Here is a 57671-nt window from a genome sequence, read left to right on the forward strand (position 1 = left end):
AGGAACTTCCATCATCGGAAGACCTCGACGTCTATCCGGGCAGCGACTCGCTGTGTTTGAAGATCACTGACCTACACTCTCGTTTACGAAGAGCCCATTTGGCATGAGGAGTCCGGTTAATCGCTCGCCCTTACCATTCGTCTACGATCGATAGGGTTTCGTCTTACGGTGTTTCGCGCCCTCACCGAAAGCCTTAGCAAAGGCCCGTGGCCGGTAGCAGGATCCGTTATCGGTCATCACTTCGGCGACCTCGACACCGATGTTCGCGAAGAAATCGTCCGCGCGCCGCCAGAGCCCGGCAGCAGTGCCCTTGCGCTCACTATCGAGAATTTCGGGGTAGGCGAGCCTCGAATAGCGATCGACAGCCGGTAGAGGAACCGATATCCGCGCGACCCCTTGGCCCCGGCGTGGACCGTTCACAACGTGTCGAGGAAGTACAGCTAGGGCGTATTTCTAAAGGTGGTTTTGGCCTCATCGACCCAGGCTTGAGGTCGTGTCGCGTGATGTGATCTCTGATGAGGCATGGGCGGTGATCGGTCCGCTCTCCCGAACGCCAAATCGACCGGGCGGTCTCCGGTGAATCGCTGCACGATGGTCGAAGCGACGGCGCGGTGGTTCCGCAGGGGCGCGCCATGGCGGGAGCTGCCAAAGCGGTTCGGGGAACTGGAACACGATCTACTAGAACTTCAACCGGTTGGCCGGGCAAGGAGTGTGGGCGCGACTGCTGGAGAAGGTGCAGTCCCTCGCGCATCAGTCCGGAGACCTAGACTGGGTCGCGTCGATCGACTCCACGATAGTCCGTGTGCATCAGCACGGCACCACCCGTCCGCGCACCACAGGGGCTCTGTCAAACTACAAAAAGTTCGGGTTGGCCGCCATTGAGCGGTGTGAGAACACCGCCGTTTTCCGTTAAACCTCACAGGCCCGGCTCGAGAAGCCGAGTGTTTTCGCCGGCGTCTACGCTGACAGCCGGCATGGCACGACCCGGTTCCCGGATTTGTCGCTGAGACAGGTTGCTTACAGCCAGGTGACTCTCAACCACTTCCCGGTGCAACGCGGTGCAACACGGTGCGCAAGGGCTCGTCTGTGACTACTCGGCCGAACCGAGCGCATTCAGTTCCAGGTCGTCGAACCTGGTCGCGTCAGTGGCCGACGAGGCCTTAGCGGCCGAAGAGCTTCGAGAAGAGGCCTTTCTTCTTCTTGGGCTCGTTCGGCTGCGCTTCGTCGGAAGTCTCCGACTCGTCCTCGCGCGGGCTCTCGTCTGTCGGTTCCGAACCGGCACCGGGTCCGCCAGCGGGTGCGGAACGATCGGCATCAGATTCGGAGGCGGTCGCCTCGGCGGAGGTGCCTGTGGTTGTGGACTCGCGACGATCGGTCGTTGAGTCCGCAGTCGCCGGCGTATCAGTCGAACCGTGCGACGCGGGCGTTGCTTCCGCAGGGGCATTGGTGGTCGTGGCCGAACTCGAGGTGTCTGCCGCTGGACCCGAAGCCGCAGCGGGCTCGTTCGTGCGGGTGGGCTCGGCTCGAGCGGCGTCGCGGTCGCGAGATGGCGCTGCGGCGGTTGATGATCCTGCGGCGGAGGATGGAGCAGGGACCTGTGCGGAAGTCGCCGCATCCGCAGAATCCGTGGTGGCGGGGCTGCCGGCACCAGTCGCCTGTGCGTACTGTTCGGCGGCTTCGCCCTCGAGCGGAGTGTGCATCTCGCAGTTGGAGATCCGGCGCTGGTCGTCGAACGACAGATCCGCGCATCCATCGGCGAAGAGCAGACGCAGACCCTCCTCGGGCAGCGGTGCTGTGGCCAGTCCTCGTTTGGCGACATACGACTCGAGAGCACCACGATGATCGGTCACCGTCGTCTGCGTCAGCCCCTGCATGAGGGCACGCACTGTGGTCTTGACCTGCGGTTCGGGCAGGGTGAGCTCGGGTGCATCGACCAGCAGCCACACGGTCGTTCCAGCCCCCGCGGCGGCAGGGTAGTGCGCCCACTTCCCGGTGACCTCTTTGGACGCCAGAGTCAGGCGCAGTGCGAGTTCCTCGTCGAGCTCGAGCTCCTCGGCGATCAGCTCAGTGACATCCTCGGCGGCGCCGAACTTACGGACGTCATGAGCAAGGCTGACGACCGGCTCGGGGAACTCGTTGATGTTCTCCCACCCCCATAGCCACGTGTTCTGCCCACTCGACTCCGAGCCGAGCAGATGTGGGCGGCCGCGCAGGACGACCCCCTCCTCAGAGCTGAAGGTCAGCTGCGGATCGGCCGTAAATTCGACATCCCAGGAGGCGTCGGCAATGAGGGATCCGAAATGCGTCTGCATCTCCGTGGAGAAGAAGACGGCGCGATTGACCAGGTCCTGCAAAGTTGTGCTCATGATTTCAAGACTAGAGGTATGGGCCGGTTATGCGAGGAGGCACGCCCAGCCCCGCCGAGGTCGGACCCGGATCGCTCCGGCTGTGTCAGTGCCTCGTGGTGTGCTTGGTGGTGAGACGCAGGAGAACAGCGGCAACAGTTCAGAGGCCGCAGATTTCGGACCGCAGGAGGAAGGCGAAACGATGTAGGATAGCTTTTTGCGCTCACGAATCCCGCACGGATTCGGTTCTTATGACGACACCGTCAGACATACAACTCCCAGGACGTTCAACGTGGCCCTATTGCGCCTGTCCCTGAAATACGCGAGATCCTACCGGCTCTTCATTGTCTTCGTCGTGGCCCTGCAGCTGGCCGCGACCATCGCCGCGCTCTTCTTACCGAGCCTCAACGCCCAGATCATCGACCAGGGCGTGGCCAAAGGCGACACGGACTTCATCTGGTCGACGGGGATGACGATGCTCATCGTCTGCTTCGTCCAGGTCGTCACCGCTGTCACGGCGATCTATTTCGGAGCTCGCACTGGAATGGGCGTGGGCCGGGACCTGCGGAGAGCGATCTACAGCAAGGTCGATGAGCTTTCGATGCTCGAGGTCGGGAAGTTCGGCAGCGCCACGTTGATCACCCGTAACACCAATGACGTCCAGCAGGTTCAGATGCTCGTGCTCATGACCATGAACTTCATGGTTTCGACACCGATCATGTGCATCGGCGGCATCATTATGGCGCTGCGCGAAGATGCCGGGCTCTCCTGGCTGGTGTGGGTGTCCGTCCCCGCCCTCTTCATCGTCGTCGGCATCCTTGTCTACCTGCTCATGCCGCTGTTTCGACGCATGCAGGGCCAGGTCGACGACATCAACGGAGTCCTGCGTGAGCAGATCACAGGCATCCGCGTCATCCGCGCGTTCGTGCGAGAACCGTTCGAGACCGACCGCTATGCCGATGCCAACCGCGCCCTGACCGAGACCTCGGTCAAGGTCGGCAACCTCTTCGTTCTCATGTTCCCTGCGATCATGATGATCCTTCACCTGGCGACGGCCGCAGTCCTGTGGTTCGGTGGCCACCGCGTCGACGCCGGGCAGATGGAAGTCGGATCGCTGACCGCGTTCCTCCAGTATCTCCTCCAGATCCTGGTGGCCGTGATGATGGGCGTGTTCATGATGATGATGATCCCGCGCGCCGTCGTATGCGCCGAACGCATCTCAGAAATCCTTGATACCACGTCATCCATGGTGATCCCCGAAGGAGTCGACGAACTCCCGCGCCGAGGCGAACTCGAGTTCCGCAACGTCAGCTTCGGCTATCCCGGCGCCGAGGTTCCCGTCCTTGAGGGTCTCGACTTCACAGCGAAGCCGGGGACCACCACGGCGATCATCGGATCCACAGGGGCGGGTAAGTCGACGATCGTCAACCTCATCCCACGACTGCTCGACCCACAGGTCGGAGAGATCCTCATCGACGGCATCCCGGTCACCGCCTTCAACCGGCACCAGCTGGCGCAGCTCGTCGGACTTGTCCCACAGAAGCCGTACCTGTTCTCCGGAACGATCGCTTCGAACCTGCGGTTCGGCCGCGAATTCGCCACTGATGAGGAACTCTGGGACGCCTTGCGGATCGCTCAGGCTGACGATTTCGTCGCGGCCAAGGAAGATCAGCTCGACGAACGCGTCGCACAGGGTGGAACGAACTATTCCGGCGGCCAACGACAGCGTCTGTGCATCGCCAGGGCCTTGGCTGCGAAACCACGAATCTACGTCTTCGACGACTCGTTCTCCGCCCTCGACGTTGCCACCGACGGGCGCCTGCGCGAGGCGCTGGCCGCCACCACCGGCGACGCCACGGTCGTGGTCGTCGCCCAACGCGTATCCACGATTCGCGAGGCCGATCAGATCATCGTCCTCGAGGACGGGAAGATCGTGGGTCAGGGAACCCATGACGAACTGGTTGAGTCGAACCCGACCTACCAGGAGATCGTCGAATCACAGCTGACAGCGGAAGAGGTGAACTGAGATGGCGAACGAACTCTCCACCGACACCGCGGCCAACACCTCCACCGGTGTTGAAGCAGACGAGGACTACATTCCCTCAGGCGAGGACGTCGAAATGAGCGGCGGAACACCGCCGCGCAAGGCCAAGCACTTCTGGCCCTCGGTCAAACGCCTGTTCGGCCTCATGGCGGCCGAGAAGCTCGGTCTCATCAATGTGGTCCTGCTCGTCATCGGATCTGTGGTCCTCACGGTCATCGCTCCGAAGGTGCTCGGCAAGGCGATGGATATCGTCTTCTCCGGCGTCATCGGGTCCCAGCTGCCGGCCGGGGCGAAGATCGAAGACGTCATCGCCGGTGCCCGTGCTCAGGGACGCGACGATTTCGCCGATATGCTCGCCACCGCCGGTGTGGTCCCCGGGCAGGGGATCGACTTCACTGCCCTGGGCCAGATCATCATCATCGTCCTCCTCATGTACTTGGTGGCCTCGATGCTCATGTGGGCGCAGGGCTACATCCTCAACGCCCTGGTCATGCGCGTTGTGTACCGACTGCGTGAAGACATCGAACGCAAGGTCAATCGACTGCCGCTGCGCTATTTCGACACCCGACAGCGCGGTGACGTGATGTCGCGAGTGACCAACGACGTCGACAACATCCAGCAGGCGCTGCAGCAGGCGTTCTCACAGCTCGTCCAGTCCGGTCTGACGATCATCGGCATCGGCGTGATGATGTTCGTCGTGTCCTGGCAGCTGGCGCTGCTCGCTCTCATCGCTCTCCCCCTGTCGGCGATCATCGCTGGAGTCATCGGCTCGCGGTCGCAGAGAATGTTCAAAGCCCAGTGGAAGCACACCGGTGACGTCAACGGTCACGTCGAAGAATCGTTCTCAGGTCTCGACATCGTGCGCGCCTTCGGGCGCGACGAGGTCATGCTCGAAGAATTCGACCGTCGCAATGAGGCACTATTCAAAGCCTCCGCTGGAGCACAGTTCGTGTCCGGCATGATCATGCCCTCGATGCAGTTCGTGTCCTACCTCAGCTATGTCCTCGTCGCTGTCGCGGGTGGGCTGAAAGTGGCTTCGGGGCAGATGACATTGGGCGATGCGACCGCATTCATCCAGTACTCCCGCGAATTCTCCCAGCCGATCTCCGAGATGGCTGGTGTGGCGAACATGCTGCAGTCCGGTGTGGCCTCGGCGGAGAGGACTTTCGAACTCCTCGACGCCGAAGAAGAGGATCCCGACGACGCCCACGAGGCACTGCCGCCGCGCACTCCGGGCAAGGTCGAGTTCTCTGAGGTCAGCTTCCGCTACTCCGAAGAGGTCCCGCTCATCGAGAAGGTTTCGTTCACCGCCGATCCCGGACACACGGTGGCAATCGTCGGACCCACTGGCGCGGGAAAGACTACCCTGGTCAATCTCGTCATGCGCTTCTATGAGATCACCGGCGGAGCGATCTACCTCGACGGCACCGACATTCAGGACCTCACCCGTGCGGATCTGCGCTCCCATGTGGGCATGGTCCTCCAGGATGCCTGGCTCTTCGAGGGCACGATTCGGGACAACATCCGATACGGGCGGCTCGATGCCACCGACGACGAGGTCATGGACGCAGCGAAGGCCACCATGGTCGATCGTTTCGTCCGACAGCTGCCCGACGGCTATGACACGGTCATCGATGCCGATAGCGGAAGCGTCTCGGCCGGTGAGCGCCAGCTCATCACGATCGCTCGTGCGTTCTTGGCGGATCCGTCACTGCTCATCCTCGATGAGGCGACCTCTTCGGTCGACACCCGCACCGAGGTGCTCGTGCAGCAGGCCATGGCAGCGCTGCGCACCGACCGCACGTCGTTCGTCATCGCTCATCGACTGTCGACAATCCGTGATGCTCATACCATCCTCGTGATGGAGGACGGTGCCATCGTCGAACACGGCAACCACGACGAACTGCTGACGGCAGGAGGTCCGTACTATCGCCTGTACATGTCGCAGTTCCGTGGTGAGGATGCTGAGGAGCAGTTCACCGCCGAGGTGCTGGCCGAGGCTGAGGCTGAGCAGGACGAAGGCGAACCGGTTTCCGACGAGGGAACGCGCACGCCAGACTCACCAAATGACGGCCCAAGCACCGACTCCTGATTAGTTCGCACTGCCGATTCGGCCCTCGCATCTGGAATGCGAGGGCCGAAATCGTCTCTGATCCGGGTAACGATTCTCGAGTGGAAACGGACACTGCTACGCAATCGTGACAGAGCGGCGATGTGCCGATTCTGGTGGTCGGAGACCATGTGAAACAGGTGAACTCCGAGGTGGTTGAGGCGCGACATCCGCAATCCTCAGCCCCGTGTATTCCGTGGGCTTCTGCGAAGTCTCAGGCCGATAAACATTTCGAACGAATTTGATCACAGATCCGTCATGAACTAATTGACCAAAAATAGCCGGAAACTAACTACGGACGTACGGTCAGTTTCATAACCGGAAATGGGAACCACCCAGATATCTGGAAGGATCATCATGAAACGGCTGGCACTTGCAGCGACCGTCGCTCTGGCAATCTCCGCACTCGGTGTCGGACCTGCGGCTGCAAACACATTGACCACGACCGAAGCACTCGCGGCGCAGGAGGACGCAACGTCTCCGAGGAACTCTGCCGCCGATCCCGGCTCAGGTGATCCCGGTTCTGCCGATCCGGGTCAGGGCGGCGGTCAGGGCGGTGGGAACGAGTCGAGTGACCCAGGCGGCTCCACCCCTCCTGCCGAAGATGCTGCTGATCCGACAGGCGATGCGAAGGACGGTGCGGCGGAGGACGGTGCTGCAAAGGACGGTGCAACCGACGACGCCGAAGCGTCCGAGCCGATCGATGCGAGTTTCTCTCTTGCTGATCACACGATGACTGCTGAAGAGATCGGAGATCCCGACAGCGGCATCCGCTACACCATCAAGTCCCTCAAAGCAGGGGACGTCGTCACTGCCGAGCCTGGTGAAGAGAACTCGACCACCGTTGAGAGTGACGGTGCCTTCACCGGAGTACTTCTGGGCAATACCGAGCTCAAAACCGGTGACACCCTGGACGTCACAGTCACCGTTGCCCGAGAGGGCCAGGAGTCGAAGACCTTCACTGGCAGTGTCGACGTCGTGGCACCCGACGACGGAGAATCCGATGTCGACCTCACGGTCTCGCCGAAGACCCAGAATCTGGGTGACTATTTGACCGGTGGCGTCCAGATGAAGCTGGTCAACTGCGGAATAGACGAAGACGTGAGCTTCCGCATCACGCGCAAGGACGGCTCGGAGACGACGATCTGGGAGGAAACTCAGAACACCGGTGAGGACGACGCCGGAAACGCCACCTTCATGCCTGGCACCGGAGGAGACGGATGGATCGGTGACTTCGTCGTCACGGCCTCGTGCGGTGATAAGAGCGCCGAAGCGACGTTTACCGTGACAGGCGACGATGACGACGAACCGAACTCGGATCTCACAGTGACGCCGAAGACTCAAGGGCTGCAGGAGTTCTTCAAGAACGGAGTCAACATCACGCTCGTCAACTGCGTCGCCCGCGATGATGTGAAGTTCAGAGTGAGCACCAAACATGACCCTGACACCACCGTTTGGGAGGAAACGCAGAAGGCCGGCGAGGACGCGGCAGGGTATGCGAACTTCGTCCCCGATGGAGACAGCGGAGTCAGTTGGGTAGGCGAGTACCTCGTCATGGCCTCATGCGGGGACAACACTGCGGAGGCGACCTTCACTGTGACCGACGACAGCAGCGTCGTCGATCCGACGCTCTCTGTCGACCCGAAGAAGCTCTCTGGTGAGGACTTCGTCGATCGCAGCAAAGGCGTGACGATCACCGTCACCGACTGCAAGCCCGGCAGCAATGTCCAGTTCGAGGTCTGGGGCCATGACCCTGCCGAGAAGCTCTACAACAGGACGGCGAGAGCCAACGAGAGCGGTACGGCATCAATTCAGGTCTACGGTCTCGAGGACAGGCCCGAGGCCTACGTCGGTACCTACCAGGCGATGGCGAACTGCATGGACCAGAGTCTGAGCGATGAATTCGTCGTCACGGACAGCGGTTCCGGCGGAAGCTCGAGCGGCACGGGTGATTCCGGCAACGCCGGGTCGATGCCCCGAACCGGTGCTGAACTGACCGGGCTCGGCGCTGGTGCTCTGCTCATCCTCGGGGGAGCGGCCACGGTGATGTTCGCACGCCGCAAGCAGACCACGTCGTGATCGGTGCCCTGTCGGGTCGGTGATGCGTCCCGGCCCGACAGGGGGCGCCGGTTGGAAGATCCGCTGGCCTCTGATGATCTTCTCCGAGCGACGCGAAATCGGTGATAACGATTCAGGCTCACGCAGCAGTCGAATTCACATCTCTGTGATCGCTCAGCTGAACATGGCCTGAACGGGCACAGGAGACCGTGCTCCCACTGACCCGGTTGACGACAGCGCGAGAGGTGCTGGGGCAGGACGCTGAGCAGGGACGGCTTCAGATCACCGACTACCCGCAGGTGTTGGTGTGCCGAGACGAATTCGGGACTTCGGCTCAGTAGGGACACCGTCATGTCGCGTTGTCGTCACGGTGTGGCCACGGCATCTATGACAGTTTCGCAATGACCACAATGAACAGAACTCCACAGCTCCTGTGGTGCCTGTGTAGCGTCAGCGGCATAACCGAAGACGGCAAGAGCACTTGGTAAGAATCCATGATTCGAAAGAAGGATGATCACAATGAAGAGGCTCACACTTGCAGCTTCAATCACTCTTTGCCTCTCCGCGTTCGGAGCCGGACCGGCGACAGCTTCAGGGATCGGCGCGGCAGCATCGGACTCTGCGCCGTCGGGCGGAACTCATTCGAGCCAGACCGCGGCCTCGGGCGATGATGCCTCGAATGAGGATTCGGTGATGAAGGAAGCGGACTTGGCGTTGAAGTACCGTGAGATGACGCCTCTTGAGGTCACACACGGCAAGGGCATCGAGTTCACGATCGACGGGCTCAAGAAGGGAGACACCGTCACCACTAGCCTGGACAACGAGCTGTGGACAGTGGAGAAGGACGGACCGTACGACGGGTCGGTTGTCATGGATGAGAAGCCCGACGATACGAACGTCAAGTTCACGATCACGGTCAAACGCGGTGATGAGCCGGACCGCCTGTTTCACGCCCAGGTCCACATCATCGAGGGTGATCGGGGCGAATACAATGACGGCACGCTCGTGATGGACCCGAATTCGACGATGCTCGACGAGTCGCTGTACCAGGAGGGGCTCAACCTGACGATGGTCAACTGCTCGAGCAAGGACCAGGTCCTCTTCGAAGTGTTCAAGACCGACGAAGAAGGCAGGCCGAAGGTCTGGGAGAAGAGACAGCTCGCCGGTGAGGACGAGTCTGCATCAGTGAGATACATGCCGAGGGAGAACATGCCCGATACAGGCGAGTACGAGGCCGTCGCCACGTGCGGTGATCTCGAGGACTCGGCACCACTGACGGTGAACCCGACCGAACCTCAGGAGTGAGGTTACTCCGGTCAGCAGTGAGGTCACTTCGGTCGGCAGTGAGGATGGAACTGCTGAGGGCCCCGAGACTCGGCACTATGCCGAGCCTCGGGGCCCATTCGCGTAACAGTCGGTGAGGTCAGCGACCGTTGACGAGCGCGCGCACAGCTGAGGAGAAGAATCCCTGACCGTCGATTCCGCCGCCGTCTTCGGGGCCGAACCCAGCCTCAACGGCATGCTCGGGGTGAGGCATGAGGCCGACGACGTTCCCAGCCTCATTCGTGATGCCGGCGATGTTGCGCAGAGAACCATTGGGGTTGAGCCCCTGATAGCGGAATACCACACGGCCGCTGCCCTCAAGCTCGTCGAGGACCTCGTCGGTGGCGACGAATCCGCCTTCACCGTTCTTCAGCGGAATCCGAATCGTCTGCCCCTGGGCATAGTCGCCGGTCCACGCGGTGTTCGCGTTCTCGACGACCAGGTCCTGATCGCGGCAGATGAAGTGCTGGTGGTCATTGCGGATGAGTGCGCCCGGCAGCAGATGCGACTCGCAGAGGATCTGGAAGCCGTTGCAGATTCCGAGGACCGGCATGCCCGCGTTTGCAGCCGCGACGACGGACTCCATGATCGGAGCGAATCCCGCGATCGCACCGCAGCGCAGGTAGTCACCGTAGGAGAACCCGCCGGGCAGAATGACCGCGTCCACACCAGCCAGCGTGGAATCAGCGTGCCACAAGTTGACCGGCTTCGCTCCGGCCAAGCGCACTGCACGTGCCGCGTCACGGTCATCGAGGGTTCCGGGGAACGTGACGACACCGATCGAGACTCCGGACCCAGCGCCCGCCTCGGCGGTGGTGGAGTCAACGGCGACAGCAGTCATCAGGCGTCCTCGGCGACGCGCACGGCAACGACGTTCTCGATGACCGGGTTCGACAGGAGCTTCTCCGCAGCTTCGCGAGCCTGCGCGAGGACCTCCTCGGTGACCTCACCCTCGACTTCGAGTTCGAAGCGCTTTCCCTGCCGGACCTCACCGAAACCAGTGAAGCCGAGTCGGGTCAATCCACCGGAGATCGCCTTGCCCTGAGGATCGAGAATCTCAGGCTTGGGCATAACCTCAACGACGACACGTGCCATGCGTGTTCTGCTCCTTCATGAAAGTGTTCGGGAATTCCTCCCGTGCTCGCACAAAGTCTACCAAGCGCGAACGGACGACCCGGCCCACCGTCCGCCGTCCGGACGACCCGGCCCACCGTCCGCCGTCCGGACGACCCGGCCCACCGTCCGCCGTCCGGACGTGACTGGCACTGTCAGGAGTCGAAGCCCATCCCGACGGCGTCGAGGACCTTGAGCAGCGGACCCCGCTTACCCTGGTTCTCGTCGGCTCTGATCATCGCATTCGTCGTCATCTGGATACCCAGCCAGGCCACCGGTTCAGGCGGGAACGGCAACGGCAGCTTCCGCACCATCTCCAACCGGGTCAGCTCGGTCTCCAGCCCGGAGAGCTGGTCGAGCATGACAGTTCCGGCGAAGCGCGATGCCCCCACACCGAGACCGGTGAATCCTGCCGCCATCGCGACCTTCTTGCTGTAGGCCGTGGTGAAGAACGGGAAGAATCGTGAACAGGTATCGATCGGTCCGCCCCATTTGTGGCTGAATCGCAGACCGGTCAGCTGGGGGAAGGTCTCGAAGAAGTGCTCGGCCAGGGTCTCGAACGTCTCGGGACGCTGGTCGTACTTCCATGACACCTGTCGACCGTAGTGGTAGACGGCGTCCCAGCCGCCGAAGAGGATCCGATTGTCTGCCGAGAGTCGGTAGTAGTGGAATCGGTTGGCACAGTCGCCGATGCCCTGTCGTCCGTCCCAGCCGATCGCCGCGAGCTGCTGAGCACTCAGCGGTTCGGTCATCAGCGCGTAGTCGTAGACCGGCACAGTGTGCAGGCTGACCCGTTTGAGCAGTGACGGGAAGACATTCGTCGCCAAAGCCACGCGCTTGGCCGAGATCGTCGCCGAGTCCCCGGCGCGCTGACCGTCGACCTGCGCCGAGGTTGTGATCCTGACTGTGGACTTCTGGTCGCTGACATCGGTGACCTTCGTGCCTTCGAAGACCTCGACACCGAGTTCGCGGATGACCCGCAGCAGCTCCCAGCACAGTTTTGCCGGGTTGACCATGGCGACCTCGCGGGAGTCCCAGAGGGCACCTTTGTACGTCGGGGACTTCACGAGCTGCGCCAGCTCCTGCTGGTCGTAGAAGATGAAGCCGCTCTCCGGATCGTGGGCCTCACGCAGCGCGGGAACCTGGTAGTCCTCGGTGGCAACGTCGAGTTCACCGGTGCGTTCGAACTCGACATCCATGCCGTATCGGGCGACGGCGGCTTCGATCTCGTTGAGGTTGTCCAGCCCGAGCTGTGCCAGACGTTCGTTCTCGTCGGGAAGATGGTTCTCACCGTTGTCGTATCCGTGGGTGAGGCTGGCTGCACAGAAACCGCCGTTGCGTCCCGAAGCGGCCCACCCGATCGTGTTGGCCTCGAGGAGGACGACGTGACGGTCAGGATCGCGCTCCTTTGCCTGCAGCGCAGTCCACAGTCCTGTGAAACCGCCCCCGACGATGACGAGGTCGGCCTCGAGATCGTGGGTCAGTGGGGGAAGCGGCTCTGGGCGCTGATCGGAATCGAGCCAGAACGGCACGGTGGAAGCGTCGGCCAACGCGGCGGTGACGTCCATATCTTTTCTCCTTCTGCCAAGTCGCATTCGTGCGCGGCCTGACGACTTTCGAGTTCTGTCTTGTAACAGTCAGTGCAGAGTTGCGGGGTGAATCAGCCTGCCATCGTCTTGATGATCTCCGTCGAACTTCCACCTGCCTTGCGCAGCACGAAGCCCACGATGGCCAAGGCCAGGAGGGTGAGGAGGAACATCACGGTCGACATCGCGGCGACCTCAGGTCGCAGTGCGACCCTCACCGCCGAGAAGATGTAGACCGGCCATGGGGTGTAGCCGGGCTGCTGCACGAAGCTTGAGAGGATCGTGTTGTCGAGGCTGACCGTGAATGACATCAGCGCACCGGCGAGGATGCCGGGAGCCGCGATCGGCAGGGTGATGTCCTTGAACCGGTTCCACGGGGTCGCACCCAGGTCGGCTGCGGCGTCCTCGAGCTGCGAGTCGATGCCCGCAAGCCGGGCGCGGACGATGAACGTCACGATCGCCATGGAGAACATCGAATGCGCAATGATGAGTCGGACCAGACCATTGTTGAGCGGGGTGATGCCCCAGTCGACTCCGACGGTGACGAACCAGGGCAGGAACGAGATGCCGTCGACGATCTCAGGAGTGACCAGGGTCAGGCCGAGGATCGCGGTCAGGCCGAGCGCCCACCATGCGCCCTTCGGTGCCCGGGCCAGAGCCACGCCGCCCAAGGTGCCGAAGAGCGTCGAGACGAGTGCTGCACCCACCGCAGCCTGGAGGCTCGTGACGATGGAGGAGACGATGATGTCGTTATTGACTCCGCTGATGTAGGCGTCGAAGCCGAAGCCGCGGAAGTTCGCGAGCACCTTGCCCGTGTTGAACGAGTACGCGATGATGACCGCGATCGGGATGAACAGGTAGGCGAAGACGAGGACGCCCCAGATGTTGAGGCCGATGTCCGTCGGCGTCCGCCGGGCGAATGTGTTCTTCTTCGACATCTCAGGCCCTTCCGTCTGTCAGCGGCACGCTGTTGAGCTTTGCCGCGATCATCTGTCCGAGCTTAAGCAGCCCGAACCCGATCCCGACGACCACAAGAGTGGCGAGGATGAGGATCACCGCCATCGCCGCGCCGACCGCCCAGTTCTGAGCGGTATTGAATTGGTTGGCGATGAGCTGGCCGACCATCGACCCGCTGGCGCCGCCGAGCACGGTTGCCGTGACGTAGTCGCCGTTGAGCGGGATGAACACGAGCAGGCATCCGGAGACCACACCCGGCATCGCCATCGGCAGCGTCACACGGAGGAACGTCGTGACCTTGCCCGCGCCGAGGTCGTAGCTGGCTTCGCGTAGCTTCTGGCCCGAGGCATCGATCGCGACGAAGAGCGGGAGGATCATCAGCGGCAGGTAGTTGTAGACGACGCCGATCTGCACCGCTGAGCGCGTATAGAGGATGTCGAGAGGACCATCGAGCAGTCCCAGTCCCTGCATCCACTTCGACAGGAATCCGTCGGGGGAGAGCATGATCTGCCATCCGAGGGTGCGGACGAGGAAGTTCGTCCAGAACGGCACCATGACGAGTGCCAAGGCCAGAGACCGCCTCGCCGGGGAGACCTTGATGGCCAGCCAGTACGAGAACGGCAAGGCGATGATCAGGCACAGGATCGTCCCGACGATGGAGATCCGCAGGGTTGCGAAGAACGTCGATACGAAGCTTGCCGACATCGCCTCCGGGTAGCGGTCGAAGGACAGGTGGTCGGTGGCCACGGCCGTGAACTCGTCGGGTTTGTAGCCGAAGCTGTAGAAGATGACGAGAGCGACCGGGATGACGAAGAAGAACAGTGCGTACGCCCAGGTCGGGAACGACATCGCTGAGGCTCCGAAGAACCGTGCCGACATTCCGCCGGGCTTCACAGGCTTCGAAGACTTCCTTGTCCTCTGTGGTTTCGAATTCTCTGTCTTCTGGGGTGTCGTCTGCGTGCTCATGCTCCGCTCCTCGCTTGCGCATCGGCATAGATCTTCGTGCGGATCTGATCGGCAGGGGTCTGTTTGCTGGGTTCGAGCCGGTCGAGGACCTTCTGTGAGGGGAAGATGAGTTCCTGCTCGTCGAGGTCAGCCTTGGCTGCGGCTTCAGCCAGTCCCTTGGTGCCGATCGGGTATCCGATGTAGTCGAGCTGCTCGACGGCGGTCTCCGGGGAGATCATCTGGTTGATGAAGGCATGGGCGGAATCAGGGTGTGGGGCACCCGTCGCGATCGCCCAGCAGTCCATCCACAGATTCGCCGAAGGCGTCGGGAACACGAACTTCCAGTCATCGGGTTCAGCCGCCTCGGCCAGGCCCTGGCGGGCATCGCCGTTGAATGCCTGAAGCAGTGTGAAGCTGCCCTGGATCATGCCGGTGGCGACGTTGCCGATGTAGGCCTTAGTGTTCGGTGCCAGTTTGTCGAGAATGATCGTCCTGGCCTCATCGAGCTCCTTCTCGTCCTGTGTATTCAGGCTGTAGCCCAACGCTGCCAGGGCGATCGCGCTGACCTCCCACGGGTCCTCGAGCAGCGAGGTGGTTCCCGCCGCCTCCTTCTGCGCGGTGTCGATGAAGTCCTGCCAGCTCGTCATCTTGCGCTTGATCTTCTTCGTGTTGTAGACGAACCCCGTCGTGCCCCAGGCCTTGCAGATGGAGTACTTGTTGTCAGGATCGAAGTACTGGTTCGTGAAATTCGGGTCCATGTGCTTGAAGTTCGGGATGAGGCTGAGGTCGAGCTCCTGGAGCAGGTCGTGTTTGAGCATCTGCGGAATGTTCGATCCGGTCGGAACCACGACGTCGTAGCCGGAGGTGCCGCGAGACGTCGAGAGCTTTGCGACGAGTTCCTCGTTCGATCCATACGAGTCGACCTGGACGAGGACGTCGTACTTCTTCTTGAACGCGTCGATGAGGTCCGGATTGTCGTAGTCGCCCCACGAATAGAGGTTGAGTTTCTTCTCGAGCGTGCCGTCCGTGGCTGGTGATGCCGCCATCGTCGTATTCCGCCCACAGGCGCTGAGCGCCCCGAGGCCGACGACGCCGAAACCGGCCAGCAGCGCTCGCCGGCTCAGCAGTGCGGAGGCAGATCTGGGCGCGAGGAAACGCACATCGGGTATCGTCCTGGCCACTTCAGGCACCGCCCTCGAAGCCGTAGACGCTCACGGCGTCGGCGTCCCAGCTGAGGTCCACATCGGCGCCGTCCGGGAGGATCTCATTGCCCGCCGCCGGCATCCGGGCCAGGATCTCGTCATTGTCGCCGGAGACGATCATGTACTGGATCACGTCGCCGAGGAACGACACCGACAGGACCTTCCCGCGGGCCGAGTTCGTACCCGGTTCGGCCTGTGCGGCCGGAGCCACGTGCATGCGTTCGGGGCGGATGGCCACCCGCACCTGATCGCCGACGCTCAGGGTGCCGGCCGTCCCCGTCGCCGAGGCGGGCCTGACGTCGAGCGAGGGCGTCTCCATCACAGCGTTCGCCGTCTTCAGCCGTGCGGTGCCGCCGTCGGTGGCGGTCACCTCGGCGGGGATGAAGTTCTGCTTGCCGATGAAGCCCGCGACGAACCCGTTGACGGGGTTCGCATAGATGTCCTCACCGGAGCCGATCTGCTGGATCACGCCGTTGTACATGACGACGATCCGGTCGCTCATCGCCAGCGCCTCGTCCTGGTCGTGGGTGACGAAGACGAAGGTCGTGTCGAGTCGCGTGTGCAGGCGTTTGAGCTCGAGCTGCATCTCTTCGCGCAGCTTCCGGTCCAGGGCCGACATCGGTTCGTCGAGGAGGAGGACCTGCGGGCGGTTGACCAAGGCGCGGGCCAGGGCGATGCGCTGCTGCTGACCGCCGGAGAGCTGATCGGGTTTGCGCCCGGCGAAGTCCTCCATCTGAACCAGTGCGAGAACCTCGCGGACCCGGTCGGCGATCTCGGACTTGGGAGTCTTCGACTGCTTGAGGCCGTAGGCGATGTTGTCGGCGATGTTCATGTGCGGGAACAGCAGGTAGGACTGGAACACGGTGTTGACCGGGCGCCGGTGCGGCGGGAGGCTGACGATGTCCTTGCCCGAGAGCAGGATCGCGCCGTCGGTGGGGGCCTCGAATCCGGCGATCATCCGCAGCAGTGTGGTCTTGCCGCAGCCTGAGGGGCCGAGGAGTGAGAGGAACTCGCCCTTGCGCACGGAGAGGTCGAGGCGCTCGATCGCAGTGTTGTCTCCGAAGACCTTCTTCACGCCCTGGATCTCCAGGTGTTCGAGCTGCGGGGGAGCCGTCGTGTCGGCTGTGGCTGTCGTGGTCATGATTGCCTTTCAGCGTGTGTGGCTGGGATCTTCGTGTGGCTGGTGGGTGCGGCCGTGCCGGTGGTTGCGGCCGTGCCGGTGGTGCAATCTGTGCCGGTTTCGTCGAAGACGATCCGGCCGCCGGCAACGGTCAGGACGGTGCGCACGTCGACGAGGCCCGACGGATCATCGTCGAAGGGATTCGTGCTTGCCAGCGCGAGATTGGCGACACCGCCGATGCGGATCGCGCCGTTGGCCGAGGAGCGCAGCAGATGCGCGGACCCGGAGGTGTAGGCGCGCAGCGCCGTGGTCAGGTCGATGGCCTGCTCGGGCAGGAGCGGAGCGGGATCGCCTCCGTCAGGATGCGTGCGATTGACGGCCACATGGATCGCCTGCCACGGATCAGCGGTTGACACCGGCCAGTCCGACCCCATCGCCAAGTGGGTGCCCGCCTCGGCGAAGGACTTGAACGGGTAGAGCCATGCAGTGCGCTCATCGCCGAGGTAGGGAATGTTGAGGTCGATCATCTGCTGGTCGCGGCAGGCCCACAGTGCCTGCAGATTCGCAGTGACTCCGAGCGTCTTGAACCGTGGGACATCGACAGGGTCGACGACCTGGACGTGGGCGATGTGGTGTCGCGCGTCGGGGCGGGGACCGCTGCCGGTCTGGTCATTGTCATCGGGTCCGCGTCCGATGGCTTCGAAGGCGTCGAGTGCGGCCTTGACGGCGGCGTCGCCGATCGCGTGGCAGTGGATGTCGAACCCGGCCGCGTCGAGAGCTTCGAATGACCGGTGCAGATGCTCGCGGGTGAAGTAGCTCGTGCCGAAGCCGCCGCATGCGCAGCTGTACTCGGTGCTCATGGCGGCGGTGCGGGATTCGACGATGCCGTCGAGCATGAACTTCACCGAGGTGGTGCGGAACGAGCCTTCGGTCCGGCGGCGTTCGACGAGTTCGGCGACCTGGACGTCGATGTCCTCGACGTCACGGGGCCACCACAGGCTGCCGACCACCTCGGCGCGCAGATCCCCTGACTCAGCTGCGCCGACGTACGCGTCGAAGGGGGAGCGGTGCCCGGAGTAGTCGCCGACGATGGCGTCCATCCAGGCGGTCACGCCGAGCGAGTGCAGGTAGGACTGCCCGGCGAGCAGCCCAGTGGCGATGGCGGCATCGGTGGCCGGCGGGACGTGAGCGGAGATGATGTCGATGGCTGATTCGTGCAGACAACCGGCTGGTGATCCGGCCTCGTCCTTCTCGATCACACCGCCGGCCGGGGTAGGTGTGCTCGCATCAAGGCCGGCGATGGCCATGGCTCTCGAGTTGACCCACGCCGAGTGGTGGTCGGCGCTGAGCAGGATGATGGGCCGTTGCGTACCCAGTTCGTCGAGGAGGCGGGCTCGGGGTGCTCCGCCGGGGAAGTCGGCCATCGACCAGCCGCCCCCGGTGACCCAGGAGTCCGCGGCGTGCGCGTTCGCAGCGTCCGCATCTGCGGCGAGGTAGTCCCGGATCGCTGTGAGTGTGGCGTCGAGCCCGTCGGCCCCGCTGACGTCGCAGGCCAGGGATTCCTGCCCGCCGAACGTCGTGTGCACGTGGGCATCGACGAACCCCGGCGTGACGAGCGCTCCGGCGGCGCTGATGGTGCGTGCCGCAGGTTCAGCGGCCTCGCCGGTGCCGATGTCTGTGATGATGCCGTCGCGGATGCTGATCCGGTTCGCAGGCAGGACTGAGTGACCGTCGAAGATGCTGACGTCGAGAATGTCGAGGTCCACTGATGCCTCCCGACTTCCTTGTCGAAGGTGGGCGGACACGCGCCGGGCGCGCTCCGCTGGATGTCATTGTAGGTCTGCCGACACAGCTGGTCATAGAGACCTGACCAGCTGTTATCGGTTCGTGTCCGGGTGATTGCTGCGGTCGCAGCCCTGTTCGGCGGGCTGGGCTGCGACCGCACAGGGTCGGCGTGGTCCTCAGGACGTGAAGATCGTGTCCTGCCATTCGTGGTGCGGGTCCTCGTGCTGGTCGATGAACACGTGCTTGATCTGCGTGTACTCCTCGAGCGAGTACTGGCTCATGTCCTTGCCGAACCCGGAGGCCTTGTATCCGCCGTGGGGCATGTCCGAGACGATCGGGATGTGCTCGTTGATCCACACGCAGCCGGCTTCGATGTCGGCCGCGGCCCGCATCGTCCGGTTCGTGGTCGTCGTCCAGGCGCTCGCCGCCAGACCGTACGGGGTGTCGTTGGCCAGTTCGATGGCTTCATCGTCGGTGTCGAAGGCGATCGCGACGAGGACGGGTCCGAAGATCTCATCGCGCCACACCTCGGCGTCGGTGTCGATCCCGCTGATCAGCGTCGGCGCGTAGTACGCCGTGGTCTCGGCATCCCCGGGCAGAGCCTCGCCGAGGTGGTTCGTCGTCGGGATCTCACCGCCGCAGTGGATCATGGCGCCGGTTTCCCGGGCACGGTCGACCATGGCGGCGACCCGTGACCGGTGGGTCAGGGAGATGAGCGAGCCCATGTCGGTGGCCGGGTTCGACGGGTTGCCGACCCGCACGCCCTTCATCAGCTCGGTCACGCGGGTGGTGAACGCCTCGAAGTGCTCGCGGGCGACGATCGCGCGGGTCGCTGCGGTGCAGTCCTGGCCGGAGTTGATGAGCGACCCGGCTACGGCGCCGCGGGCCGCGGCTTCGATGTCGGCGTCGTCGAAGACGACGAACGGGGCCTTGCCGCCGAGCTCGAGGTGGACTCGTGAGCCCTTCGCCGCGGCAAGTTCCATGATGCGCCGGCCGACCTTCGTCGACCCGGTGAACGAGGACATGACGACGTCGGGGTGGGTGATGAGCGTTTCGCCTGCTTCGAGCCCGTCACCGGCGACGATGTTGATCACGCCGGGGGCGAAGCCCGCAGCGGTGGCCGCCTCGGCGAGGATGAGCGAGGTGCCCGGAGTCATCTCTGAGGTCTTGAGCACGATCGTGTTCCCGGCAGCGACGGCGGGGAAGATCTTCCATGCGGCCATCTGCAGGGGGTAGTTCCACGGGGCGATCGAACCGACGACGCCGAGCGGTTCGCGACGAGTCATCGACGTCGACTTCTCCCAGTACGTGCCAGCGGCAAGCCCGGTCAGCTGGCGGGCGGCGCCGGCGAAGAAGTTTGCATTGTCGATCGAGCCGGGGACGTCGAATTCCTTGGCCAGGCGGATGGACTTGCCGGTCTGCTGCGACTCGAGCTCGGCGAGTTCATCGGCACGGGCCTCGAGCTGTGTGGCGAGTCCGAGCATCAGCTCCGCACGCTCGCCCGGGGTGAGTGCCTTGAATGCCGGATAGGCGGCTTTGGCTGCGGCGACTGCCTGGTTGACGTCCTCGGCGTTCGCGAGCCTGTACTCGCCGGTCTTCTCACCGGTGGCGGGGTTGACGAGGGTGAAGGGTTTGCCGCTGCCTTCGTGATAGCTGCCATTCCAATAATGCATATCTTCACTTCCAACCGAGTTGCACGTCTGTGTGGGCCTGGTCACACAGAGTATCGGAATCAGTGGGTGGAATCCACTGATTCCGTTGCATGAGACGGCTTTGAGTTGAAAACAATTACCACCCAGCATATTTCCCTGCTGAATCAGTAGTCGCATATGCGATTTTCGCGCGAGGCCGTTGGCTGCCGCACGAATGAACCTGCGTCTCGAGACAACGCCGCACCCCCGAGGCCACAGTGTGCGGCGTGGTCTCGGAGGTGCGGCGTTGTGTTGGTGAGGCTATGGAACGGTGAGGCTGTGAAGCGGTGAGGCTGTGACCAGTCTCAGCCGGGGAAGGTCTCCCCGGTCAGCTTCTCGAAGGCCTCGATGTAGCGGGCTCGGGTCTTCTCGACGACCTCGGCAGGCAGTGCCGGGGGAGGAGTGTCCGAGGACTTGTCCCAGCCGGACTCACCTGTCAGCCAGTCGCGGACGAACTGCTTGTCGAAGCTCGCCTGAGGCTGGCCCGATTCGTAGCTCGAAGCATCCCAGAAGCGTGAGGAGTCAGGAGTGAGCACCTCGTCGCCGAGGACGATCGTACCGTCGGGCAGTGTGCCGAACTCGAACTTCGTGTCGGCCAGGATGATGCCGCGCTCGCGTGCGATCTCCTCTGCCCGCTGGTAGATCTCGATGGTGAGATCGCGGATCGTTCCAGCCTGGTCCGCGCCGATTGTCTCAGCGACCTGATCGAAGCTGACGTTCTCGTCGTGATCGCCCAGCTCGGCCTTCGTGGCCGGAGTGAAGATCGCGGGTTCCAGGCGGTCGGCCTCGATGAGACCGGCGGGCAGTCGGATGCCGCACACGGATCCGGTGGCCTTGTAGTCGGCCATGCCCGATCCGGTGAGATAGCCGCGAGCGACGCATTCGACCGGGATCATCGAGAGGTTCTTCACGATGAGTCCGCGCCCGCGTACGGCGTCGGGGACGTCGGAGCTGATGACATGGTTGCCGATGACGTCAGAGAGCTGGTCGAACCACCACAGGCTCAGCCCCGTGAGCACCTTGCCCTTGTCCGGGATCTCGGAGTCGAGGACCCAGTCGTAGGCGGAGATGCGGTCCGAGGCGACCATGAGCAGCTGCTCAGCGGAGGCGGCGTCTGACGCCGTGTCGGGGATGTAGAGGTCGCGGACCTTACCCGAGTACACGTGCGTCCAGCCCGGAAGTTCGGCAGCGCCGGCATCGAGTCCCATCGCCGAGGCGGTTGTAGCCACGGCATCGTCCGCCGCCGACGTCGTCGATTCTTCGACCGCGAACGGCAGCGTCGGCTCGTCCACGGCCTCGGGGGCCGGGTAGATGTCGGCCACGGCGATCTGTCCCCGGGCAGCCACCTCGGCGATGTCGGTGCGGTGCTGTTCTCCGTCCCATTTGACCTCGTCCACAGCGGCATAGGCCTTGGCCCGGGCCTCGTTCAGGCCGTTGCCCAGCGAGACGACGGAGAGCACGCGTCCGCCGGCGGTGATGATGTCTCCGGTCTCGGCGATGTCTTCGCTGATGACGACGTCCTCGGGGGCGAATCCGGCCCCGGTGTCCTTGGCGAAGGCCGTGCCTGCGTGGAGGATGTTGATGTCCTCGAGGCCGTCGGCGCTGTTGAGTCCGAGGATGATGTCTCCGGTGCGCGGAGTGTTCGGGTAGTTCTCGGCTGCCATGACCACGGTCACCGAGGTGCGCGGATCCCACTCGAGTTCACCGACCTCGTCGAGGCGGCCCTCGGCGGCGGCGAGCAAGGTCTGTCCCAGGGGGCTGCGCAGGCGGGAGAGCACGGACTGGGTTTCGGGATCGCCGAAGCGGACGTTGAACTCAACGACCCGCATTCCCTTCGAGGTCAGGGCGAGTCCGCAGTAGAGGAGACCGACGAACGGGGTGCCGCGGCGGGTCATCTCATCGACGACTGGCTGGGCGACGGTGTTGACGATGTCGTCGACCGTGCCTGCCGGGATCCAGGGCAGGGGCGAGTAGGCGCCCATGCCGCCGGTGTTGGGGCCGGTGTCACCATCGCCGATGCGTTTGAAGTCCTGGGCGGGAGCCAGCGGCAGAGTGTGCTGGCCATCGCAGAGGACGAAGAGGGAGACCTCGGGGCCGTCGAGATAGTCCTCGATCACGACCCGGTCGGAGACCTCAAGGCAGGAGCTGGCGTGGGTCAGAGCCTCGGCGCGGTCCGAGGTCACGACGACACCCTTGCCCGCGGCTAGGCCATCGGCCTTGACCACGTACGGGGCACCGAAGTCGTCGAGGGCCGCGGCCGCCTCGTCGGAGGTGTAGGCGACCACTGCGCGTGCGGTGGGCACGTTCGCGGACTCCATGATCTCCTTGGCAAACGCCTTCGAGCCTTCGAGGACCGCGGCCTCGGCGCTGGGGCCGAAGACCGGGAACGAGGATTCACGCAGGGCGTCGGCGACACCGGCGACCAGTGGTGCCTCGGGGCCGATGACCACGAGGTCGACGTCGAGCGTCTCCGCCAGTGCGGTGACTGCGGCAGCGTCGTTCATATCGACGTCTTCGGTGTGCGCGATCGCAGCGATTCCCGGGTTGCCGGGTGCGGCGATGACGGCGTCGACCTGGGGGTCGCGACTGAGAGCTAGGACGAGGGCGTGTTCGCGGGAGCCCGAACCGATGACAAGAACCTTCACCCCACCAGACTATAAGGTCGTAGGCTTGAGTGCGTGACTCGTTCCACTTTCGTTTCCGCCGACGCCGCCGAGTTGGCCTTCGTCGAGCGCAGCGGGTTCGTCGAATCCCGCCACATCGGTTCCGCCGTCGTCCTCGACCCGGATGGATCACCCCTGATCAGCCTCGGCGCACCGGAGGCTCCCGTGTTCACCCGATCGAGCCTCAAGCCGCTGCAGGCGATTGCCGCGATGAGTTTCACAGAGCAGGTGACCGGCACCTGGGCGGCACTGGCGACCGCGTCCCACAAATGCGAGGCCGGCCACGCCGAGGCGGTTGCCGGGATGCTCGAATCCGCTGGCCTGAGCGTGGACGACCTCCGCTGTCCGTCTGCTCATCCCGCCGACGGTGCCTTCCGCCGCAGCCTGCAGGAAGCCGGCACCGGCGACCCGACATCGCGCCTGTATTTCAACTGCTCCGGCAAACATGCGGCGTTCCTCATGGCCGCCACCGCCCTCGGTGCCGAGACCGCGACCTACCTTGAACCTGCCCATCCGGTGCAGGCGAGGATCGCCGAGGTGGTCGAGGCCTTCGCCGGCGAAACTCCGGCCGCGCTCGGCACCGACGGCTGCGGGGCTCCCGTCTTCGCCCTCAGCCTCACCGGCCTGGCGCGGGGGATCGGCCGTGTTGTGCGGTTGGGCTGCACAGACGCTGACTCGGGGGCCACCTCGGCGACGGAACCCTTTGCCTCCTTTGCGACTGAGGCGCGCACCCTCATGGGCGCCGTCTTCGCCGAACCCTGGGCGATCGAGGGCCACGGCAGACCGAATTCCACGGTCATCGACCGTCTCGGCATCTTCGCCAAGGGCGGGGCCGAGGGCGTGATCGTCATGTCCACGAAAGCCGGGTACTCGGTGGCCCTGAAGTGCCTCGACGGGTCCTCCCGGGCTACGGGGCTCGTGGCTCTGACCCTGCTGCGCAAGGCCGGAGCGATTCCAGACATCAGCGACGATCTCCTCGGCGAGGTCATCGCAGAGATCACCGAGTCCGTCACCGGCGGAATCGATTCCGAGGGGCGGACGGCGGTTGTCGGGCAGGTCAACGTGGGTGAAGATATAGCGAGGATCAGGTAAGAGGGAGAGTCACTGATGGCGATTCGCAGAAGAATAGACCCCGACGAGGGCCGCAACGCCCTCGAGATGTGGGTGGCCCATTCCGAGGCCGATGCGGCACCGGCAGACCGGTCGACTTTGGCCACAGCGGTGCGTTTCACGCTCGAGGAACTCGCGTCGCGGGCGGAGGGCAACAGCGTCGAGGTCCGCGTCCCACCCTTCGGCGTCACCCAGTGCATTCCCGGCCCCCGCCACACCCGCGGGACACCGCCCAACGTCGTCGAAACCTCGGCGCAGGTGTGGTTGGAGATCGTGACCGGCAAGACAGAATTCTCCGCCGCACTGGCCGAAGGCGCCGTTGACGCCTCGGGCACCCGCGCGGACATCAGTGACTTCGTCCCGCTGTACACATCGGCAGAATTGGAAGGCCGGCGATGAACGCCCAGATCACCCAGACCACCTCATTCATCGGTGGACGCCACGTCCCCTCGCTGACCACCTACGCCAACATCGACCCGGCCACCGGGGAACACCTCGGCGATGTCTCCCGAGGCGGAGCCGACGAAGTCGACCGGGCGGTCAAGGCCGCGGCCCGGGCACAGCAGGAATGGAAGCGCTCGAGCACCGAGCAGCGGTCGAAGCTGCTGGTCGCCACCGCCGAAGTGATCCGGGCCAACCGCGATGAGATGGCCAGCCTCGAATCCGAGGACACGGGCAAACCCCTGACCCAGGCCTACGCCGACGTCGACGTCTGCGCCCGCTACTTCGAGTTCTACGGTCACACCATCGAGTCCTACTACGGGCACTCGATCCCCATGTCCGAGGACATGCACGTCTACACCCGGCGCGAGCCCTACGGCGTGACCGGACACATCGTGGCCTGGAACTATCCGCTCCAGCTCATCGGCCGTGCCGCCGCGACCTCGCTGGCCACCGGCAACTGCGCCGTGGCCAAACCCGCCGACGAAACCCCACGCTCCACGGTCCGCCTGGCCGAACTCATCCACTCTGTGGGCTTCCCCGCCGGTGCGTTCAACGTGGTCACAGGCCTGGGCGCCGAGGCGGGGGCGGCGTTGGCCGCGCATCCGGGCATCGCCCACTTAGGCTTCGTCGGCTCGACCCAGACCGGTTCGCAGATCGCCCATGCCGCTGCCGATCGGGTCATCCCGACGGTGCTCGAACTCGGTGGAAAGTCCGCGAACATCGTCTTCTCCGACGCCGATGTCGACGCTGCCATCCCGTCGTTGGTGCGCTCGATCATCCAGAACGCCGGTCAGACCTGCTCGGCCGGGTCCCGGCTCATCGTCGCCCAGGACATCCACGCCGAGGTGATCGAGAAGATGGCGGCCGCCATGGAGAAGGTGACCATCGGGTACGGCTCCGACGACCCGATGCTCGGGCCCCTCATCTCGACGAAGCAGCAGGCCCGTGTCGAAGGGTTCCTCTCCGACATCGGCAGCGCCCAGATCGTCACGGGAGGCACCCGTCCCGAGGGGCTCGCCGCCGACCTCGCCGGGGGTGCTTTCATCACCCCGACGATTGTGGACAATGTGTCCCCGGGGTCGAAGATCGCACAGGAAGAGGTCTTCGGACCCGTCGTCGTGGCCATGACCTTCGGCGATGAGGCAGAGGCGATCTCCCTGGCCAACGGCACCGACTACGGTCTGGTCTCGGCGCTGTGGACGCAGAACATCTCGCGCGCCCACCGGGTCGCCGCCGAGGTGGAGGCCGGGCAGATCTTCGTCAACACCTATGGTGCCGGCGGGGGAGTCGAACTGCCCTTCGGCGGGTTCAAGAAGTCCGGCTACGGCCGTGAGAAGTCCATCGAAGCCTTCGACGAGTACACGCAGACGAAGACCGTCGTCGTGAAGCTGTGAGGTCCTGACGCTGTGACGCGGTCTGGTCACGGTCCTCGATGACCCCTGCTGTCCTCGGGCTGGTGCTCTTCGCCTCGGTGGCCCATGCCCTGTGGAACATCGCCGCGAAGTCCGTCTCCGGCAAGGGCTATGCCTTCGTGCTGGCCTATCACGGACTCTCGGCGATCCTCCTGGCCCCGATCGCGATCTGGCTGCTCGCGTCGGGGGCACATGAGTTCAGTCCGAGTCTGCTGGGTGCCGCCGCACTCAGCGCGATCTTCCACATCGCCTACTCGGTGTCCCTCCAGTCCGGCTATGACCATGCACCCCTGGGCGTCGTCTATCCCACGGCGCGTGGAGTCGGCCCGATCATCACGATCATCATCGCCGTGCTGTTCCTGGGGGAGCGGCCCACACCGCCGGAGACCATCGGCGCCTTCGTCGTCATCGCCGGAATCGCGGTCGTGACCGTGCGCCCGAAGGGAGCCGGTGGAGGTCACGCAACAAGCAGCCACGGCGTGGGGCGTGGTCTGGCCTGGGGCGGGCTGATCGGAACCTTCATCGCCTCGTACACGCTCTGGGATGACTTCTCCGTCAACCACATCACCGATTCACCGCTGCTCTACTTCGCCGTCTCCGAAGCCTGCGTCGCCATCATCATGGCCCTTGGCATCGTGACGATCCCCGGCGGTCCGTCACGGCGCGCGGATTTCAGGTCGATCGTGTCCGGCCACAAACGAGCCTTGGTCACCGTCGCCATCCTCTCCCCGCTGGCGTACCTGCTCGTCCTCTTCGCCATGCAGCAGGCACCGGTGTCCCTCGTCGCCCCTGTGCGGGAGACCTCGATCATCGTCGGCACACTGCTGGCCTGGTGGTTCTTCGGGGAGAAGAACATCGCCATGAAGCTCACCGGTGCCGTGGTCGTCGTCGCCGGAATCGGCCTCATCGCCCTCGGCTGAGTTCTCCTCGTGGAGGGTCAGCGCTTTCTCCCACCCTTTCGGCGGAGCACGCGCACGACTCGGGTGGGGCAGGCCGAGTGTGAGAGGACTGCCTGCGAGGTTGAACCGAGAATGGTGGACGCGAAGCCGCCGCGGCCCCGGGAGCCGATGATCATGAGCTCGGCGGTGTAGGTGGCACTGATGAGCACCTCGGTGGCGGGGGCATCGAAGATCGACCAGCGGACCTCAACCTCGGGGAATTCCTCCGCCAGAGATTTCGCCGCCTCTTCACGCGAGGTCACGGCCTCGTCGTACATCTTCTCCAGGTGTGTTTCGCTGGGCATCCACTCCGGCGAGAGCACATGGGCGGCGGTGATGCCGATCAGGTGCAGGGGCAGACCGTAGATCCGAGCCTGCACTGCCGCCTCTCGCAGGACAGGGCCGTCGCTTTCGAAGGGGTCGATCGCGGCGACGATCTCACCGGTGAAGTCCGGGCGCCTGTCCCCGGACTCGGCGGCGGACGTCTGCGCGGAGGAGGAACGCACGGGCAGATCGATCGGCAGCGGCCTCTCCGGCAGCGGGCGCTCTGGCCACGTGCTGGGGATGACCACGGTGGGGCAGTGTGCGTGGGCGGGCATCGCCAAGGCCACGGACCCGAGCAGGCGACCGGCGAAACCGCCGCGACCGCGGGCACCGATGACGGCGAGGTCGGCGTTCTTCGAGTTGTCGACCAGCGCACCTGAGGCATCCCCGGGGGAGACCACGGTCGAGACCGGCACCGAGGCATCGGTGACGGTTCTGGCGCTGTCGTCGACGAGCTGCTGCACCGATCGTTTGATCGCAACGTCGAAATCGGCCGGGTAGACGATGTCGGCCTGGCTCATGTTGACGCCGGGAACGGTGTAGGCCGCGACGAGGCGAATCTCGGAGGAGGTCAGCTGTGCATGCTTGATCGCCCACTGCAGCGCACATTGACTGTTGGCGGAGCCGTCAACTCCGACGATGATCGTATGAGACATGTCCACCCCTATGTGAGAAGTCCTACTGTGCCTGCCTCTACCTTATGGGATCGGTCGGATAACTGCCTGGGAATCGACGGAGGTGATCTCGACTAGACTGTCCGCGACGTGAAATGCGGGCGCCTCTGACCCGCCACTGACACCGATGCCCGAGGAGATCATGAAGGACCAGATCGACGTCGCCGTTCGTCGCAGCCCCAAGTATTCGGTATTCATGGGACTCGGTGCGATTCTCGGCGTTCTCGTCGCGGGTGCGCTCACCCTCTTCGTCGATCCCGAAGCGATCCCCACCGGCTACACCGTGGGCAAGGGAGCCGGGCTGCTGCTGCTCATCCTCGGCGTCGGCGGGCTGTTCCTCGGCGGACTGCTGGCACTGATCCTCGACTGGTCGGGCCGGCGGAAAGCACGCAAGTACCGCGTCGGTGCAGAGATCGACATGGTCGATGATCCGAAGGAGATCGCGCGCCGTCGCATCGCCGAAGCCAATGGTGAGGATCCCGATGCCGGCGCCGAGGCAGCACCGGAGGCCGGCGCTGAGACGTCACCCGATACCACCGCAGAGACGTCGCCCGATCCCGTCGCCGAGGCGGAGGGCAGTGTCGATGACGAGCCCCGGAACGGGTCGCCGAGTACCGGAGTCTGAACATCCTGTGAAGGTGGGCTCAGTCATGTGAGACAATCTTTCACGTGGCAAGAGGAGACGGGCAACTAACGCACGAAATTGACCCCCTGGACCGCGGACCTCAGGATGCTTGCGGAGTATTCGGAGTCTGGGCGCCAGGCGAGGAAATCGCCAAACTCACCTACTTCGGGCTCTACGCTCTGCAGCACCGTGGACAGGAGTCCGCGGGTATAGCTGCCAGCAACGGCAAGCAGATCCTGATCTACCGCGACATGGGCCTGGTCTCGCAGGTCTTCCACGAGCGGGATCTCGAACTTCTGCAGGGGCACATCGCGCTCGGGCATACGCGCTACTCGACGACGGGCTCGCCCTCGTTCGAGAACGCACAGCCGACGTTGGGACCCACCCCGTTCGGGACAGTGGCATTGGCGCACAACGGCAACCTGACGAACTTCGATGAGCTCGAGGCGATGGCCGATGGTCGTCGTGATGACGCCGATCAGGTCGTCAAGGACGCGACGAAGAAGGTCAGCCGCACCCGACCCTTCCGTGACTCCTCCAATGACACCTCTTTGGTCACCGAGCTCTTCGCCACCGAAGAGGGTGAGAACCTCACCGAGGCTGCTCTCAATCTTCTGCCCAAGGTCGAAGGTGCGTTCTCGCTGGCCTTCATGGACGAGAACACCCTCTATGCTGCTCGCGACAGGCACGGCGTGCGCCCCCTGTCGCTGGGTCGGATGGAGAACGGCTGGGTCGTCGCCTCCGAGACCTCGGCGCTCGACATCGTCGGTGCCTCCTTCGTCCGCGACGTCGAACCGGGCGAACTCATCGCCATCGACGAGGACGGGCTGCGCTCCTTCCGGTTCGCCGAACAGGACCAGGCCCGCTGTGTGTTCGAGTACGTGTATCTGGCCCGCCCGGACAGCGTGCTCAACGGCAAGACCGTGCATTCGGCCAGGACTCAGATGGGCCGCCAGCTGGCCGACGAGTTTCCCGTCGATGCCGATCTCGTCATCGCCACCCCGGAATCGGGAACTCCGGCCGCTGTCGGCTATGCCGAACGCTCCGGCATCCCCTTCGGCCAGGGTCTGATGAAGAACGCCTATGTCGGCCGCACATTCATCCAGCCCTCGGACACCCTGCGACAGCGCGGCATCCGACTCAAACTCAACCCGTTGCGCGAGAACATCGAGGGCAAACGCCTCGTCGTCGTCGACGACTCGATCGTGCGCGGCAACACCCAGCGGGCGCTGGTGCGGATGCTGCGCGAAGCCGGCGCAAAGGAGATCCACGTGCGCATCTCCTCCCCGCCAGTGAAGTGGCCCTGCTTCTACGGCATCGACTTCGCGACCCGGGCCGAACTCATCGCCAACGGCCTGAACATGGACGAGATCCGCGACAACCTCGGCGCCGACTCCCTGGGATACATCTCCCTCGACGGGATGGTCGAAGCCACCCAGCAGAAGCGCAGCCAGCTGTGCACCGCCTGCTTCTCCGGCGAATACCCGATTCCAGTCAACAACACCCCTGCCGACAAAGGATGCTGAGTTGAGTTCCGACGTGAACCCGAAGTCCACCACGTATGCCGCTGCCGGCGTCGATGTCGAGGCCGGTGACCGCGCCGTCGAGCTGATGAAGTCAGCGGTCTCAGCCACACACAATGCCAACGTCATCGGGGGAGTGGGCGGCTTCGCCGGACTCTTCGATGTCTCCGTGCTCAAGGACTTCGACCGCCCTCTCCTTGCCTCGTCGACCGACGGCGTGGGTACGAAGGTGGCCATCGCGCAGGCTCTCGACAAGCACGACACCATCGGATACGACCTGGTGGGAATGGTCGTCGACGACATCATCGTGTGCGGTGCGAAGCCGCTGTTTATGACCGACTACATCGCGTGCGGCAAGGTCGTCGCCGAACGCATCGCCGACATCGTGCGCGGAATCGCCGAAGCCTGCGCGAGCGCCGATGTGGCCCTCGTCGGCGGCGAGACCGCTGAGCATCCCGGTCTGCTGGGCGTCGATGAGTACGACGTTGCGGGTGCCGCCACTGGTGTCGTCGATGCCGCCAAGCTGCTGGGCCCCGAGAAGGTCGTTGCCGGCGATGTGCTCATCGCACTGCCGTCCTCAGGTATCCACTCGAACGGGTACTCCCTGGTCAGGCACATCATCGCCGAGGCGGGGTGGGGCTTGGAGAAGAACGTGCCCGAATTCGGTCGGACCCTGGGCGAGGAGCTGCTCGTCCCCACCCACGTCTACACCGCTGAGCTCAATGCGCTCTTCGACTCCCTGCCCGATGCCGTGCATTCGGTCTCGCACGTCACCGGCGGAGGGCTCTCCGCCAATGTGGCACGTGTGCTGCCGCAGGGACTCGTGGCCAAGATGACGCGGTTCTCGTGGGAGATCCCTCCGGTGTTCTCCGTTCTCGGTGATCTGGGCGGCGTTCCGCAGGAAGATCGCGAACGGACGTGGAACCTCGGTGTCGGGATGGTGCTTGTCACCTCCGTCGAGGCGGCCGACAGCGTGCTCGCTGCTTGCCCTGGTTCATGGGTGCTCGGCGATGTCAGCGCCGATGACGGCTCACTGTCCTCGGAACTCGACTACGTTCAGGGCGCCAAGGGCGTCGACGGCGGAGCCGCGATCCTGCTCTGAGCGATCCTGCTCTAAGCGATCCTGCTCTGAGAGTGAGTGAAGACACGAAGAAGGCGGAGACCGAAGTCTCCGCCTTCTTGCTGCTCTGCTCAATGCTGCGAACTGCTCAAAGCCTCAATGTCAGTGAGTCAGTGCTGGCCACAGGGCCGAATGGTTACGATTCGCGCTGCGAATAGTTGCCGAATTCGTCCTCGTCGTCGACGTTGTACTTGTCGGCGTAATCGGAGTAATCAGGCTCGTCATCATACGGATCTGACGAACCGGACTTCTGCGACTCGGCACCCAGTTCCTGCTGGAGTCTATTAAGGTCGGTGTCCGGGCTGTAGTACTTCAGCTTCCGGGCTACCTTGATCTGCTTTGCCTTTGCGCGGCCGCGACCCACTGGCGTGACCCCCTCCGTCGTCATGTGGGGCGATCAGCCCCGGACTAGATCTCTGCTATGCGCTTAAATCCTACCTGTTCGCAGTGGGAAGTTCCATTTTGCGGCCGGACCTTGGATAGGCTGAAGGAATGTCCTACAGTCGCGATTATGTTGTCACTCTGCGGATCTTCGAGCCCACGGCGGTTCATTCCGAATTGCAAGACAGCCAGGTGGAAGACAACCGTGCTCGCGTCCAGGAGCAGGTGTCACGGGACGCCGACAAGCGCTTGATCTCCCTGCCGCCGAGCCCTGTAGCCGAATCGTTCCGCAACACTCCGATCTTCCTTCCGGCGTCTCAGACAGCGGACGGAGTCGACCGATATTGCCCTGCCCAGGAGGACATCCGCGGGTGGGAAGCGCTCGAATCCCTGAGCGAACACACCTCGAAGGCGACGCTCGACATCATCGCTCCGAAGTCCGCGCGCAGGCGTGCTGCCAGCCGTCGCGCTGAGTGGCTCCAGGACGCCAAGGACACTCGGATCTTCACCCGGGTCTCGGCCTGGGACGTGCCGCCGTCGTGGTGGCTGTTCTTCTCATTGAGCGAGGACCAGGTCATCACCGAAGAGACCGACGCCGGACTGCGGGTGCTCATCCGCACGGACATCCTGGCCGCCTCGGCGCGCATGGAATGGGCAGCGGAAACCGTCGCCGATCGGTCCAAGGTCGTCGACATGGTCGAGCAGACCTCGACACTGGCGCAGTGGGTCGACAGCTTCGACATGAACTCAATCCTCGAACTCGACCTGGGCGGGATGAGCGATGTCCTCTGGCCCAATGAGGCCCCCGAACTCGTCGACTCGTGGGTGACCGCGCTGAGCAACGAGGACCCGGAGTCCGCGGTCGCGTCCTTCCAGAAGTACGCCGCGATGTGGGAGCAGCTCAACCTCTACGCGCGCGGATCCTGAGCCTCTCTCAGCAACCTTGCGGGCGCCCAGCAACCTGCCGCGAGGTTGCTCGGCGCCCGGAAGGTAGCTGAGTCGGGCAGGCGGGCGGCTACGATAGTCTCCGTACCCGCGGCGTCGAGAGAATGAATCACACAGCCCATGGAAGAGAAGAAGCGACGACTTCTGACGAGCACCCGGCCGTCGGCGATGGTCGACTCCGATCTCACAGCTGAAGTCGACCCGACAACGGGACGTCCGACCGCCTCGGCGAAGGAACCGCTGTCGGGCTGGTCGATTGGTTGGCGACTCGGCGCGACCCTCGTTGCGCTCGTGATCCTCACCTGCGGACAGTTCCTCAATACGAACGACTTCTTCCCGCTCGGCTCGCTGACTCAGTACGCGACGGCCAAGGATCTCAACGGAACAGTGAACTCAACGTGCCTCGAAGCGCAGTTCCCCGGTGAGGACGAGCCCCGCAGGCTGGGCTTCAACGCGGCCACGGTCGGCATCGAACGCGGAGACATCGAATCTCAGCTCGACCGGGTCGTGTCCCATCCGGAACTGCTGCAGACCCTGGCCGACTCCTACGAGCGACTGCACCCGGACGACCCGAAGCCCGAAGAGATGATCCTCTGCCGCACGGTTACCCAGCTTGAGAACGGACACAGTGTGGGCGAACCGACGAAGAAGATCCTGGCGACGTGGGAGGTCAAGTGAGCATGCCCGCGAACGACCCGAAGACCGCCCGGTCGATGCGTACAAAGACCCTGTCGACGACCGGCGCCGAGGCGACCGCCCCCGAGGCGGGCAGGCGCAATGCGTTCATCCGTTGGTTCACGCCCGAGATCCCTCTGGCCCGCGTCGCCGTCTTCCGTGTCTTCATCTACGTCTTCATCATCATCGACGTGCTCACGATCTCCGGTGACGTCATCCCGCATGGCTGGACACCCGATCTCTACCAGCCGCTGTGGCTGGCCAGGTTCCTCCACATTCCGCCGGTCAGCGTCCTCGGCGCGCAGATCCTGCTCGCCGCGATCATCGTCTTCTGCCTTCTGGCCGCCGTCGGCATCCTCCAGCGCATCAGTGGCTGGATCGTCACGATCACCTTCGGGTTGTGGATGTTCTACACCCAGGGGTACGGCTACGTCGCCCACGACCATATGGCGCTGGTCATCGCCGCAATTGTGTTGCCGACGATCGGCGTCGCTCGATTCCGAGACGGGGGCGTCACCTCGGCGAAGGCCGGATGGGCATTCCGCGTCGTCCAGATCTCCGTGGTCCTCACGTATTTCTACTCGGTGCTCATGAAGTGGATCGCCTCGGGCAACATCACCCACTGGGCCAACGGGGCCGTGATCATCTGGGCTCTGATGCGCCGCGGTGCCGAGTGGTCGAAGCCGTTCCTCGAATGGCCGGGTCTGCTCATTGCGGGGCAGTGGGCGACGCTGGCATTCGAGTTCCTCTCGCCTGTGGCACTCTTCGTCAAGGGCAGATGGCTCTACGGGGTGGTCGCGTTCTTCATGCTCTTCCACCTCATGACCTACCTGGCGCTGGGCATCCACTTCCTGCCGACCGTCATCTGCTGGGCCGCGTTCCTGCCGTTGGAGAAGCTGATTCCCAAGCGCTTCGCGATCCGCTAGGTGACTCGCTGAGCGTTACCGCCTCGCAGGGCATCGAGCACACGCTTGATCGCTGCCCGCTCAGCGGTGTCCGGGCGCATCACCGCCACGACCCAGCGGGTCGTGGCGACTCCGGTCAGCGGTATGAGCGTGAGCCCCGCATCCCGCGGGGTCGTGAATCGCGGCAGCAGGGCAACTTGGTCGCTCGAGGCCACGATCGCCTCGATGAGTCGGTTGTCTCGGATGCGCTGGGTGACCTCGAGCTCACGTCCGGTGACGTGTTCGATCGAGGACAGGATCGTGGCGAACGGGAAGCCGTGGGGCACACCGATCCACTGAGCATCGACGAGGTCTCCCGGCGTCAGCTCGTGTCGACCGGCCAGCGGATGGGAGTTCGCGACCGCGACGTCGATGGGTTCGGTCGCCAGGGATTCGACGCTCAGCCCCTCGGCTCCTGCCGGTCGTTCGGAGATCAGGCTGTGGGCGACGACGATGTCGACGTCGGAGGTCAGGGCCGCGAACTCGTGCTCGGCCAGATCCATGTCGACGGTGCGCAGGATGATGTTCGGGCTCGTATCGCGCAGCTGACGCAGCGCCGCAGGGACGAGGTAGGTCAGAGCGCTAGGCAAACCGGCAATCCTGACCTCACCGGCAGGGTCGCCGAGGTAGTCCTCCCAGTCCGCCTGCACGCGGGCGATCGCCGAGGCCACGTCACGCCCGCCGGCTGCCAGCAGCCGGCCGGCAGAGGTCAGCCTCAGCCCGCGCCCATCGGGTTCGACGAGAGTATGTCCGACTTCCCGAGCCGCCTGCTTGAGCTGCTGGGACACCGCCGAAGGAGTGCGGAACGTGGCCTCTGCGACGGCGGTGACGCTGCCGCGCTCGTCGAGTTGGCACAGCAGTTCGAGGTACCTGGGATCCATGGGGCCATCGTACAAGTCTGAAGCCTGGCTACACAGTCTGTGAAGAATATATCGATTGTGTTAAGTGTAGGTGTGGCTCGAGAATGGAGTCATGTCGTTCAAACACTGTCTTCTCGCCGCCTCGGTCGCGGTCATGTGGGGTCTGAATTTCCTCGCGATCGATCTCTCCCTCGATCAGTTCCCGCCCTTCTTCCTCGTGGCACTGCGTTTCGCGGTCCTCGCGATCCCTGCACTGCTCTTCATCCCGAAGCCGGACGTGAAGTTCCGCTGGATCGTGGGCTACGGGCTCGGCTTCGGTCTCCTGCAGTTCCTCTTCCTCTACTGGGCGATGGCGGCGGGGATGCCGGCAGGGATCGCCTCGCTCGTGCTGCAGGCATCGGGGCCGTTCACGGTGCTGTTGGGGATGACGTTCCTGCGTGAGCGGGTCCGCGGATCGCAGATGGCGTTCCTCATCGTGGCCATGGCCGGTCTGGGAGTCGTCGGTTGGCAGCGCTTCGATTCGAGCGCGAGCTTCCTGCCGTTCCTGCTCACCCTCGCCGGTGGTCTGGGATGGGCGATCGGCAACATCTGCAACCGTCAGGCGCACTCCGTCGAGCCGGTGAAGTTCACGATGTGGATGTCCGTCATCCCGCCCGTGCCGATGTTCCTGCTCTCCCTCCTCGTCGAAGGCCCCAACCTGATCGGCCACTCTCTGACGACGCTGATGACCCCGACCGGGTGGCTGGGCCTTGCCGGACTCGCCTACACGGTCGTCATCGCCACGATCCTCGGTTCGGGAATCTGGTCGTGGCTGATGTCGCGCAACCCCGCCGGAGTCGTCGCTCCGTTCTCGATGCTCGTCCCGATCATCGGCATGAGCGCCGCCTGGTTCTTCCTCGGTGAGACGGTGTCGGTGGGGGAGATGTGCGGGGCAGTCCTCGTTATCATCGGTGTCCTCGGCGCAGGCATGCGGGCGGCGAAGGGACCGAAGATCCTCGCCGAGGTGGTGCCGGCACCGGTACCGGCAGTCGTGCCCGCCGCCGGTCGGTCGGTCCCAGACGTCCCCGCGGGGACGCGTCGAACGATGACCTGAGCGCAGTGGGTGCCGATTCCGCCGGCGCTGCACGGACACCGTTCCCGACCACTCTGATTCGGTTGTATGCTCAGCGGATCACCGGTGGTGTCCGCACCGTCAGCACCTGTCATGTCGCCAGTGCTCATGGCTGAGTCTTCAAAGGAGAAACAGTGTCATCGAAGTTCGCCGATCGCATTGCTCGGGTCCAGCCCTCAGCCATCCGTGAGCTGCTCAGATACGGGGATGACCCCTCGATCACGTCATTCGGCGGCGGATACCCGGACTCGAGTCTGTTCCCGGTCGCAGAATTTCAGCAGGTGTTCGCCGATGTCCTCGCCAACGAAGGTGCGACGGCTCTGCAATACACCGCCTCGGTGGGGCTGCCCGGACTGCGCGCTCAGATCGCCAAGCGCATGTCCAACCAGGGCGCGGCGACCGATGCCGACGACGTCCTCGTCCTTCAGGGGGCTCAGCAGGGACTCGACCTCGTGGCGAAGCTGCTCATCAATCCCGGCGACGTCATCGTCACGGAGAACCCGACGTTCCTCGGTGCGCTCATCGCCTTCAACCCTTGCCAGCCCGAGTACGCGGGAGTCGACATGGATTCCGAGGGCATGGACGTCGATGCCCTCGAGGAGACTTTGTCCACGCGAGACAACGTCAAGTTCATCTACGTCATCCCCGACTTCCAGAACCCGACCGGAGTCACGCTCAGCCTGGCCCGGCGCAAACGCCTCATCGAACTCGCCAACGAACACGACGTCCTCATCCTCGAGGATTCGCCCTACCGTGAGCTCAGGTTCGAAGGCGAACACCTGCCGACCTTGCGCTCACTCGACACACAGAACCGGGTCATCCACCTCGGCAGCTTCTCGAAGATCCTCGCTCCCGGTGTGCGCCTGGGCTGGGTGAGCGCGGCCCCGGAGATCCTCGACAAGCTCGGCCTGCTCAAGCTCGCCGCCGACACCCAGTCGTCCACCCTGAACATGACCGCGGTGACCCGGTTCCTCGAGTCCTTCGACATCGACGCCCACATCGAACGCGCGCAGGCCGTCTACCGCGCCAAGCGCGATCTCATGCTCGCCACGATGAGGGAGCATTTCCCCGCCGAGGCGGTCGTGACCACTCCCGAAGGCGGGCTGTTCACGTGGGTGACATTCCCGGACGGATTCGACGCGGCGGCCTTCATGGCCGAGCACGCTCTGCCCGAAGCCCAGGTCGCCTACGTCCCGGGCGGTTCGTTTTTCCCGACCGAGGAACGGTCGAACTATGCCCGGTTCAGCTATTCGGGACAGTCCGACGATGAGATGGTCGACGCCCTGACCCGGCTGGGTGCGATCCTGCGACAGCACATCTAGGGCGGAATCGGAATGGCAGTCGATGAGCACACCAGATCCCACTGAACCAGTTCCACCCGAACCGCGGCCCGAACGAGTGCCGCAACCCGAGACAGCTCGGCGGTCTGCGCGAGCCAGGCGGCCCGAGCCGTCCGCCGCGCTCGCGATCGCAGCGGTCCTTGCCGGTGCACTGTGTCTGTCGGTCTCGGCGATCCTCGTCAAACTCGCCGGTGTCGATGCAGCCACGACCGCCGTGCTGCGGTGCGCAATTGCGGTCATCGCCCTCGTACCGCTGGCCCTTGCCGAGCGGGCTCGCCATGGTGGGCTCTCGCGGTCCGGGATCCTCTGGGCGATCGCTGCCGGCGTGGCTCTGGGAGTCGACTACATCGCATGGACGGCGTCGATCTACCTCGTCGGAGCCGGCGTCGCGACAGTGCTCGTCAACGTTCAGGTCATCGTCCTCCCGCTGCTTGCCCTGATCATCGATCGTGAACGTGTGCGTTGGCGCTTCATCATCGCTGTGCCGCTGATGCTCGTGGGCGTCGGCCTTGTCGGCGGTGTGCTCTCCGGCGCCGAGGTGGGGGATCGGGCCGTCTTCGGCACCGTTCTCGCGCTCATCGCGGGAACCGGGTACGGAATCTACCTGTTCCTCACCCGGCGGGCGACGAGGCGCAAGGCCGAGGGAACGATTCAGCCGCTGATCTGGGCGAGCGCCTCGGCGGCGGTGACCGCATCGATCATTGCAATGTTCACCGGCGGGCTGCACTTCACAGGAATCAGCCCGCGGTCGTGGATGCTGCTCATCGCCCTGGCGCTGTTGGGGCAGGTCGTGGCGTGGCTGTTCATCAACCGCGGAAGCACGGGTCTGATGCCGTCGGTGACCTCGAGTCTGCTGCTCATCCAACCTGTGTTCGCACTCGTGCTCTCGGCGCTCATCCTCGCCGAGAAGCTCACCGTGGCCCAGGTCATCGGCGCTGTCATCGTGCTGGTGGCGGTGTCCGTGGCAAACGGCGTGTGGCACGTGTGGTCGAGCCGCCTCGGCGGGGGAGGGACCGTTTCAGCGCCTACGGGGCCAGGTTCGGGGCCTCGGTGATACCGAAGCGGGTCTTCAGGGCTCTGCGGGCGGCGAACCAGCCGTTCATACCGTGCACGCCGGGGGCCGGTGGGGTCGCGGCCGAGCAGAGGAAGGCACCCGGGACGCCGAGGCTGTAGTTGTCCCAGGAGGTCCGCGGTCGGGCCATCATCCGGTAGAAGCTCACGAGTCCGGTGGCGATGTCGCCGCCGATGAGGTTCTGGTTGTGATCGGCCATCTCGGAGGCGGGTATCGAATTGTAGGTGACGATGGTGTCGCGGAAGCCCGGGGCGAAGCGTTCGATCTGGCTGATGATGTACTCGGCCGGGTCGATGGGGCAGTCGAAGGGCACGTGGGCGTAGGTCCACAGCGGACGCAGGCCGTCGACTTCGCGGGAGGGGTCGAAGACGGTCGGGTCTGAGACCAGGCAGACAGGGTGGGAGGGCATGCGTCCGGCGATGACGTCTGCCTCGGCCGAGGCCATCTGTGCCCTGGTTCCGCCCACGTGGACGGTTCCGGCGCGGTTGATGTTCGGATCGGACCAGGGCACGGGGCCGTTGAGGACGAAGTCGACCTTCGCCGCGGCATTGCCCTGTTTGAAGCTGCGCAGCGACTTGTCCACAGGGGTGGGTATGAGCCCGGAGAAGATCTGAGCGGCATTCAGCGCCGAGGTGTCGAGCAGGTACGCACGAGCCGCGGGCAGATCGGAGACGTGGTCGATGCGCGCATTCGTCGTCACCGTTCCTCCGTGGGCTTCGAGGTCGGCGAGCATGATGTCGATGATCGCCTGCGATCCGCCGACCGGTGAGGGCCAGCCGCCGGCGTGGGCGATGGTCGCGAGCATGGTGGCCGTCGCTGCCGTGCCCATGCTCGGCAGCCCGCCGATCGCGTGTGCGGCGACGCCGGTGAATAGGGCTTTGCTGGTTTCGTGGGAGAGCGGGATGTTCCAGGCGGGACTGGCCTGAGTGAGCAGTCGGAGGCCGAACTTCACGACGTTGGCGATGCCGGGAACATCGCGCAGGGTCTCCGGGATCGACCGTTTGTCACCGAGGGAGAGCCAGATTGCATCGTCGACGCGGTCGAGGAGCGGGGCGAAGAATCGCCGCCATTCGGGGCCGGCCTCCCCGAGGTGGTCGACCGTCTCGTCGAGGTTGTGGAAGGCCAGCGCGGCGAGGCGATCGTCGAGGGGCTGGGCGTAGGAGATCTCCGGTGTGGTCAGCTCGAGACCGCGGGCACGCAGATCGAAGTCGAGGAAGAACGGGCTCGCGATCGCCAGGGGGTGCACGGCTGAGCAGATGTCGTGAGTGATCCCAGGTGCCAGTCCCAAGTCGAGGGTGCGGGCTCCGCCGCCGATCGTCGACTGGGCCTCGAAGACCTGCACGGACAGGCCCGCGCGAGCCATGGTCACGGCCGCAGCCATACCGTTGGGGCCGGATCCGACGACGACGGCATCTACCTCAGCATTGCTCATGGATCCAGTCTAGGTGTATTGGCCAAGGAGAGCAGTGGTCCCGAACGCAGTGTCGACTCTCGGGTGCCGGTGCTCAGGTGCAGTCAAGTAGTCAGGGCGGGTTGATGCTTCTCAGTACCGGTTCGTCCAGATCGGTGTTGTCCAGCCGCCAGGTTGCCAGATCCCAGGGAGAACACTGCGCGAAGTAGAGGCGCTGACCTTCGACATAGCGACGATTGGATTCGGCCTCGGGATCTCGATCGTATGCCTCGGGGTATCGCTGGTTGCCACGTGGCACAGATACCTCGAACGGAACGTCCACCCAGACGCTGGCGTCCCACAAGTCGCGCAGTTCGGGTCGGTGGAGGAAGACCCCATCGATGAGAAGGATGCAGTCCTGTGGCAAGTCGAGTTCTGTGTGCGGGAGCGGGGCATCGGCATCGACATCGCAGACGGCCGGGACGATCGGCAGCCCGTCTTTGAACGGGGTCACGACGGAACGTGCAAAGGCCTCGTAGTCATAGGAATCGCGGTAAAAGGACTGCGGACCCCGGCCGTTGGCGTACCTGCGTGCACGAGGGTGATGGAATCCGTCGATGCTCACGCGGGCCAGGGATCGATGGCCCGTCGCAGGCGTCGCGTTGCCGAGGGTGCAGGGGACCGATGCCTCGATGCCCAATGCCACAAGCTCCTCGGCGAGCGTGGTCTTGCCGGCCCCGTCGAGCCCGTCGATCGCGATGAGAACTCGCTGTCTCGGGCGAACTTCACAGATCCCGGCCAGGAGCTGCCGAAGAACGTCGTGGCGTGCTCTCACTTATACGCCTCGTCGAAGAAGGCCAGCTCCAGGCCGACGGCTCGGTGCCAGATTCGAGTCAGGCGCTCGGATGCCGTGACGGAACCTGGGCCATCCTCGACGGCTGGGCCGTCCTCGAGAGCTGGGCCCTCCTCAGTCGGAAACACGCGCTCGAGTTCGTCGACGAGGAACTGCACCCACGCGCGGAAATCATCGCCGCGATGCAGCTCGATCCAGCCGCGGTGGACGCGACGATCAGGCATCGGGTCCGAGCGCTCGCCCCAATCGAGGTAGAGCCATTCGGCGATGACGAGCACAACGAGCAGCTCTGGATACGAGGCTGAGGCGACGGCTTCGTCCATGACCTCTCTGAACCCGGCGGTCGGAACGGTCAGCTCCGGATCGGCGTAGTCGGACTCAGGAACCCCCACCTCGGCGAAGGAACGGACGAAATAGGAGTCCTCATCCGCCTCGAGGAACCCGAGCTGCTTGGCGAATCGCAGCTTCGAGGCCACGCTGTCCGCATGGGCGACGCAAGCGCCGAGCATCGAGAGGAACGATTCGAAGAACTGATAGTCCTGGACCAGATACTTCGCCATCACCGGTTCGGGAACCGTTCCGGCGAACAGTTCGTCGACGAAGCGGTGATCCACCGCCGCATTCCACGAGCGATCGGCAGCGGCCCGCAGACCAGCGACCGCACCTCCTGGTGCCAACCGGATGGTGGTGCTGATGTGCTCTGTCGTCGATTGAGGCGGATCCTGCGATTCGCACAGATCACGTGGATGCAGATCACGTGGATGGAGCCTTGCCATGGTTGTGTCTCCCAACTTCCTCCGCCGGTGTTCACCGGATCAGGTTCAAAAGGTCTGCGATTGCACTCTCAGCGCCTGATGTCCCGGCGCTCCCCTGTCGTGTTTCGACCCTAACATCGGCGTAGACTCAGGCCATGGCTATCGCAAAGCAACCCGTCATCGTTCTCGATGCGCCAGATGCCGGTGAGCTCGCGCAGTTCTACGCCGATCTCCTCGACTGGCAGGTCAGGGTCGACGACGACGGCACCTGGGCAGAGATCACCTCCGATTCGTGGCCGCCGATCTGCTTCCAGCAGGTCGAGGACTACCACGCACCCAGCTGGCCCAGTCAGGCTCACCCGCAGCAGATGCACATCGACGTCATGGTCGACGACCTCGACATCGCCGAGGCGGCCGTGATCGAACTCGGAGCAGGCAAAGCGGCCGAACAGCCGGGGGAGACCTTCCGCGTCTTCCTCGACCCCGCCGGCCACCCGTTCTGCCTCTGCGCGAACTGAAGCAGCCTCGTCGGAACTGAGGACCACCCTCTCCGATCGCGAGGCGCGGCCTGTGAAGGCAGCGCGGCTACAGTGATCCCATGCGCGTGATCACCTCCTTCGACGAACTGACTCCTGTGCCGTGGGCCAACGGCGCGGGCCAGACGACCGAACTCGTCTCGCTCGAAGCCTCCGCAGTGCTGACTCCCAACCTGCGACGGTGGCGACTGAGCATCGCCCGCTTGGAGCGGACCGCTCCGTTCTCACCCCTGCCCGGCCTGGCACGCACATTCCTTCCCACCGGCGCCGAGGTGGTCCTCGAGATCGATGGACACGTGCACCGGGTGCGCCCGGGCGCACCCGTACAGTTCCGTGGGGAGCAGGACGTTTCCCTCATCGAGTTGGAATCCCCGTGCTTCGCGATTAACCACATGGTCGAAGACGGCGAGGGCGACGCACTCGAGATGTCGACCCGAGCAGCCGAACTCGCTCAACCAGGGCACGGGCAAGCTCGGGGAGCCCGCCGGCAGTTCGCACTCACCGTGGAATCGGATGCCGACCATCCCCGGTTCCAATTGATCGAAATCGAGGGTGCGGACGATCTTCCGAACCACCTCGGCGCCGTGTTTCTGCAGTGACGTCTACGTCGTCAGATCGTGCCTGATCTCCGGTCTCTCCTCGACTCCGATCACGGGACTTTCCGAGCCTGACAGTATCGTGCGAGTCGGGTGTCGCCTCCGTCACAGAAGAATGCATCGTTGCTGGTCACAGGCGGTGTTGAGTGGCACCGCTCTCAGCGCTGTCTCAGGCTGCGGGCAGAGAGGTCAGGGTCTCCGAACATGAGTCGACGATACTGATTGGAGGCATCATCTTTGGAGGAGAATTGGCATCGAATCAGAGCGAATCAGACAAGTCGACCACGCAGGATAGGCAAGACCGCCCAGCAGTGAGCAACGGTGAGCACCGGGCTGCGACATATCCGTCGCAGACTCTGCCTCTGATCACCGAAGAGCTTGCCGCAACCCACGCTCGGACCGATCGCTCGAATTCCACACCCTCGACGACACCGCATGTGACCACCCCCGTCATGCCGCCCAACCCGATCAGGCGCGACGAGGCGCAGACAGCGGCGAACTACTCGACGCAGCAGACGCAGCAGCAGAGCACCCCCGCGCAGTCCTCGGCCGACGGTCCGAATGAGACTGCTTCGACCATCGCAGGTCCCGTCGCCGAGGCCCTCGATGACCAGGGTGAGAAGCAGGAGAAGAAGTCCGAGGGCAAGATCTCGGCCACTCAGCTCATCGCCGGCGCCGGTGCCGCGGCCACTTCGTCGATCATCGGCGGCCAGCTCGGCGTGGCCGGAACGGTCGTCGGGGCGGGAGTCGCCAGCATCATCACCGGTCTCGCGGTGACCCTCTACAGTCGCAGCCTCGACAAGGGCAAAGAGAAGATCAAGCAGCTCGCCCCAGCGGTCAAGGCCAAGTCGGCCAAGACGATCGCGATCGGCGCCCGCGATGCGACGGGGACGGGGTCGGCAGCAGGCACCGGGGCATCGGCCGCCGACCGTGCCATCGGAACCTTCGGCCTCCCAGCCGACGACAACCTCGGCGATGGTCGGGGCTCTGGTGCAGTGGCGGGAAGCGGCGTCGACACTGACGCCGACGACGTCGCTTCCGCAACCAACCACGAAGAGCCGAAGACTTGGTGGCAGAAGCTGCGCCGCAAGCGCGTGATGTACCCGGTGGCCATCGGTGTCGCCACGTTCGGGATCGGCCTGGGTGCCGTGGTCATGGCCGAATCGGTCACCAGTTCTGACATCTCACCCGGAACCTCTCAGCTCTCCCGGTCAGTGACGGGCAATTCGGGAACCGGCGACGAATCCGGCACCGGCCAGGACGGCAGCAGCGAATCAAGCTCGAGCTCCTCCGGCTCCCACTCGGGCGAGAGCGCGAACCAAGGCAGCGGTACCGAGAACTCGACGTCGAGCCAAGGGGAATCCGCCTCGGCGAGCGAAAGCAGCACGGACTCGTCGGCGAGCACCGGTCAGTCGGGCACCGCGCAGGGCACCGACGCCTCGGATGGCACCACAACCGGTTCGAACAGCGACTCGAGCAGCACCAGCAGCGGATCAAGCGCCTCTGGCAGCAGTGATTCGTCGACGACCGGGGGAGCGGACAGCAGCTCTGCCTCCTCGGGCGGGTCCGGTTCGAGCTCAAGCTCTGCCGGCGGATCCGGTTCGGGAAGCAGCGGTTCAGGTGGAGGAACGAACTCGGGCGGCAGCGGATCGAGCTCCGGCGGCAGCGGATCGAGCGCCGGGTCGGGCTCCGCCTCCAGCGGAAGCGGGAGCGCTGCGACTGCCCAAGGCTGACTGGTATGGTAGAAAGTGGGTCGACCAGGACGATCTTCCAGGAATTTTGGGAGGATCGCCTTGGTTGTAGCCAACAGGGTCTCTGGCTGGGTTGAAAGCGGCTCTGACCGCGTTCAGCTGAATGCCAGGAGCTCGATATCAGGAGAGTGGCGCTTGCCCCTCCGCCTCATCACGCAACGGTGAGTGATGGTCATCGTGCGATGAGTCGGCGTGGTGTGCGCCTACAGTTCCTGACAATCAATCGGTTGAAGGAGATGCAAATGACCAAACACGCTGATCATGAGAACCCGGGTCACGACGGCACCAAGCCATCGACGACCGAATCCGGCGCGCAGCGCGAATCCGATGCGCATTCATTGAGTGTCGGACCTGATGGACCGCTCCTCCTCCACGACGTCGCGCTGGTCGAGAAGCTGGCACGGTTCGACCGCGAACGCGTTCCCGAGCGCAGCCCGCACGCCAAGGGCTCCGGCGCATTCGGCGAACTCGAGATCACTGCAGACGTCTCCAAGTACACCCGGGCGAAGTTCCTGCAGCCGGGCAAGAAGACTCCGATGCTCGCCCGCTTCTCCACCGTCGCCGGTGAGCTCGGCTCACCCGACTCCTGGCGCGATGTGCGCGGATTCGCATTGAAGTTCTACACCGAAGACGGAAACTTCGACATGGTGGGCAACAACACGCCCGTGTTCTTCGTCCGTGATCCCATGAAGTTCCCCGACTTCATTCACTCGCAGAAGCGCACCCCGGACTCCGGCCTGCGCAGCAACAACATGCAGTGGGACTTCTGGTCGCTCTCGCCTGAGTCGGCGCACCAGGTCACCTACCTGATGGGACCGCGTGGTCTGCCCAAGACCTGGCGGAACATGAACGGCTACTCCTCGCACACCTACATGTGGGCCAATGCTGAGGGCGAGCGTTTCTGGGTCCAGTATCACTTCCACACCGACCAGGGTGTGGAGAACATGAGCAATGAGGAAGCCGGCAGGCTCGCCGGTGAGGACGCGGACATCCACCGTCGCGACCTGTTCGACGCGATCGAGCGCGGTGACTACCCGTCATGGACCGTCAGCGTCCAGATCATGCCCTACGAAGAGGCCAAGACCTACCGGTTCAATCCCTTCGACCTGACGAAGACCTGGTCGAAGAAGGACTACCCGCTCATGGAGATCGGCAAGTTCACGCTCAACAAGAACCCGTCGAACCATTTCGCGCAGATCGAGCAGGCCGCCTTCAGCCCGTCGAATACCGTGCCGGGCACCGGAATCTCGCCCGACAAGATGCTCATGGGCCGCGTGTTCTCCTACCCGGATGCACAGCGCAACCGCATCGGCACGAACTTCAACCAGCTGCCGGTCAATGCTCCTGTGACGCCGACGAACTCCTACGACAAGGAAGGGCAGATGGAGTACCACCATGCCGGTGATGCCCCCAACTACGCCCCGAACTCCTATGGTCGCCCGTACCAGGCGGAGGAGACCCAGGTCGAAGCTCGTTGGGAATCAGACGGTGAGCTGGTCCGCAGCGCCGCCACTCTGCACGCAGAGGACGATGACTTCGGCCAGGCACACACCCTGATCCGCGAGGTCTACTCCGAAGAGGAACGCCAGGGCCTCATCGAGACCGTCGTCGGTGCCCTCAAGGACGGCGTCGAAGAGCCGGTGCTGACCAACGTCTTCACGTACTGGCGCAACATCGATGAAGAGGTCGGCCGTGCAATCGAGGACAAGTACAGGTCCGAGACCGCGTGATCCAGATGGCTTAGGGATCTGCGCGCGGGGCATCCGCACCACTTAGATGCACCCGCCCGCTTCCGCCTGACCACTCAGCAACCCTCCGGGCGCTGAGCAACCCCACTGAAGGTTGCTCAGCACCCGGAGGGTTGCTGTGCGTCGGTTCGGGGCACCGCGGCGTCGCTGGCCCTGGGCCTCGCACCGTCGACTAGCTGTAGTGACCGGCCCCGTGAGTGGAAGAGCCCGATTCCCTCAGTCGTCGATCTCGTCGAGAAGCTTCTTCTCGTCGATGGCCAACTGCTCCTTGTCGAGGTGCTGCATGAAGTGCTTCTTGCCTCGGGCGTACCAGAGCACGATGCTGAGGACGAGCACTGCGAGCACTGCGATGGGGGAGTAGTTGAAGGTCGAGATCGTGATCGGCAGAGTCGGTGGCAGCACGAACAGGATGCAGATGAAGATCACCCAGACGACGGCGACCCACCCGATGACTCCGCTCCACCGGCCCAGATGCCACGGGCCCGGCTTGAACTTGTCCCCCTTGAGTCGGCGCAGCAGCACGGGCGCAACGTAGGCGATGTAGAGCCCGATCACCGCCACACTCGTCACGGCCAGGTAGGCGGTCTCATTGAACAGCGCTGGCACGGTCAGAATCGAGGACAGCACGATGCACAGCCAGATGGAGTTGGTGGGTGTGCCGGTGCGCGGGTTGACCTTCTTCCAGTATTTGGATCCGGGGATCGCATCGTCGCGTGAGAATGCGTAGCTCATCCGCGAGTTCGCCGTCACCGAGGCCATACCGCAGAAGAATTGGGCGCCGCAGACGATGAAGAGCAGGAACTTCGCCATCGTCGGGTTGTTCAGAGCGTCGAGGAACACCTGAGCGGGAGGCAGGCCGGTTGCGGTGGCGTTGAGAGCGGTGAGCCCTGCCTCGGAACCGTCCTGGATCGCGGCCGTGATCGAGTACAGCAGGATCCATCCGCCGATGATCGAGATCAGGACGCTCATGACGATGCCCTTGGGGGCTGCGGTCGAAGCGTTCTTCGTCTCCTCGGCCACGTGTGCCGAGGCATCGTAGCCGGTGTACGTGTACTGGGCCATGAGCAGGCCCATGAGGAAGACGAACGGCATGAACGTAAACCCGGTCTCGTTGTGCCAGGCCGTCATGGTCCAGCTGAACGACTGGTGCTTTGTGGGCATGATCCACAGTGCGGCGACGATGACGAGCACACCAACGATGTGCCACCAGGCGGAGACTCCGGAGAGCAGGTTGACCAGGTTGACGCCGAAGGTGTTGAGGAGACCGTGCAGGGTGATGATGACGAGGAACAGGATGAAGGTGTTGAGCGCGGTGGGCACGACGCCGAAGGTCAGTGCCGCGAAGGCCATCATGGTCGTGGCGGCGCCGTAGTCGATGGCAGCGGTGACAGCCACCTCGCCGAGGAAGTTGAACCATCCGACATACCAGGCCCAATGCCGTTTGTTGCGTTTGGCCAGACGGCCGGCCCAGAAGTACAGCCCACCCGCTGTGGGGTACTTCGAACAGACTTCGGCCATGGCCAGAGCCACGCAGAGGACGAAAATACCGACCAGCGGCCACCCGATCGTGATCGCTGCCGGTCCGCCCGATCCCAGCGCAATGCTGTAGGAGGTGATGCAGCCTGCGAGGATCGAAATGATGGAGAAGGAGACCGCGAAATTGCCGAAGCCCGACATTCCGCGCTTGAGCTCCTGTTTGTAGCCGAGCTCGGCAAGACTGGCCTCGTCAGCGCTCAGCGCCGGGGCCTCAGCTTCGTGAGGGCCTGCGCCATCATGCGGCGTCGGCCCGGATGCTGGGTCATTGGGTGGAGAGGATTCATTGCTCATGGAGAACACCGTTCTTCTCGAAGCGAATACTTCCGCAGTTCCCGCGAACCTGTCCGACCGACTGGATCAGTCGGCTCTGACTGATGGGCATCGGCCCGGCCGTCACGGCCGAGTGGGGGCGAGGGACGATATGCGTCCGGAACAGAACACATCCCGGAGCGGATCATCTGCGGCAGGCACGAACCTATCGTGCGTGATGCAGTTCACAACTCTGTTCTGAAGCTGAGCCTGTCACCGGGCAATTGGTTTGTCAATAGGTATTTTCTTGAACCATAAGGCCGGGTTGCGATGAATTTCGGGTGAGGTATTGCGCATAAATGGTTCGCTGACATACCTTATGTGGGGAGAGCTCCTGAACCCGCAACGATGCGAACGAATCACCGGTGCGACACTACCGAGAAGAGGAACCATGAGCGTCACTCCATCAGATCTGACACTGGACCAGCTGAAGGCAGAGATCTCTGCCGGCGATGTCGACACGGTGCTCGTCGCCGCCACCGACATGCAGGGCCGACTCCAGGGCAAGAGGATCACCGGCAGATTCTTCCTCGACGAGGTGATGGACCACGGCACCGAAGGCTGCAATTACCTCATGGCCGCTGACGTCGAGATGAACACCGTCGACGGCTACGAACTCACCTCGTGGGAACGCGGATACGGCGACTTCATGTTCGTGCCCGACTATTCGACGCTGCGTCGCATCCCCTGGCATCCCTCGACGGTCATGGTCCAGTGCGACCTCGCCTTCCTCGACGGGTCACCGCTGAGCGTCTCGCCCCGGCAGGTGCTCAAGGCTCAGCTGGAACGACTCGAGAAGCTCGGATACTCGCCGATCGGCGCGACCGAGCTCGAGTTCGCCCTCTACAACACTGGCTACCGCGAGGCGATGGCAAACGACTACCGCAACCTCGAGGCAGCGAGCACCTACAACATCGACTACTCCCTCTTCGGCACCGGCCAGGTCGAAGGCTACCTGCGTCGCCTGCGCAATGAGATGGACGCCGCCGGTCTCTACACGGAGAGCGCGAAGGGAGAATGCAATCTTGGTCAGCTCGAAGTCGGCTTCCGCTACACCGACATGCTCGCCACCTGCGACAACCACGTCGTGTACAAACTCGGTGCGAAGGAGATCGCGGACCAAGAGGGCAAGTCGGTGACCTTCATGGCCAAGCCCAACGACCGCGAAGGCAGCTCCTGCCACATCCACATGAGCCTCAACGATGCCCAGGGTGCACCCGTGTTCTCGACCGGCCACGGAAGTGAGATGTCAGAGACGATGAAGCACTTCGTCGCCGGAGTCGTGGCCACCCAGCACGACTTCACCTACCTCTACGCACCGAATGTGAACTCGTACAAGCGCTTCGCCGACGGCTCCTTCGCTCCCACCGCAGTCGGTTGGGGTTGGGACAATCGGACCTGCGCCGTGCGTATCGTCGGGCACGGACCTGGGCTGCGCTTCGAACAGCGCGTTCCCGGCGCCGACGCGAATCCCTACATCGCGGCCGCCGCCCTCATCGCGGCGGGAATCCACGGCATCGAGAACGAACTCGAACTGCCCGAGCCCTTGGCCGGCAACGCCTACACCCAAGACGTGCCGAATATCCCGCGCCGCCTCCACGACGCAGTGGCCGCGTTCTCCTCCTCCGAGGTTGCGCGCCAGGCCTTCGGCGACGAAGTCGTCGACCACTACGTCCACGCCGGAGAAGTCGAGATGGCCGCCTTCGACGCTGCAGTCACCGATTGGGAGGTCCGGCGTGGCTTCGAACGACTCTGAGGCACCCTCGCACGAAGACCTCGAAACGAGCACGCGGCCTGTCGCTGAAGCATCAGGCCGCCGGCCTCTCATCGGCCTGCCCACGTATTACGGCCGCGGACAGTTCGGTGTGTGGGACCGCGACTCCGCGTTCCTGCCCAGCGTCTACGTCACCGCGGTGACGCGGGCCGGCGGTCGCGTCGTCCTTCTGCCGCCCGAAGATCCGTGGACCGCGGCCGAGGTGGCCGAACTCGACGGCATCGTCCTGACCGGGGGAGATGACGTCGACCCTGCGCTCTACGGTGCCGAACTCGGGCCGAAGACCCAGACCCCGAACACACGCCGCGATGCCTTCGAGACCAGCCTCTACCGGCATGCGCGCATCACCGGTGTCCCGGTCTTCGCCATCTGCCGCGGCGCCCAGATCGTCAACACCGTCCATGGCGGAACACTGCATCAGCACCTGCCCGAGGTCGGCGGCTTCGGCGCGCATGAGGCGGAGAAGAAGGACGAATTCGCCGAGGTGGCTGTGACCACCGCACCGGACACCGCCGTGTCCGCGCTGATCGGATCCGGAACCACGGTCAGATGCCATCACCACCAGGCGATCGACCGCCTCGGCGGGGGCCTGGTCGTCAGTGCCCGATCGGCCGAGGACGGCTGCATCGAAGCGCTGGAAGCGCCGGACGGGTCGATGTTCGCGGTGCAGTGGCACCCGGAGGAGACCCTCGACGATCTGCGCCTGTTCGCCGGCATCGTCGAGGCCGCGACCAGACGTGCCGAATCGCGGCATGCGACCACAACGTCTGCGACAACGACCACACAGCACACACCCGAGACGACTATGGAGGCCGGCCGATGACCGACGTACTCAACCCCGCGACCGAGGAACGCGTCGCCACCGTCGACGCGCACAGCGTCGACTCGACGCGTGATGCGATCGGCCGCGCCGCCGACGCCTTCCCCGCCTGGCGCGCCATGGCTCCGGGCCAGCGTGCCGAGCTTCTGCGCTCCTTCGCCCGCGCGGTCGAGGGCGACATCGAGTACCTCGCGCAGCTCGAAGTCGCCGAAGCCGGGCACACGATCTCCAACGCCCGTGGCGAAGCCGGCAACGTCCGCGACGTCCTCAACTACTACGCGGGCGGCGTCGAGCGCCACCTCGGCGATCAGATTCCCGTCGCCGGCGGCGTCGACATCACCTTCCACGAACCCCTCGGAGTCGTCGGCATCATCGTGCCGTGGAACTTCCCGATGCCCATCGCCGGGTGGGGGTTCGTGCCCGCGCTCGCCGCAGGCAACACCGTGGTCCTCAAACCCGCTGAGCTGACGCCGCTGACGGCGATCCGCCTCGGCGAGCTGGCCTTGGAAGCGGGTATCCCGCAGGACGTGTTCCAAGTCGTCCCGGGCAAGGGATCGGTCGTCGGGCAGACGTTCACCGACGACCCGCGGGTCGCGAAGATCGTGTTCACCGGCTCGACCGCGGTGGGCGAGACGATCTTGGCCGATGCCGCGAAGTCGATGAAGCGCACGACCCTCGAGCTGGGCGGGAAGTCGGCGAACATCGTCTTCGATGACGCCGATCTCGAACTGGCAGCGGCGACTGCACCCTACGGAGTCTTCGACAACGCAGGTCAGGACTGCTGCGCACGTTCGCGCATCCTCGTCCACGACTCGGTCTTCGACCGATTCATGGAACTCCTCGAACCCGCGGTCGCCGGGGTGGTCGTCACGGACCCCAGCCTCGAGACCGCGGAGATGGGACCGCTCATCTCCGCCGGACACCTGGAGAGCGTGGCCGGATTCCTCGACGGCGTCGACGTCGCGTTCACCGGCAGCGCCCCCAGCGGTGCCGGATACTGGATGGCGCCGACGGTCGTTCTGCCGAAGTCGCCCTCCGACCGCATTGTCACCGACGAGGTGTTCGGACCCGTGGTCACCGTGCAGCGCTTCCGTGACGAGGCCGAGGCGATCACGATGGCCAACGACTCGCCCTATGGGCTCTCCGGTTCGATCTGGACCCGCGATGTCGGCCGGGGCTTGAGGGTCGCCCGCGGCGTCGACTCCGGCGCCCTGTCCCTGAACTCGCACTCTGCAGTCCGGTATTCGACTCCGTTCGGCGGGTTCAAACGCTCCGGCATCGGCCGCGAGCTCGGCCCGCATGCGATGGACTCGTTCACGGAGACGAAGAACCTCTTCATCGCCACCGACTGAGCTGCACCCGGTGGAGCGGTGCCCGACACACTCAGCGGGGAAATCGCTCCGCGACGCGGATCAGTGGTCGATTTGTGGTGAATTTCGCCGGGAATTCGACACAAATCGACCACTCCAGCCGATACCAATTGCCCCACAGCTCTTATGACGAAGGAGATATGACATGAACTCACCACAGATGTCAGACACGTACGACTCGGCCCAGATCGTGTGCCGCCGCCTGCCCGGCCGGACCGCCGTGGTCACAGGCGGTGCTAGCGGCATCGGCCTCGCGACGGCCAAACGGCTCGCCTCGGAAGGGGCCAATGTCGTCATCGCCGACACGAACGCGGATTCCGGTGCGATCGCCGCCGAGGCGGTCGGGGGCCTCTTCGTGTCCACCGACGTCACCGATCCGGCCCAGGTCGACTCCCTGTTCCAGACCGCCTTCGACACCTACGGCAGCGTCGACGTCGCGTTCAACAACGCGGGAGTCTCCCCACCGGCGGACGCCTCGATCACGGAGACCAGCCTCGACGTGTGGCGCAAGGTCCAGGACATCAACCTGACGTCGGTGTACCTGTGCTCGAAGGCGGCGCTGACGCACATGCGCAAGCAGGGCCGCGGCTCGATCATCAACACGGCCTCGTTCGTGGCGCTCATGGGATCGGCGACCTCGCAGATCTCGTACACGGCGTCGAAGGGCGGAGTGCTCGCGATGACGCGTGAGCTCGGCGTGGAGTTCGCGAAGGAGGGCATTCGCGTCAACGCGCTGTGCCCGGGGCCAGTGAACACCGAACTGCTGCGCGAACTGTTCGCCAAGGATCCGGAGATGGCGGCCAGGCGTCTGGTGCACGTGCCGATGGGCCGCTTCGCCGACGCTTCTGAGATGGCTGCAGCCGTGGCTTTCCTCGCCAGCGACGACGCATCGTTCGTCACCGCCCAGTCGTTCACCGTCGACGGTGGCCTGACCAACGCCTACACGACCCCGCTGTGAGTGAGGGAACCGAAGCGTTCGCCCCCAGCGGCCAGGTGACTGCGCTGCGGGCGATCGCTCCGGCGCGTTCGGGCAACATCTTCGAGGAGACGATCGAATGCCTGCTCCAGATCGTGCGCCTTGGCATCATCCCGCCCGGGCAGCGCTTCCCGCCCGAACGTGAGCTCGCCGAACAGCTCGGCATCTCCCGGGCGACCCTGCGCGAAGCGATCTCCGAACTGCAGAGCGCCGGATGGGTCAACGTCCGCCGAGGTCGGGGCGGAGGAACGTTTGTCTCGCGAGCTCCGGCGACCGGTGCCCTCCACGGTGCAGCCGCGGGCGGGCACGTGGGCTCATCGACCGCCTCGGGTCGTGCCTCGGGTGGCGCGTCCGGTTCCGACGCCGGGTTCTCCGCCGTCGAGGTCGAGGACACTCTGACCTGGCGGCGCATCATCGAGATGGGCGTCGCCGAGGTGGCAGCCGGGCAGGATCTCACCGCTCCCCAACGCGGTCAGCTGGTGGCGGCGATGGAGGCGAGCCGACAGTCGGACATGGCCGGGTATCGGCGCCTGGATTCCCAACTGCATCTGACCTGGGCGCAGGTCACAGGATCGCCCAGTCTGGTGCGCTCGATGGTCGAGAGTCGGACCCGGGCGAACAAACTGCTTGAGCGGATCCCGATGATCGAACCCAACCTCGTCCACTCCCACGAGCAGCATCAGCGGATCCACACCGCGATCCTCGCCGGAGACCCTGACGCGGCGCGCGCGGCGATGGCCGAGCATCTCGACGGCACCGCCTCGCTGCTGCGCGGATTCCTCGCAGAGCCGTAATCACGAGTGGTCTCGAGCCGAACTCAGATCGTCTCGGCTGCCTCCTGCTGGGCGCGTTGGGCGATGCGTCCTCCGGCGAGGACCATCTCGATCTGCCGGGGCGAGAGCGTATGGCGGAATTCGAACGTCCGTCCGCCCACCTCGGCGCTCACGGTCTTGCCGTCAGCCAACTCGTCGCGCAGTCCTCTGAACTCGAGGACATCGCCCTGGGACAGTGCCTCGTAGTCCTTCTCGTCGATGAATTCGAGCGCGAGGACACCGAAGTTCGCGAGATTCTGCCAATGGATGCGGGCCAGCGATTTCGCGACGACGACCCGCAGCCCCAGGTAGCGGGGTGCGATCACGGCGTGCTCACGGGATGAGCCCTGGCCGTAGTTCTCACCGCCGACGATCGCGTGTCCGCCTTCGTGCTCGACGGCGCGAGTGGCGTAGGTGTCGTCGACCTGGATGTAGACGAACTCGGAGATCTTGGGAATGTTGCTCCGGTAGGGCAGCACCCGGGAGCCGGCGGGCATGATCTCGTCGGTGGACACGTTGTCGCCCACCTTGAGCATGATTTCGAGGTCGATATCGCCTGGCAGAGGATCGAAATCGGGCAGGGTCGAGATGTTCGAACCTTTGACTAGCTCCACGTTGCGCGCCTCCTCGGGCGGCAGCGGCGGAACCAGCATCGACCGGTTGGCGGAGAACTTCTCCGGCAGCGTGACCTGCGGATAGTCGATGCCCAGATCGCGCGGGTCCGTGATCTTGCCCGTCAGCGCCGCGGCCACGGCGGTCTCCGGCGAGCACAGCCACACCGCGTCCTCGTCGGTACCCGAGCGTCCGGGGAAGTTCCGCGGCATCGTGCGCAGGCTGTTGCGGCCGACAGCCGGAGCCTGACCCATGCCGATGCAGCCCATGCAGCCCGACTGGTGGATGCGAGCGCCTGATCCGACCAGTGAGGTCAGCCATCCGCCGGTGATGAGGTCGGCGAGGATCTCTCGCGATGTCGGGTTGACGTCGAGTGAGATCTGCTCATGGATATGCCGACCCTCGAGGGTCTCCGCAACGACGGCGAAGTCCCGCAGACCCGGGTTCGCAGAGGATCCGATGACGACCTGGAAGACGTCCTCACCAACGACCTCACGCACCGGGCGGACATTGCCCGGTGACGACGGTGCGGCGATGAGCGGTTCGAGCTGTGAGAGGTCGATGGAGTCGTGTAGGTCGTACTGCGCGCCTTCGTCGGCTTCGATCCGAGTGAAGTCCTCGCCTCGGTCGCTGGCTTCGAGGAAGTCCCGGACCGCGTCGTCGGCAGGGAAGACAGTGGCTGTGGCACCGAGCTCGGCACCCATGTTCGCAATCACATGGCGATCCATCGCGGTCAGGCCCTTGAGACCTTCACCGTAGTACTCGATGATCTTGCCGACTCCGCCCTTGACGCCGTGGCGACGCAGCATCTCGAGGATGACGTCCTTGGCCGAGACCCACGGCGGCAGTGTGCCGGTGAGTTCGACGCCCATGATCTGGGGCGCGCTGATGTAGAGGGGCTCGCCGACCATGGACATGGCGATCTCGAGACCGCCGACGCCGATGGCCAGCATTCCCAAGGCACCGGCAGCGCAGGTGTGGGAGTCTGAGCCGATGAGAGTCATGCCCGGTTTCCCGAACCGTGACTGGTGGACGGGGTGGGAGACTCCGTTGCCGGCGGGGGAGAACCACAAACCGAATCGCTGCGCGGCAGAGCGCAGGAACATGTGGTCCTCGGGGTTCTTCTCATCGGTCTGCAGAAGGTTGTGGTCAACGTACTGGACAGAGGTCTCCGTGCGGATCCGGTCGATGCCCAGCGCTTCGAGCTCGAGCATCACCAGCGTTCCCGTTGCGTCCTGAGTCAGCGTCTGATCGATGCGGACCCCGATCTCGGTGCCGGGCTCGAACGTCCCGGATTCCAGATGTGAGCCGATGAGCTTCTGAGCGACATTCTCAGCCATCGTCACCCTCCTTATGAAGTGGTCGAATTGCTGGTGTGCACGCTCTCACGTGGTCAATCCACGTTAGCCCTCGGAACGAGGACCCACAAGGGTCGGGCAGAGACATCGGCGTGCTCGCGGCGGTGGACAACCGGCGCATACTGGATGTATGCCGGAATTGCCCGAGGTGGACGCACTGGTCGAGTTTCTGCGGCCGAAGGTCAGCGGTGACTTCGTCACGCGGACCGATGTCGGAGAGCTGAGCATCCTCAAGACCGTCGATCCACCGCTCGAGGCGCTCGCCGGACTCGAGATCACCGGCGTCGCGCGCTCGGGAAAGGCCCTCATCATCGAATTCGAGGGCCTTGAGCTGGTCTGTCGATTCGCGCGCGCAGGGTGGATAGTCTGGCACGATCTCGTGCCCACCGGTCCGGTCAAGATGGGCAAGGGACCGCTGGGTCTGCGCGTCCACCTGGCCTCGGGTGCCGGTTTCGACCTGAGCGAGGCGGGGACGAAGAAGAACGCTTCGGTCTCGCTCGTCCATGACCGCGCCGAGGTGGCTGCTGTCGCCGGGGCCGGACCCGATGCGCTGTGGATCGAAGCAAACGAATTCTCCCGGCTGTTGGCCGGGTCCCGGTCGCGGATCAAGACCGTGCTCGAGGACCAGGAGATCATCACCGGCATCGGCAATGCCTACTCCGACGAGATCCTCCACACCGCGAAGATCTCCCCGTTCGCCCCCGCATCCGGTGTTGACGCGCCAGAACTGCTCGACGTGATCCGCGGAGTTCTCGGTGCTGCCCGCGAGACGCTGACAGGTCTGCCGCCGAGCAAGGTCAAAGCCGCGAAGAAACGCGGGCTGCGAGTCCACGGCCGCACTGGTCAGACCTGTCCGGTCTGCGGGTCGACCATTGCCGAAGTCTCGTACACCGACAAGTCGCTGCAGTACTGCCCCGGCTGCCAGACCGACGGGAAGAAGCTCAGCGACCGTCGGATGGATCGGCTGCTCAAATAGCGGCAGACTCATGCAGCGGCAGAACGACGAAGCGGCGGCTCAGCCGGTCTCGATCGTCCTCTGCAGCAGCGGAGTGACGCGGTATTCGACCATCTGCTTCATCGACACCAGGGTGCGTGTGCGTTTGACGCCGGGAGTCCCGAGGATCTGCCCGGCGACGCGATAGAGGTCATCGGTGTCTCGGGCGACGATCTGGATGAGGGTGTCGGCTGTGCCGGAGACCCCGATGACCTCGAGAACTTCAGGGATCAGGCTGAGCGCTTCACCGATCTCGTCGAGTCGTGACTGTTTGAGATTGGCCAGCACGTGCGCCCTGATCGGGTAGCCGAGCCCAGTCGTGTCGACACGATGGCCGAATGGGTGCAGCCCTTCGGATTCGAGCCTGCCCAGCCGTGCCTGAGCGGTGTTCCTGGCCACCTGCAGGCGATGGGCCAGTCCTGCGATCGTCGCACGCGGTTCGCGGATGAGTTCGAGGAGGATCTTCGCATCCAGCGCATCTGCGATTCGTCGCCGTTGTTCCTCGACCATGACACCACCATCTTTCCTCATCGAAATGCTCACCAGTTGCTCAACTGTATAACGAGGTACTGAGCAGTGTGCGCAATTTCAAAGCGACATATTGAGCACTCCGATTAAGTCTGTTTGGATCGTTCTGAGTCGGTCCGGATCTGGACCGACCTGCGGTTCGACATACACCGTCGGCACCCCTCGGGCGAAACTGCCCTGCGCGCGCCGGTCCATTCGCCCAACGGTCACATGGATCGGCGCACGCGCCAGACAGTTCATTCAAGGAGGAATACGTGCCCGACCACTCTGCACTCGATGAGATCCATGACCGCATCCTGTGGCTCTCGACCTCGATCATCCACCATGCCAACCGGGTCCGGCCCAACCGAAGCGGGCTCAAAGTGGGCGGTCATCAGGCCTCCTGTGCATCGATCGCCTCGATCATGACCGCACTGTGGTTCCACGAACTCCGGGCAGAAGACCGTGTGAGCATCAAACCGCATGCCGGTCCCGTGTGGCATGCCATCAACTACCTCTTCGGTGAGCTCGACG

At 64.3% G+C, this 57671-nt stretch carries 48 protein-coding genes, 1 pseudogene and 1 riboswitch (1 of these 50 running past the window's edge); of the genes and pseudogenes, 28 read left to right on the forward strand and 21 right to left on the reverse strand.

Features of this window, described 5'->3' with window-relative positions; genetic code table 11:
- Positions 1–144: 144 nt before the first annotated feature.
- Both MPN20_RS05800 and MPN20_RS05805 read right to left on the reverse strand, forming a co-directional pair.
- Positions 145–366 (reverse strand): annotated as a pseudogene (locus MPN20_RS05800) (IS481 family transposase); the annotation flags it as partial.
- A 794-nt stretch (positions 367–1160) separates the two neighbouring features.
- Positions 1161–2366, reverse strand: a complete 1206-nt coding sequence (locus MPN20_RS05805) for a DUF6882 domain-containing protein (RefSeq protein ID WP_242780427.1) — start codon at positions 2364–2366, stop codon at positions 1161–1163.
- A 271-nt stretch (positions 2367–2637) separates the two neighbouring features.
- Here MPN20_RS05805 and MPN20_RS05810 point away from each other — a divergent pair, with 271 nt between their 5' ends.
- The 4 genes from MPN20_RS05810 (at position 2638) to MPN20_RS05825 (ending at position 9862) form a co-directional block, all read left to right on the forward strand.
- Entirely contained in the window at positions 2638–4371 is a 1734-nt protein-coding gene (locus tag MPN20_RS05810; RefSeq protein ID WP_242780429.1) for an ABC transporter ATP-binding protein, read from the forward strand.
- A gap of 1 nt (position 4372) precedes the next feature.
- Positions 4373–6481, forward strand: coding sequence for an ABC transporter ATP-binding protein (locus MPN20_RS05815; protein WP_278189688.1), 2109 nt, complete (start codon positions 4373–4375; stop codon positions 6479–6481).
- A gap of 375 nt (positions 6482–6856) precedes the next feature.
- The gene (locus tag MPN20_RS05820) at positions 6857–8578 is read left to right on the forward strand and encodes a hypothetical protein (protein ID WP_242780431.1); all 1722 of its coding nucleotides are present in this window, start codon (positions 6857–6859) and stop codon (positions 8576–8578) included.
- A 498-nt stretch (positions 8579–9076) separates the two neighbouring features.
- Complete coding sequence (locus MPN20_RS05825; RefSeq protein ID WP_242780433.1) at positions 9077–9862, forward strand: hypothetical protein; 786 nt, start codon at positions 9077–9079, stop codon at positions 9860–9862.
- A gap of 118 nt (positions 9863–9980) precedes the next feature.
- On the opposite strand, the gene purQ is transcribed toward MPN20_RS05825, so the two are convergent.
- The 10 genes from purQ to purD form a co-directional block, all read right to left on the reverse strand.
- Positions 9981–10721 carry a phosphoribosylformylglycinamidine synthase subunit PurQ gene (gene purQ, locus MPN20_RS05830; protein WP_242780434.1) on the reverse strand — a complete coding sequence of 247 codons (741 nt, stop codon included), beginning with the start codon at positions 10719–10721 and terminating at the stop codon, positions 9981–9983.
- A complete protein-coding gene (gene purS / locus MPN20_RS05835) occupies positions 10721–10975 on the reverse strand; it encodes a phosphoribosylformylglycinamidine synthase subunit PurS (RefSeq protein ID WP_242780436.1) in 255 nt (84 codons plus the stop codon). Before purS ends, purQ begins: the two co-directional genes overlap by 1 nt.
- 173 nt (positions 10976–11148) lie before the next feature.
- Entirely contained in the window at positions 11149–12561 is a 1413-nt protein-coding gene (locus MPN20_RS05840) for an FAD-dependent oxidoreductase (protein WP_242780439.1), read from the reverse strand.
- A 92-nt stretch (positions 12562–12653) separates the two neighbouring features.
- Positions 12654–13517, reverse strand: coding sequence for an ABC transporter permease (locus MPN20_RS05845; protein WP_242780441.1), 864 nt, complete (start codon positions 13515–13517; stop codon positions 12654–12656).
- A 1-nt stretch (position 13518) separates the two neighbouring features.
- Positions 13519–14502: an ABC transporter permease gene (locus MPN20_RS05850; protein ID WP_242780443.1), complete on the reverse strand. Its 984-nt coding sequence runs from the start codon at positions 14500–14502 to the stop codon at positions 13519–13521.
- Entirely contained in the window at positions 14499–15641 is a 1143-nt protein-coding gene (locus MPN20_RS05855; protein WP_242780445.1) for a spermidine/putrescine ABC transporter substrate-binding protein, read from the reverse strand. Before MPN20_RS05855 ends, MPN20_RS05850 begins: the two co-directional genes overlap by 4 nt.
- A gap of 22 nt (positions 15642–15663) precedes the next feature.
- Entirely contained in the window at positions 15664–16824 is a 1161-nt protein-coding gene (locus MPN20_RS05860; protein WP_242780447.1) for an ABC transporter ATP-binding protein, read from the reverse strand.
- Positions 16821–18569: an amidohydrolase gene (locus MPN20_RS05865; protein ID WP_242780449.1), complete on the reverse strand. Its 1749-nt coding sequence runs from the start codon at positions 18567–18569 to the stop codon at positions 16821–16823. Before MPN20_RS05865 ends, MPN20_RS05860 begins: the two co-directional genes overlap by 4 nt.
- Before the next feature lie 195 nt (positions 18570–18764).
- Entirely contained in the window at positions 18765–20261 is a 1497-nt protein-coding gene (locus MPN20_RS05870) for an aminobutyraldehyde dehydrogenase (RefSeq protein WP_242780451.1), read from the reverse strand.
- A gap of 323 nt (positions 20262–20584) precedes the next feature.
- Complete coding sequence (gene purD / locus MPN20_RS05875; RefSeq protein WP_242780453.1) at positions 20585–22924, reverse strand: phosphoribosylamine--glycine ligase; 2340 nt, start codon at positions 22922–22924, stop codon at positions 20585–20587.
- A gap of 33 nt (positions 22925–22957) precedes the next feature.
- Between purD and MPN20_RS05880 the strand changes: the two genes are divergently transcribed.
- From MPN20_RS05880 to MPN20_RS05895, 4 genes are read left to right on the forward strand one after another with little or no spacing between them, the layout of a single operon-like run.
- Positions 22958–24034 carry an asparaginase gene (locus tag MPN20_RS05880; protein WP_242780455.1) on the forward strand — a complete coding sequence of 359 codons (1077 nt, stop codon included), beginning with the start codon at positions 22958–22960 and terminating at the stop codon, positions 24032–24034.
- A gap of 15 nt (positions 24035–24049) precedes the next feature.
- The gene (locus tag MPN20_RS05885; protein WP_242780457.1) at positions 24050–24451 is read left to right on the forward strand and encodes a sterol carrier family protein; all 402 of its coding nucleotides are present in this window, start codon (positions 24050–24052) and stop codon (positions 24449–24451) included.
- Entirely contained in the window at positions 24448–25890 is a 1443-nt protein-coding gene (locus MPN20_RS05890; protein WP_009881531.1) for an aldehyde dehydrogenase family protein, read from the forward strand. Before MPN20_RS05885 ends, MPN20_RS05890 begins: the two co-directional genes overlap by 4 nt.
- Positions 25891–25928: 38 nt before the next feature.
- Positions 25929–26828 carry a DMT family transporter gene (locus tag MPN20_RS05895; RefSeq protein ID WP_096178810.1) on the forward strand — a complete coding sequence of 300 codons (900 nt, stop codon included), beginning with the start codon at positions 25929–25931 and terminating at the stop codon, positions 26826–26828.
- A 17-nt stretch (positions 26829–26845) separates the two neighbouring features.
- On the opposite strand, the gene MPN20_RS05900 is transcribed toward MPN20_RS05895, so the two are convergent.
- The gene (locus MPN20_RS05900; RefSeq protein WP_069601269.1) at positions 26846–27826 is read right to left on the reverse strand and encodes a universal stress protein; all 981 of its coding nucleotides are present in this window, start codon (positions 27824–27826) and stop codon (positions 26846–26848) included.
- Between the two features lie 160 nt (positions 27827–27986).
- Here MPN20_RS05900 and MPN20_RS05905 point away from each other — a divergent pair, with 160 nt between their 5' ends.
- The 3 genes from MPN20_RS05905 to purM are packed head-to-tail and all read left to right on the forward strand — an operon-like array spanning position 27987 to position 31094.
- On the forward strand, positions 27987–28469 hold the full coding sequence (locus tag MPN20_RS05905; protein ID WP_226829594.1) for a hypothetical protein: 483 nt from the start codon (positions 27987–27989) through the stop codon (positions 28467–28469).
- A 44-nt stretch (positions 28470–28513) separates the two neighbouring features.
- Positions 28514–29995, forward strand: coding sequence for an amidophosphoribosyltransferase (purF, locus tag MPN20_RS05910; protein WP_242780459.1), 1482 nt, complete (start codon positions 28514–28516; stop codon positions 29993–29995).
- Position 29996: 1 nt separating this feature from the next.
- Positions 29997–31094, forward strand: a complete 1098-nt coding sequence (gene purM, locus MPN20_RS05915) for a phosphoribosylformylglycinamidine cyclo-ligase (protein ID WP_242780461.1) — start codon at positions 29997–29999, stop codon at positions 31092–31094.
- A 154-nt stretch (positions 31095–31248) separates the two neighbouring features.
- Here the strand turns inward: purM and MPN20_RS05920 are convergent, their stop codons facing one another.
- The gene (locus MPN20_RS05920; RefSeq protein WP_242780563.1) at positions 31249–31476 is read right to left on the reverse strand and encodes a DUF3073 domain-containing protein; all 228 of its coding nucleotides are present in this window, start codon (positions 31474–31476) and stop codon (positions 31249–31251) included.
- 128 nt (positions 31477–31604) lie between these two features.
- Between MPN20_RS05920 and MPN20_RS05925 the strand changes: the two genes are divergently transcribed.
- From MPN20_RS05925 to MPN20_RS05935, 3 genes are all read left to right on the forward strand, one after another.
- Positions 31605–32420, forward strand: coding sequence for a hypothetical protein (locus MPN20_RS05925; RefSeq protein WP_242780462.1), 816 nt, complete (start codon positions 31605–31607; stop codon positions 32418–32420).
- A 138-nt stretch (positions 32421–32558) separates the two neighbouring features.
- Positions 32559–33116 carry a hypothetical protein gene (locus tag MPN20_RS05930; protein ID WP_242780464.1) on the forward strand — a complete coding sequence of 186 codons (558 nt, stop codon included), beginning with the start codon at positions 32559–32561 and terminating at the stop codon, positions 33114–33116.
- A 2-nt stretch (positions 33117–33118) separates the two neighbouring features.
- A complete protein-coding gene (locus MPN20_RS05935; RefSeq protein ID WP_242780465.1) occupies positions 33119–34039 on the forward strand; it encodes a hypothetical protein in 921 nt (306 codons plus the stop codon).
- Here MPN20_RS05935 and MPN20_RS05940 read toward each other — a convergent pair.
- On the reverse strand, positions 34036–34938 hold the full coding sequence (locus MPN20_RS05940) for a LysR family transcriptional regulator (protein ID WP_242780467.1): 903 nt from the start codon (positions 34936–34938) through the stop codon (positions 34036–34038). The two genes, MPN20_RS05935 and MPN20_RS05940, sit on opposite strands and share 4 nt — an antisense overlap.
- A gap of 91 nt (positions 34939–35029) precedes the next feature.
- Between MPN20_RS05940 and MPN20_RS05945 the strand changes: the two genes are divergently transcribed.
- From MPN20_RS05945 to MPN20_RS05955, 3 genes are all read left to right on the forward strand, one after another.
- Positions 35030–36010, forward strand: a complete 981-nt coding sequence (locus tag MPN20_RS05945; protein WP_242780469.1) for an EamA family transporter — start codon at positions 35030–35032, stop codon at positions 36008–36010.
- 152 nt (positions 36011–36162) lie between these two features.
- Positions 36163–37350 carry a PLP-dependent aminotransferase family protein gene (locus MPN20_RS05950; RefSeq protein WP_242780471.1) on the forward strand — a complete coding sequence of 396 codons (1188 nt, stop codon included), beginning with the start codon at positions 36163–36165 and terminating at the stop codon, positions 37348–37350.
- Positions 37351–37372: 22 nt separating this feature from the next.
- Complete coding sequence (locus MPN20_RS05955; RefSeq protein ID WP_242780473.1) at positions 37373–38422, forward strand: DMT family transporter; 1050 nt, start codon at positions 37373–37375, stop codon at positions 38420–38422.
- On the opposite strand, the gene MPN20_RS05960 is transcribed toward MPN20_RS05955, so the two are convergent.
- The 3 genes from MPN20_RS05960 to MPN20_RS05970 all read right to left on the reverse strand — a co-directional run bounded on the left by MPN20_RS05960 (position 38394) and on the right by MPN20_RS05970 (position 41459).
- Complete coding sequence (locus tag MPN20_RS05960; RefSeq protein WP_242780475.1) at positions 38394–39872, reverse strand: NAD(P)/FAD-dependent oxidoreductase; 1479 nt, start codon at positions 39870–39872, stop codon at positions 38394–38396. The genes MPN20_RS05955 and MPN20_RS05960 overlap by 29 nt on opposite strands.
- Before the next feature lie 91 nt (positions 39873–39963).
- Positions 39964–40665 carry a uridine kinase gene (locus tag MPN20_RS05965; RefSeq protein ID WP_242780478.1) on the reverse strand — a complete coding sequence of 234 codons (702 nt, stop codon included), beginning with the start codon at positions 40663–40665 and terminating at the stop codon, positions 39964–39966.
- Positions 40662–41459, reverse strand: coding sequence for a TenA family protein (locus tag MPN20_RS05970; RefSeq protein WP_242780480.1), 798 nt, complete (start codon positions 41457–41459; stop codon positions 40662–40664). The genes MPN20_RS05965 and MPN20_RS05970 overlap by 4 nt, the downstream gene beginning before the upstream one ends.
- A riboswitch (TPP riboswitch) is annotated at positions 41459–41565 on the reverse strand. Its footprint overlaps the gene before it by 1 nt.
- A gap of 28 nt (positions 41566–41593) precedes the next feature.
- Here MPN20_RS05970 and MPN20_RS05975 point away from each other — a divergent pair.
- The 4 genes from MPN20_RS05975 (at position 41594) to MPN20_RS05990 (ending at position 46051) form a co-directional block, all read left to right on the forward strand.
- Positions 41594–41956: a VOC family protein gene (locus tag MPN20_RS05975; RefSeq protein WP_242780482.1), complete on the forward strand. Its 363-nt coding sequence runs from the start codon at positions 41594–41596 to the stop codon at positions 41954–41956.
- Positions 41957–42036: 80 nt separating this feature from the next.
- A complete protein-coding gene (locus MPN20_RS05980; RefSeq protein ID WP_242780484.1) occupies positions 42037–42573 on the forward strand; it encodes a HutD family protein in 537 nt (178 codons plus the stop codon).
- Positions 42574–42818: 245 nt separating this feature from the next.
- The gene (locus MPN20_RS05985) at positions 42819–44303 is read left to right on the forward strand and encodes a hypothetical protein (RefSeq protein WP_242780486.1); all 1485 of its coding nucleotides are present in this window, start codon (positions 42819–42821) and stop codon (positions 44301–44303) included.
- A 260-nt stretch (positions 44304–44563) separates the two neighbouring features.
- Positions 44564–46051, forward strand: coding sequence for a catalase (locus MPN20_RS05990; RefSeq protein WP_242780488.1), 1488 nt, complete (start codon positions 44564–44566; stop codon positions 46049–46051).
- A gap of 234 nt (positions 46052–46285) precedes the next feature.
- On the opposite strand, the gene MPN20_RS05995 is transcribed toward MPN20_RS05990, so the two are convergent.
- Positions 46286–47896 (reverse strand): amino acid permease, encoded by a 1611-nt coding sequence (locus tag MPN20_RS05995; protein WP_242780490.1) that lies wholly within the window; start codon positions 47894–47896, stop codon positions 46286–46288.
- A 409-nt stretch (positions 47897–48305) separates the two neighbouring features.
- Between MPN20_RS05995 and MPN20_RS06000 the strand changes: the two genes are divergently transcribed.
- From MPN20_RS06000 to MPN20_RS06020, 5 genes are all read left to right on the forward strand, one after another.
- Positions 48306–49670, forward strand: coding sequence for a glutamine synthetase family protein (locus MPN20_RS06000; RefSeq protein ID WP_242780492.1), 1365 nt, complete (start codon positions 48306–48308; stop codon positions 49668–49670).
- Positions 49651–50511 (forward strand): gamma-glutamyl-gamma-aminobutyrate hydrolase family protein, encoded by an 861-nt coding sequence (locus MPN20_RS06005; protein WP_242780494.1) that lies wholly within the window; start codon positions 49651–49653, stop codon positions 50509–50511. The genes MPN20_RS06000 and MPN20_RS06005 overlap by 20 nt, the downstream gene beginning before the upstream one ends.
- A complete protein-coding gene (locus MPN20_RS06010) occupies positions 50508–51860 on the forward strand; it encodes an aldehyde dehydrogenase family protein (protein ID WP_242780496.1) in 1353 nt (450 codons plus the stop codon). The genes MPN20_RS06005 and MPN20_RS06010 overlap by 4 nt, the downstream gene beginning before the upstream one ends.
- 208 nt (positions 51861–52068) lie before the next feature.
- Positions 52069–52836, forward strand: coding sequence for a 3-oxoacyl-ACP reductase (locus MPN20_RS06015; RefSeq protein ID WP_347566803.1), 768 nt, complete (start codon positions 52069–52071; stop codon positions 52834–52836).
- A complete protein-coding gene (locus MPN20_RS06020) occupies positions 52833–53648 on the forward strand; it encodes a GntR family transcriptional regulator (protein WP_242780500.1) in 816 nt (271 codons plus the stop codon). The genes MPN20_RS06015 and MPN20_RS06020 overlap by 4 nt, the downstream gene beginning before the upstream one ends.
- A gap of 23 nt (positions 53649–53671) precedes the next feature.
- Here MPN20_RS06020 and MPN20_RS06025 read toward each other — a convergent pair whose 3' ends face one another.
- The gene (locus tag MPN20_RS06025; protein WP_242780502.1) at positions 53672–55618 is read right to left on the reverse strand and encodes an aconitate hydratase; all 1947 of its coding nucleotides are present in this window, start codon (positions 55616–55618) and stop codon (positions 53672–53674) included.
- A gap of 148 nt (positions 55619–55766) precedes the next feature.
- Between MPN20_RS06025 and MPN20_RS06030 the strand changes: the two genes are divergently transcribed.
- Positions 55767–56612 (forward strand): DNA-formamidopyrimidine glycosylase family protein, encoded by an 846-nt coding sequence (locus MPN20_RS06030; protein WP_242780504.1) that lies wholly within the window; start codon positions 55767–55769, stop codon positions 56610–56612.
- A gap of 39 nt (positions 56613–56651) precedes the next feature.
- Here the strand turns inward: MPN20_RS06030 and MPN20_RS06035 are convergent, their stop codons facing one another.
- A complete protein-coding gene (locus MPN20_RS06035; protein ID WP_242780506.1) occupies positions 56652–57140 on the reverse strand; it encodes an Lrp/AsnC family transcriptional regulator in 489 nt (162 codons plus the stop codon).
- A gap of 272 nt (positions 57141–57412) precedes the next feature.
- Here MPN20_RS06035 and MPN20_RS06040 point away from each other — a divergent pair, with 272 nt between their 5' ends.
- Positions 57413–57671 carry the beginning of a pyruvate dehydrogenase gene (locus tag MPN20_RS06040; RefSeq protein WP_242780508.1) on the forward strand. 2108 nt of this gene lie beyond the right edge of the window, so 259 of the gene's 2367 nt are visible here — the first part of the coding sequence; its start codon is at positions 57413–57415; the stop codon falls past the right edge of the window.

Origin of the sequence: Brevibacterium sp. ZH18 (assembly GCF_022748595.1) — a bacterium.
Taxonomy (GTDB): Bacteria; Actinomycetota; Actinomycetes; order Actinomycetales; family Brevibacteriaceae; genus Brevibacterium.

Excerpts from the sequence above, each read along its gene's own strand:
- MPN20_RS05890 (WP_009881531.1), top strand. The coding sequence starts at position 24,448 with ATGAACGCCCAGATCACCCAGACCACCTCATTCATCGGTGGACGCCAC.
- MPN20_RS05860 (WP_242780447.1), bottom strand. The coding sequence starts at position 16,824 with ATGACCACGACAGCCACAGCCGACACGACGGCTCCCCCGCAGCTCGAA.
- MPN20_RS05825 (WP_242780433.1), top strand. The coding sequence starts at position 9,077 with ATGAAGAGGCTCACACTTGCAGCTTCAATCACTCTTTGCCTCTCCGCG.
- MPN20_RS05850 (WP_242780443.1), bottom strand. The coding sequence starts at position 14,502 with ATGAGCACGCAGACGACACCCCAGAAGACAGAGAATTCGAAACCACAG.
- MPN20_RS05955 (WP_242780473.1), top strand. The coding sequence starts at position 37,373 with ATGAGCACACCAGATCCCACTGAACCAGTTCCACCCGAACCGCGGCCC.
- MPN20_RS05935 (WP_242780465.1), top strand. The coding sequence starts at position 33,119 with ATGCCCGCGAACGACCCGAAGACCGCCCGGTCGATGCGTACAAAGACC.
- MPN20_RS05930 (WP_242780464.1), top strand. The coding sequence starts at position 32,559 with ATGGAAGAGAAGAAGCGACGACTTCTGACGAGCACCCGGCCGTCGGCG.
- MPN20_RS05870 (WP_242780451.1), bottom strand. The coding sequence starts at position 20,261 with ATGCATTATTGGAATGGCAGCTATCACGAAGGCAGCGGCAAACCCTTC.
- MPN20_RS05995 (WP_242780490.1), bottom strand. The coding sequence starts at position 47,896 with ATGAGCAATGAATCCTCTCCACCCAATGACCCAGCATCCGGGCCGACG.
- MPN20_RS05970 (WP_242780480.1), bottom strand. The coding sequence starts at position 41,459 with ATGGCAAGGCTCCATCCACGTGATCTGCATCCACGTGATCTGTGCGAA.
- MPN20_RS05925 (WP_242780462.1), top strand. The coding sequence starts at position 31,605 with ATGTCCTACAGTCGCGATTATGTTGTCACTCTGCGGATCTTCGAGCCC.
- purQ (WP_242780434.1), bottom strand. The coding sequence starts at position 10,721 with ATGACTGCTGTCGCCGTTGACTCCACCACCGCCGAGGCGGGCGCTGGG.
- MPN20_RS05960 (WP_242780475.1), bottom strand. The coding sequence starts at position 39,872 with ATGAGCAATGCTGAGGTAGATGCCGTCGTCGTCGGATCCGGCCCCAAC.
- MPN20_RS05820 (WP_242780431.1), top strand. The coding sequence starts at position 6,857 with ATGAAACGGCTGGCACTTGCAGCGACCGTCGCTCTGGCAATCTCCGCA.
- MPN20_RS06030 (WP_242780504.1), top strand. The coding sequence starts at position 55,767 with ATGCCGGAATTGCCCGAGGTGGACGCACTGGTCGAGTTTCTGCGGCCG.
- MPN20_RS05980 (WP_242780484.1), top strand. The coding sequence starts at position 42,037 with ATGCGCGTGATCACCTCCTTCGACGAACTGACTCCTGTGCCGTGGGCC.
- MPN20_RS05990 (WP_242780488.1), top strand. The coding sequence starts at position 44,564 with ATGACCAAACACGCTGATCATGAGAACCCGGGTCACGACGGCACCAAG.
- MPN20_RS06000 (WP_242780492.1), top strand. The coding sequence starts at position 48,306 with ATGAGCGTCACTCCATCAGATCTGACACTGGACCAGCTGAAGGCAGAG.
- MPN20_RS05945 (WP_242780469.1), top strand. The coding sequence starts at position 35,030 with ATGTCGTTCAAACACTGTCTTCTCGCCGCCTCGGTCGCGGTCATGTGG.
- MPN20_RS06035 (WP_242780506.1), bottom strand. The coding sequence starts at position 57,140 with ATGGTCGAGGAACAACGGCGACGAATCGCAGATGCGCTGGATGCGAAG.
- MPN20_RS05940 (WP_242780467.1), bottom strand. The coding sequence starts at position 34,938 with ATGGATCCCAGGTACCTCGAACTGCTGTGCCAACTCGACGAGCGCGGC.
- MPN20_RS05815 (WP_278189688.1), top strand. The coding sequence starts at position 4,373 with ATGGCGAACGAACTCTCCACCGACACCGCGGCCAACACCTCCACCGGT.
- MPN20_RS06025 (WP_242780502.1), bottom strand. The coding sequence starts at position 55,618 with ATGGCTGAGAATGTCGCTCAGAAGCTCATCGGCTCACATCTGGAATCC.
- MPN20_RS05905 (WP_226829594.1), top strand. The coding sequence starts at position 27,987 with ATGAAGGACCAGATCGACGTCGCCGTTCGTCGCAGCCCCAAGTATTCG.
- MPN20_RS05840 (WP_242780439.1), bottom strand. The coding sequence starts at position 12,561 with ATGGACGTCACCGCCGCGTTGGCCGACGCTTCCACCGTGCCGTTCTGG.
- MPN20_RS05900 (WP_069601269.1), bottom strand. The coding sequence starts at position 27,826 with ATGTCTCATACGATCATCGTCGGAGTTGACGGCTCCGCCAACAGTCAA.
- MPN20_RS05885 (WP_242780457.1), top strand. The coding sequence starts at position 24,050 with ATGGCGATTCGCAGAAGAATAGACCCCGACGAGGGCCGCAACGCCCTC.
- MPN20_RS05975 (WP_242780482.1), top strand. The coding sequence starts at position 41,594 with ATGGCTATCGCAAAGCAACCCGTCATCGTTCTCGATGCGCCAGATGCC.
- MPN20_RS06010 (WP_242780496.1), top strand. The coding sequence starts at position 50,508 with ATGACCGACGTACTCAACCCCGCGACCGAGGAACGCGTCGCCACCGTC.
- purS (WP_242780436.1), bottom strand. The coding sequence starts at position 10,975 with ATGGCACGTGTCGTCGTTGAGGTTATGCCCAAGCCTGAGATTCTCGAT.
- MPN20_RS05845 (WP_242780441.1), bottom strand. The coding sequence starts at position 13,517 with ATGTCGAAGAAGAACACATTCGCCCGGCGGACGCCGACGGACATCGGC.
- MPN20_RS05805 (WP_242780427.1), bottom strand. The coding sequence starts at position 2,366 with ATGAGCACAACTTTGCAGGACCTGGTCAATCGCGCCGTCTTCTTCTCC.
- MPN20_RS05895 (WP_096178810.1), top strand. The coding sequence starts at position 25,929 with ATGACCCCTGCTGTCCTCGGGCTGGTGCTCTTCGCCTCGGTGGCCCAT.